At 43.2% G+C, this 57,671-nt stretch carries 29 protein-coding genes (1 of these 29 cut by a window edge); 6 read left to right on the top strand and 23 right to left on the bottom strand.

Annotation, left to right across the window (positions count from 1 at the left end; all coding sequences use genetic code 11):
- The first annotated feature begins 165 nt into the window (after positions 1-165).
- A complete protein-coding gene (locus MHI33_RS04010; protein ID WP_012009182.1) occupies positions 166-858 on the top strand; it encodes an MgtC/SapB family protein in 693 nt (230 codons plus the stop codon).
- Positions 859-970: 112 nt separating this feature from the next.
- Positions 971-2,377, top strand: a complete 1,407-nt coding sequence (locus tag MHI33_RS04005) for an alkaline phosphatase (protein WP_081277221.1) — start codon at positions 971-973, stop codon at positions 2,375-2,377.
- Between the two features lie 42 nt (positions 2,378-2,419).
- Here MHI33_RS04005 and MHI33_RS04000 read toward each other — a convergent pair whose 3' ends face one another.
- The 19 genes from MHI33_RS04000 to MHI33_RS03910 all read right to left on the bottom strand — a co-directional run bounded on the left by MHI33_RS04000 (position 2,420) and on the right by MHI33_RS03910 (position 52,032).
- Complete coding sequence (locus MHI33_RS04000; protein WP_044141556.1) at positions 2,420-3,427, bottom strand: phosphotransferase enzyme family protein; 1,008 nt, start codon at positions 3,425-3,427, stop codon at positions 2,420-2,422.
- Positions 3,420-9,830, bottom strand: coding sequence for an HAD-IIIC family phosphatase (locus tag MHI33_RS03995; protein ID WP_340909312.1), 6,411 nt, complete (start codon positions 9,828-9,830; stop codon positions 3,420-3,422). Before MHI33_RS03995 ends, MHI33_RS04000 begins: the two co-directional genes overlap by 8 nt.
- Positions 9,823-17,055 (bottom strand): SDR family NAD(P)-dependent oxidoreductase, encoded by a 7,233-nt coding sequence (locus MHI33_RS03990; RefSeq protein ID WP_340909310.1) that lies wholly within the window; start codon positions 17,053-17,055, stop codon positions 9,823-9,825. The genes MHI33_RS03995 and MHI33_RS03990 overlap by 8 nt, the downstream gene beginning before the upstream one ends.
- A gap of 18 nt (positions 17,056-17,073) precedes the next feature.
- The gene (locus MHI33_RS03985) at positions 17,074-21,579 is read right to left on the bottom strand and encodes a type I polyketide synthase (protein ID WP_340909307.1); all 4,506 of its coding nucleotides are present in this window, start codon (positions 21,577-21,579) and stop codon (positions 17,074-17,076) included.
- Positions 21,572-24,241 (bottom strand): non-ribosomal peptide synthetase, encoded by a 2,670-nt coding sequence (locus tag MHI33_RS03980; protein WP_340909304.1) that lies wholly within the window; start codon positions 24,239-24,241, stop codon positions 21,572-21,574. The genes MHI33_RS03985 and MHI33_RS03980 overlap by 8 nt, the downstream gene beginning before the upstream one ends.
- Before the next feature lie 20 nt (positions 24,242-24,261).
- On the bottom strand, positions 24,262-33,351 hold the full coding sequence (locus tag MHI33_RS03975; protein WP_340909302.1) for a non-ribosomal peptide synthetase/type I polyketide synthase: 9,090 nt from the start codon (positions 33,349-33,351) through the stop codon (positions 24,262-24,264).
- A gap of 19 nt (positions 33,352-33,370) precedes the next feature.
- A complete protein-coding gene (locus tag MHI33_RS03970; RefSeq protein ID WP_340909299.1) occupies positions 33,371-34,516 on the bottom strand; it encodes an acyl-CoA dehydrogenase family protein in 1,146 nt (381 codons plus the stop codon).
- Positions 34,500-34,772 (bottom strand): acyl carrier protein, encoded by a 273-nt coding sequence (locus MHI33_RS03965; protein ID WP_340909297.1) that lies wholly within the window; start codon positions 34,770-34,772, stop codon positions 34,500-34,502. Before MHI33_RS03965 ends, MHI33_RS03970 begins: the two co-directional genes overlap by 17 nt.
- 27 nt (positions 34,773-34,799) lie before the next feature.
- Positions 34,800-35,855: an HAD-IIIC family phosphatase gene (locus MHI33_RS03960; protein ID WP_126741174.1), complete on the bottom strand. Its 1,056-nt coding sequence runs from the start codon at positions 35,853-35,855 to the stop codon at positions 34,800-34,802.
- Between the two features lie 14 nt (positions 35,856-35,869).
- Entirely contained in the window at positions 35,870-36,727 is an 858-nt protein-coding gene (locus tag MHI33_RS03955; RefSeq protein ID WP_044141548.1) for a 3-hydroxyacyl-CoA dehydrogenase family protein, read from the bottom strand.
- Positions 36,724-37,434 (bottom strand): thioesterase II family protein, encoded by a 711-nt coding sequence (locus MHI33_RS03950; RefSeq protein WP_340909293.1) that lies wholly within the window; start codon positions 37,432-37,434, stop codon positions 36,724-36,726. The genes MHI33_RS03955 and MHI33_RS03950 overlap by 4 nt, the downstream gene beginning before the upstream one ends.
- Positions 37,431-38,411, bottom strand: coding sequence for a C39 family peptidase (locus MHI33_RS03945; RefSeq protein ID WP_185107493.1), 981 nt, complete (start codon positions 38,409-38,411; stop codon positions 37,431-37,433). The genes MHI33_RS03950 and MHI33_RS03945 overlap by 4 nt, the downstream gene beginning before the upstream one ends.
- Positions 38,374-39,915 (bottom strand): serine hydrolase domain-containing protein, encoded by a 1,542-nt coding sequence (locus MHI33_RS03940; RefSeq protein ID WP_217012796.1) that lies wholly within the window; start codon positions 39,913-39,915, stop codon positions 38,374-38,376. The genes MHI33_RS03945 and MHI33_RS03940 overlap by 38 nt, the downstream gene beginning before the upstream one ends.
- Positions 39,912-44,381, bottom strand: coding sequence for a non-ribosomal peptide synthetase (locus tag MHI33_RS03935; RefSeq protein WP_217012795.1), 4,470 nt, complete (start codon positions 44,379-44,381; stop codon positions 39,912-39,914). The genes MHI33_RS03940 and MHI33_RS03935 overlap by 4 nt, the downstream gene beginning before the upstream one ends.
- A gap of 91 nt (positions 44,382-44,472) precedes the next feature.
- Positions 44,473-45,672, bottom strand: a complete 1,200-nt coding sequence (locus MHI33_RS03930; protein WP_340909285.1) for an MFS transporter — start codon at positions 45,670-45,672, stop codon at positions 44,473-44,475.
- A gap of 133 nt (positions 45,673-45,805) precedes the next feature.
- Positions 45,806-46,993: a CamS family sex pheromone protein gene (locus tag MHI33_RS03925; RefSeq protein ID WP_044141540.1), complete on the bottom strand. Its 1,188-nt coding sequence runs from the start codon at positions 46,991-46,993 to the stop codon at positions 45,806-45,808.
- A gap of 15 nt (positions 46,994-47,008) precedes the next feature.
- Positions 47,009-49,015, bottom strand: a complete 2,007-nt coding sequence (gene ligA, locus MHI33_RS03920) for an NAD-dependent DNA ligase LigA (RefSeq protein WP_044141539.1) — start codon at positions 49,013-49,015, stop codon at positions 47,009-47,011.
- 44 nt (positions 49,016-49,059) lie between these two features.
- Complete coding sequence (pcrA, locus tag MHI33_RS03915) at positions 49,060-51,282, bottom strand: DNA helicase PcrA (RefSeq protein WP_113768226.1); 2,223 nt, start codon at positions 51,280-51,282, stop codon at positions 49,060-49,062.
- A gap of 57 nt (positions 51,283-51,339) precedes the next feature.
- Entirely contained in the window at positions 51,340-52,032 is a 693-nt protein-coding gene (locus MHI33_RS03910; protein ID WP_041816135.1) for a heptaprenylglyceryl phosphate synthase, read from the bottom strand.
- A 272-nt stretch (positions 52,033-52,304) separates the two neighbouring features.
- Between MHI33_RS03910 and MHI33_RS03905 the strand changes: the two genes are divergently transcribed.
- Positions 52,305-52,718, top strand: coding sequence for a DUF2283 domain-containing protein (locus tag MHI33_RS03905; RefSeq protein WP_113768329.1), 414 nt, complete (start codon positions 52,305-52,307; stop codon positions 52,716-52,718).
- Here MHI33_RS03905 and MHI33_RS03900 read toward each other — a convergent pair.
- Entirely contained in the window at positions 52,699-52,929 is a 231-nt protein-coding gene (locus MHI33_RS03900; RefSeq protein WP_106072537.1) for a hypothetical protein, read from the bottom strand. The two genes, MHI33_RS03905 and MHI33_RS03900, sit on opposite strands and share 20 nt — an antisense overlap.
- Before the next feature lie 139 nt (positions 52,930-53,068).
- Here MHI33_RS03900 and MHI33_RS03895 point away from each other — a divergent pair, with 139 nt between their 5' ends.
- From MHI33_RS03895 to MHI33_RS21995, 3 genes are all read left to right on the top strand, one after another.
- Entirely contained in the window at positions 53,069-54,649 is a 1,581-nt protein-coding gene (locus MHI33_RS03895; RefSeq protein ID WP_340909276.1) for an FMN-binding glutamate synthase family protein, read from the top strand.
- Positions 54,650-54,886: 237 nt separating this feature from the next.
- Positions 54,887-55,027 (top strand): DUF3916 domain-containing protein, encoded by a 141-nt coding sequence (locus MHI33_RS22000; RefSeq protein ID WP_445661786.1) that lies wholly within the window; start codon positions 54,887-54,889, stop codon positions 55,025-55,027.
- Entirely contained in the window at positions 55,014-55,238 is a 225-nt protein-coding gene (locus MHI33_RS21995; RefSeq protein ID WP_445661770.1) for a DUF3916 domain-containing protein, read from the top strand. The genes MHI33_RS22000 and MHI33_RS21995 overlap by 14 nt, the downstream gene beginning before the upstream one ends.
- Positions 55,239-55,523: 285 nt before the next feature.
- On the opposite strand, the gene MHI33_RS03885 is transcribed toward MHI33_RS21995, so the two are convergent.
- The 3 genes from MHI33_RS03885 to MHI33_RS03875 all read right to left on the bottom strand — a co-directional run.
- A complete protein-coding gene (locus MHI33_RS03885) occupies positions 55,524-55,994 on the bottom strand; it encodes a bleomycin resistance protein (protein ID WP_438498247.1) in 471 nt (156 codons plus the stop codon).
- Between the two features lie 93 nt (positions 55,995-56,087).
- Entirely contained in the window at positions 56,088-56,402 is a 315-nt protein-coding gene (locus MHI33_RS03880; RefSeq protein ID WP_003214053.1) for a YerC/YecD family TrpR-related protein, read from the bottom strand.
- Between the two features lie 548 nt (positions 56,403-56,950).
- Positions 56,951-57,671 carry the 3' portion of an adenine deaminase C-terminal domain-containing protein gene (locus MHI33_RS03875; RefSeq protein ID WP_340909274.1) on the bottom strand. 1,022 nt of this gene lie beyond the right edge of the window, so only the last 721 of its 1,743 coding nucleotides appear in the window; the start codon falls outside the window, past its right edge; its stop codon occupies positions 56,951-56,953.

Genomic DNA, 57,671 nt, shown 5'->3' with positions numbered 1-57,671 from the left:
AACATGAAGGGTCGTCCGCCTTATGCGGATGACTCTCTTTTTAAATTAAATAAAAAGCTTTTCTTTCTTCCGATTCTGAATAAAATAAGAGTTGTGCAGCCATATGGGCTGTGAGAAGATCATATACATGATGTGAAACGTACATGAAGTGAAGGAGCGATACGCATGTTTTGGACAATTGAATGGGATACAGTCTTAAAATTAGCCGTGGCCACCTTAATCGGTTTGATTATTGGGCTTGAACGCGAGCTGAAGAAAAAGCCGCTCGGCTTAAAAACGTGTATTGTCATTGCTGTCAGCTCCTGCGTGTTAACCATCATCAGCATTGATGCAGCCTACAATTTCCCTCGAGTCTCTAGGCTTCAAATGGACCCACTCAGGTTACCGGCGCAAATTATATCTGGTGTTGGTTTTATTGGAGCAGGTGTGATTCTGCGAAAAAGCAATGATGTCATCTCAGGTCTCACGACTTCTGCGATGATCTGGGGAGCAGCAGGACTTGGTGTTGCTACAGGTGCAGGATTTTATAAAGAAGCCTTCCTCAGTCTTTTCTTTATTCTGATTAGTGTCGAATTTCTACCGTGGCTCTTCCAGCGGATCGGGCCGATTCGCTTACAGGAAAAAGAAATCCGCATCAGAATGTCTCTTTCTGATCGAAACCGCATGACGGATATTTTAAAAGAAATGAAAGCCCTCAACATTCGCATTCATTCTGTTCGTATTGATGATTTAACAGAAAAGAACTATCCGATTATGGAAGTACGCGTACGCGTGCATAAAGATCGCTATACAACTGATGTGTATTTTGATATTAAAGATCTAGAAGGCGTCGTTGGCGTCAAGTGTGATACGGTATAAAAGGTGATGAGGCAAAAGTCTCATCCCTTTTTTTATGGGAAAAGGGGTTGAACCATTGCCTTCATTCAAATAAAATACAAATTATGAAATAAATGATAAAAGGGGATTTTTCATGGGCTATATGGATCGTAAAAAACGTATTTTTCTTATGAGTGGGATTCTAGCGGTACTCGTATTCGCTGCTTTATTGACCTCACATTATGTCACTCCCGTCTCAACAAATGCAGCAGACAAGAAACAAACGAAAACACCAAAAAATGTTATTTTTATCATTGGCGATGGAATGGGGATGCCCGTGATCAAAGCCTACCGCACATTCAAGCAGGAAAAGCTTGGTTCTCCAAAAGCACAAACCGTCTGGGACCCGTATTTAGTCGGGATGCAGACCACACACCCAGATGATCCTCGAGATAATATTACCGACTCAGCTGCCGCAGCCACGGCCATGGCGACTGGAAAAAAGACATACAATGATGCCATCGCCGTCAACCAAGAAAAAGAACCTCTTAGAAGTGTCGTTGAAGCAGCAAAGGAAGCACAAATGAAAACAGCCTTTGTTGTCTCATCTGACATCACCGATGCGACACCTGCCGCTTTTGGCACACATAACGTCTCCCGAAAAAACAAAGAACAAATTGCAGACCACTTTTTTGATGAGAAAATAGGTGGAGAGCACAAAGTTGATATCCTTCTAGGTGGCGGCATGCAATATTTTGACCGAAAAGACCGTGATCTTGTGAAAGAATTTGAGAAGAGCGGGTATTCCATACTAAGGTCAAAAGATGATTTAACTACCCAATCATCTTCAAAAATGCTCGGCTTATTCCAGGAGGACGAGCTGGATCGAGCCATCGATCGTCCAAAGCATGTGCCTACTTTAAAAGACATGACGCAGTCAGCATTAGCCCAATTAAATCAAGACAATTCGCATGGGTTTTTCATGCTGCTTGAAGGTAGTACCATTGATTCTGCTGGACATGAAAATGATGTGGTCGGCGCAATGAGTGAGATGGAGGATTTTGAGAAAGCAGTCCAAGCGGCTCTTCAATTCGCTAAAAAAGATCAAGAAACACTCGTTGTCATCACAGCAGATCATGCGACTGGCGGCTTTTCGTTTGGTGCAGACGGCATGACAAGTGAAACCGGCTATAAATGGGACCCAGCACCCATTTTAGCTGCTAAGAAAACACCAGTGTATATGGCAAAGAAAATCGCAGGCGGACAATCGGTACGTGATGTTCTTCACACCAATATTGATTTCTCGCTCACAAAAGAGGAAATCTCACAGGTGGAGAAAGCGGCACAATCAGGGAAGGCCGGTACGATTCAACTCAGCATTCAACACATCTTTGATCAACGTTCTTTCTCAGGCTGGACAACCTTTGCTCATACAGGTGAGGATGTCCCTGTCTATGCATATGGACCTGGGAAAGCAGCATTTCAAGGCTGGATCGATAATACAAAGCAAGGAAAGAACCTGTTTCATATCATTGAATCACCGTCCACCTATCGCCCATAAAAAACAATCCCCGCCTCATCACATAGGCGGGGATTTTCATTTTTAAGATTGACTTAGCTTTGTAAAGTCAAACGTCGTAATCGGTGCTGCTTGCTCAATGTCGGAGCGGAAGCTAGCGAGCATGGCCTTCTCTTCATCTCCGATGGTAGCCAAATCAAATGCTTGATGCAGCAAGCCATAGATTAGCACGTGACGTAAGCGAAGGAAGTCAGGAATGTAGGCAAGCCACTCATCCCCAAGCTCATTCTCTTCACGATAGCCTTTAAGAAACTGCTTCATAAAGTTTCCTGCAAAAGCTGCTTTGTCTTCGTATGGAATGACTGGGTACCACAACACATTGTATAGCAAAATGCTAATGTCATTCATAAACCAATTGTACCCGATATCATCGAAATCAAAGGTCGTAATTTTGCCTTGATCCCAGTGGAAGTTTCCGTGATGAAGATCCGCATGAACCAATCCGTACGTATCCTGATTTTTCGGAAGCTTTGCCAGCTTTTCCATCAACCGATCCGCTTGTTCGAACACAAGCGTCTGATCGGCTGGGACATACTTACGCAATTTAAGCTGCTCCTCTTCATCCCACTCTTGTCTTTTATATCGCGGATCTGACAGCTGATAGCTTTTTGTCAGTTTATGCATGCGGCCTGTGTACTGTCCAAGGGCATAAAATAATTCATCGTTCCAGTCTGCCTCTTCGACTTTATGGCCTGGTGCTTTTTCATAGACTCGCAGTAAAAATGAACCGCCTTGCCCATCGTCTACTTGCTCGATATCACGGCCATTTAATGAAGCAATTGGTTTTGCAACCGAAAGTCCGCCCTTCGCTAAGTGATGGAGCCATTCCATTTCACCTAAAATATAATCAGGTGATCTGCGGATGGTATGGGTAATTTTTAAAATGAAAGACTCTCCGTCTTTTTTAAGTTCATACACATAGTTTTCTGCATCTGCGATAAAGTGGATGTCACTTCGCTGGACTCCGTATAAATGAGTGGCCTCATCTAAAATTTTTGATTCTTCATATATGGCTTTTACATCTTTATGCATGCTGATTCTCCCTCTTCATATATTTTGCTAATTCTCGAATGGTGTGTTTTTCAGCAAAATTCAAATCATCAACATACCAACCCTTCTTTTCAATCTCTACTTCCATTTTGACAGCAAGTAAAGAATTTCCTCCTAAATCGAAAAAGTCGTTGTCAATTCCTACTTTTTCCACATGAAGAATGTCACACCAAATCTCAAGAAGCAGTGCCTCGCGTTCATTGGTTGGGTGTGCGTAAAGTCCATGATCCTGCGTTAGTTCCGTCTTTAATAATGAACACAGACCTTCTTGATCATGTACCTTAAGGGCTTTTACATAACCGCTGTGCAGCGTTTGATCTGTTTGAATCGTTTCCCATGTGTAACCTTCAGAAGCTGAATGACTTGCTGTCTCCACCCTTTGACCCTCTATTTCTTCAGCCAGGTGCTGACGAGGTGACAGGTGGTCAACGATCTGAATGTGATCGCTCAGTGAACCGATTTCTTTCACTTGTATCCGGTATGTTTGCTGCTCCTCAATCTCCTGCATCTGGTGCTCTTTCATAAATGACTTGAATAGCTCATTACGTCCAGTCGATGTAAACTTGAATTCAATAGAAGAAAGCTGGTGCTGACGGCTATATTTAGCGAGCCATGTCAGACATTTTTGCTCAATCCCTTTCCCTAGAGCACGGCAGCTTAGCATCCAAGCATCAATGATCAAGGTGTCGCCTGCATGATGAGCCAAGATCGCCCCTACAATTCCTTCATGACTGAAGCGATCCGCTGCCTCGATAATCCAGCCCTTAACATGCTCATTTTCCATCCGCTCTCTCAGCTGCTGTTCATCAAAGCGCTGAGCATTTAAGCGGAATTGGTTAATGCGACTGCTCATTTGCGCCACGCGGGCAAGGTGCTTTTCTCCCCACTCTGTTACACTCATGTTTAAATTCAAATCTTGTAAAAATTGCTCCATTGACAGAGACTCAGCTTTCTCTTTTTGACGAGCTTTTTCAGCCTTGTAGCTCGTTGTTCGCCCTCTATCTTCTTCTGTGACATCATAGCGGTCAAATGCCCAAGCATGCTGAGCAAATAATGGGATCGCTTTTTCATTGGCAGGTAGTAGCAGTGTCATCACTTCAGGTAGCTCTTCATTCATACGCAAGCACTGAGCAGGATCATCGTCTAAGAAAATAAACTGAGATAATGAAAGATTCAGTGAATCTGCCATCTCTTTGAGATGTGCCGGTTTACTTTCCCAATTGATTCGCCAGTCGACAATATCGTCTTTTTGCAAGATCATATCTGGGTGGTTTTCAAACACGCGCCACACATCTTCTTCATTATTCCTGCTGCTTAAGACAAGCAGGAGACCCTCTTGCTGCTTTTGTTTTAAAAAGCGCTGAAGCATTTGATGTTCTGGCGTAATATCGATACCTTCCACACCGTCTTCTGAAACAACACCCCTCCAAAGCGTATGATCACAATCAATGGCCGCTACCTTAAATGGGGCACCTTGCCATGCAATGAACTCGCGTGCGACTTTTGTACCAATGGCTCCACAAAAGACTTCAGTGAATGGGAGATGTGCGGCTTGCTCTCCTTTTGCATCAAAGATGTCATCCATCTGATATTGCTGCGCAAGCTGACGGCAATCGATCAATTGAACACCGTCTATCTCAGATAATTGAGCAATCCACTCTTGTTCCACATCTTGCAGCGTGTCTTTAAGAGCAGCACTTATCGGCAGAATCCCAACAAAATATAGGTTATGTTTCGTTTTTGATTTCAGAACGTTTGCAAGTTCTTCAGTATGCTCTGCAGCCAGTTTTTTGTTTTCTTCCAGTGAAAGATGAGCTGGACCCGTGATATCCTCTAATCGAATGAGCAGAAGGTTCGCACCGTTTTTCTTCTGTGAGATAAGGCTGCGCTCATTTAGTAATTCCTGATATACCTGCCCATACGGTGCAAATTGAACATCAAGCTGCACATCAAACTGTTTGGTCCAGTACTGAATGTAAGGTGCGATTGGATCTGCTGTAAATGTCGAGCTGACTGTTAGTACGAGCGGTGCTTTTTCCTCTGCACGCTCCCTTTTCTCTTTTGCTGCCTGTTCTTCTTCGTCTGAAAGCACATCGAAATCCTTGAGCAGTTGATCAGGTGTTTGAACAGCCTGTTCGACCAAGTGCTCGAAGTGCTTGACGAACGCTTGCATTGTCTCATGTTTAAACAGCGCAAGATTGTATTGAAGGACGCACTTTAACTCACCTGTTACTTCTCTGACAACATCCATTTTCATATCGAGTTTGGAAATTCCCTTTGCAAACTCATGTGTTTCAAATGTTAGTCCATCGGCTTCGATTTTAATATTCGGATCGTACTCATTATGGTAAATGAGCATTGTATCAAAGAATGGATTACGATGCGGTCTTGTTTTTGGATTCAGATGCTCGACCATTTGGTCAAATGGGTACTCTTGATGGTCATACGCATCCAGCAATACTTGCTTTGTCTGCGTCAGTTGCTCTGTAAAGGTTGCTTCTTGTTCCATGTCTAGTTTAATTGGTAGGAAGTTTGTAAACATGCCAATTGTATGCTCGATATCTGCATGACGCCGTCCAGCCACAAGTGAACCGACAATTAGTTCCTCTTGATCTGCATAACGTGAGAGCAGCAGCCCATAGAGCTGGAACAAGATGACGTTATTTGTCAGCTGATACTGTTCAGCAAGCTGTTCAATTTTCTCAACAATGTGCGGTTCAATATTGAATTTGATCGCTCTTCCTAAGAAGGATTGTTCCTTCCGTTCAAAATCATATGGCATTGTCAAAGTTGGCACATTTGAGCCAATTTGCTGCTTCCAATAATCCTGCTGCTTTTGAAACATCTCGCTGCGGAAATATTTATCTTGCCATTCTGCATAATCTTTATATTGAACAGTGAGTTCCGGCAAGGTTTCCCCTCGATAGAGCTCAGTAAATTCTTTAATAAAGATGTTCATGCTCGCTCCATCCGCCACAATATTATGCATATCGACTAATAAGAGATGATCATGTGCAGCGATTTTCACAAAACGCACACGGATCAATGGTGCAGCCTTTAAGTCAAATGGACGAATGAATTCATCGATTTGTGCTTCTAATCCTTTTTCATCAGCCTCTGTCAATTCAACAGCAAATTGGAAGTCATCATGGACACGCTGAACCGGTTCACCATCTTTTAATTCAAAGGTCGTTCGCAAGGTTTCATGACGATCAATTAATTGCTTGAAGGTCTGCTCAAAGCGCTCGACGTCAATTTCCCCTTTACATCTCAGTGCCATCGGCATGTTGTAAGAGGTCACTTGACCAATACGCTGATGAATGAGGAATGTCCGTCTTTGAGCAGCAGATAATGGATACGTGTCTTTCTTTTCCACTGGTTCAATCTTGAAATATTGATGCTTCTCTGCCTTTTCGATGAATGCTTGGAGCTTTTCAATTGTCGGATTGTTAAACATGTCTGTGAGCGTTAGCTCTACACCAAACTCTTTGTGAATTTGAGAAATCAGACCGGTGGCATTTAACGAATGTCCGCCAAGCTCAAAGAAATGGTCGTCTCTTTCCACCTTTTCAATTCCTAAAATGTCTTTCCACATCCGCTGTAACGTTGCCTCAATGTCATTCGATGCGGCGGCATGGACTTGATTGTTTTCTTCTATTTCCTGCCCTTTGTTATCCTTTGGCACCACCATTTGCACACCTGAAGATGAAGATAATGCAGATGTATCTACCTTTTCAATCCAATATCGTTGTCGTTCAAACGGATAGGTCGGCAAGGATACTTTTTGATTTGATGTCTGATTTCGCAATTTTGTCCAGTCAACCGGCACCCCTTGAAGCCAGATGTCACCCAATCTTCCCAGCAGGTAGCGGTCGTCGGCTGCCTCTTCTTTTGGATGACGCATCAATGGAATCGGCTGCTGATGATGTTCCTTTGAAGCTGGGCGAATAAAGGCACTTAACGTATTCCCCGGCCCGACTTCAACGAAAATAGGATCAAGCTCCGTTAATAACGTCTCCGCTCCATCACGGAAACGAACCGCTTGCCGCAAATGATTAGCCCAATATGCCGGGTCTTGCACTGCTTCATGGTCAATCCACGTACCTGTGACGTTAGAAATATAAGGGATAGACGGCGCATTCAATTGATACTCGGCTACCTTTTCTTTAAATGATGGCAGGATGTCATCCATCATTTTAGAATGGAAGGCATGAGAGGTGTGAAGCTTTCTACACCCATGTCCAGCAGCCTCCAGTTTCTCAGCAAGTGCATCAATGGCTGTGGTCTCACCTGACACTACGCACAATTCAGGACCATTTACTGCTGCAAGTGAAAGATCATCTGTTAAATATGACAACACGTTCTGTTCACTCAAAGGAACACTCAGCATAGAGCCTTTTGGAAGCTGGCTAATGAGCTGTCCGCGATAAGCCACAAGATCTACGGCATCTTCAACAGATAGTAAACCAGATACGGCAGCAGCTGTGTATTCTCCAATACTGTGACCGATCAGTGCCTGCGGTTTGACGCCAAAATGAATCAGCAATTTAGCCAAAGCGTATTCCACACTAAACAGAAGCGGCTGCGTATATTCTGTTTGGTTGATCAGCTGACGATCATCACTTGCTTCTGTAGAGAATAAAATACTAAATGGGTCAACTGAGACATGCTGTTTGAATTGATTCAAGCATTGATCCAGCGCTTCCTTAAAGACTGGATACTTGTCATAAAGCTGACGCCCCATGTCTACATACTGAGATCCTTGGCCTGGGAAAAGAAAGACGATTGGACGGCTCGATGTTTGGGAGCTGGCCGTCTTGACCACCTCTTTTGACCTTTGATTCAGCGCCTGTAACATGTCAGCCGTGTTATTTCCAAGAATGACACGTTTATGCGGGAAATGATGGCGCCCTGTTTGCAGCGTATAGGCAACGTCACTTAGACGAACTTGCTGCTGATGCTGGAGTAAATAGTCCGCAAGGCGATCCGTCATTTTTTCAAGAGCTGCTGGTGTTTTGGCAGATAATAAAAGAAGTTCACTATCCTCAGGGCTATCAGCGGCAACACGTGTAGCAGGTGCTTCTTCTAAAATGACATGAGCATTTGTTCCACCTATCCCAAATGAGCTTACACCCGCCCGGCGAGGAGATTCCTGTGTGCTCCATGGCGTCAAGTCTGTGTTTACAACGAAAGGCGAATTGTCAAATTCAATTTTTTCATTCGGCGTTTCAAAATTAATGGTCGGCGGAATCACTTGATGCTTTAAGCTTAAAACGGTTTTAATAAAGCCCGCGACACCTGATGCATCATTCAAATGACCAACATTCGATTTGACAGAACCAATGCGGCAAAAGCCTTTTTTATCTGTATCAAATGCTTGCTTGAGCGCTTCAATTTCGATTGGATCTCCGAGGGTTGTTCCGGTTCCATGTGCTTCAATGTACGAAATGGTTTCAGGTTCCACCTCAGCCATTCGAAGTGCTGTCTTAATGGCTGAAACTTGACCTTTCGTACTCGGCGCCGTATATCCTACTTTTCTATTTCCGTCATTATTAATAGATGATCCTTTAATGACAGCATAGATGTGATCACCGTCTTCAATGGCATCCTCTAAATTTTTTAAAATAACGGCTCCTGCACCATCACCAAAAACGGTTCCATCGGCTTTGTTATCAAAGACGCGGCAATGTCCGTCAGATGAATGGATCATGCCTTCTTGATAAAGATAACCTGATTTTTGCGGCAGGCGAATGGACACGCCGCCTGCAACTGCCATATGACAGTCGCCACTTAATAAAGCCTGAACGGCTAGATGAATCGACACCATCGAGGTCGAGCAGGCGGTTTGCACCACCATACTCGGTCCCTTCAAATTTAATTTATATGAAATCATCGTCGCTAAATAATCACGCATATTCAGAACGGCAGCTTCTAGTGTTTTCGAATCCTCACCTTGAGCCGCCCCTTGAAGTGCTCTCATGACCCATTCTGTATTGATCCCTGCACCTGTATAAAGACCAATTTGCCCTTTATATTCAAACGGATCGTACCCAGCGTCTTCAAGCGCTGTCCACACACATTCATGAAAGAGTCTAAACTGCGGGTCCATCATGGCCGCTTCCTTTGGTGTATAGTCAAAGAAATCTGCATCAAATAAATCAACATCATCTAGCATCCCTTTTGCTTTGACAAAACGGGGATTTTTTAATAAAGCTTCATCTGTACCTTCACGCCGTAATTCTTCTTCTGTAAAAAAGGAGATTGTTTCTTTTCCTTTTTTCAGATTCTCCCAGTACTCATCTACATTTTTGGCCCCTGGAAAACGACCTGCAAGACCGATAACAGCAATTTCTGCGCCATGATAGTGATTCGTTGTATCATTCATTCTCGATTCCGCCTCTCAATCTTTTATTCCGTTGCTGTTTAAAACGAGCTCTACGATCACCTGAAGTGACGACGGCTAGTTCTTCTTCCATCGTTTCTTCCTTCGAGTCCTCAGAAGGCTGGATATATTTCGCAAGCTCTGCAACAGATGGGTACGTAAACAACGTCACAACCGCTTCATTTGTTTGAAGTGCTTGGTTTAACCGATTGGTGACTTGAACAATATCCAGCGAGCTTGCGCCGAGATCGAAGAAATTGTCGTGAATGCCCACTTGTTCCATGCCCATAAAATCCTGCCATACTTGACAGATCGCTTTTTCAGTTTCATTGCGAGGCGCCACATACGGATTGCCCAGCTCTGGTCTTTCGTGCTTAGACACTTCATATGAATCCTCATCCGCTGCGGTCTTAGGCTCTAGTGACAGCCATTGATCTATCCGTTCATCAAGATTTCCTGTGGACACGAGCATGTGTCGATTCTGCCGGCTAGACAGAACATACTGGAACAGCTCAGCACCCTCTTCTGGTAAAATCGCAAGCTCATTGATCGATTCACCAATTGTGGATTCTAGTTCACCCCAGAAATTCCAAGCATCCCAGTTCACACACATCCACGGGGTTTGACTATGTTGATTAAGTCTAGCTGCAAATGCATCCATATATAAGTTAGCCGCTGAGTAAGCAGAGAATCCTAAGCCCCCAAGCAATGCACTAATGGAAGAAAAGAGAAGACAAAAGTCTGCTTGTTCTTGTTCCAGCAGCTGCTCTAGCACATCGAGCCCTTTCACCTTTGATTGGAATTGATCCTCTCCCTGCGCCAGTGTAGAAGGGATATCTTTGATTGCACGGAAGGATGTACTTCCTGGTAATCCTGCTGCATGGAATACACCATGAACGCCGCCATGCTTTTTGCGGATGGCATCAAATACATGTTTCATCTGATCAAGATCTCCTGCATTCGCCTGCACCGCTTCTACTGTTGCACCTAATCGTTCAAGCTCAAGCACCTTCTCAATTCTCGTGCGCTGCGCTTCATCGGCATTTGCTTGTTGAACATATGACGCCCATTCATTTCTTGGTGGCAATGCCGTTCTGCCAGTTAAATAAAGATGTACATTTCCTTCCTTCGCCAGCATCTTTGATAGAACAAATCCGATACCGCCTAAACCTCCTGTGATCAAATAAACACCATTTGGCCTGATCATCTTCGGAAGTCCATCTTCTTTTTGTAGCGGCAAATGCTTGTAGCTCTGCACCCAGCGCTTTCGATGACGATACGCCACAAGCTGGTCCTTTCCAGGCTGCATGATTTCCTGCACAATAAGATCGACAAGGACTTGTTCCTTCCAAGACATGACTTCTGGCACGTCTTCCACATCGATATTCCAACATTTGATATGATGGTATTCCTGTGAAATCACTTTACATGGCCCAAGCATTGCACTTTTCTCTGCACATATCGTCTCATTTCCTGTGACTGGCTGAATTCCGCTAGTGATCGTAAACAGACGGCATTCTCGAATATTTTTTTGGGCAGCAATCGCTTGAGATAAGAAAATTAAGCTGTAATAGCCTTTTTCAATGTGCGCCTGAAAAGCGGCTTGACGATTCGAGTTGTCATCTTCTTTCGCAGCTTCCCATAAATGAAGAATCCGATGAATATTGATGCCTCTATTAGACAATGAATCTAACATGTTTCGGTAGTGCTGGCCTTCTGCCGGATTGATCGTAAACGACTCATCTTGCTCTTGATAAGCTTCACCCTTTGTGACAGAAATGACCTTGATACCTTGTTGCTTAAATGAATGAATAAACAGTTCATGAAAAGCATCCTGTTCCCTGAAAATGAGCCACGTTTGTTCTTCTGTTTCTTTTTCGAAAACTGGTTTTAGCGGCTGCTGCTCCCATGAAGGCAGGTAGAACCATTCTTCCATCTCTTTCTTCTTCGTTTCCTTAGGAGCGGATAGTTGTGGAGACGCGGGCTTTCCTGCTTCAATCCAATATCGTTTCCGCTCAAATGGATAGGTCGGCAGCGATACGAGCTGACGTTCCTCTTGAGTTGGATGTTGCTGTGCTTTGACCTCGTAGCCCCCTGCCCATAGCTCTCCTATTCTCTTTAAGAAATATGCATGGTCATCCGCTTGTTCTCTCGTATGCCTCACCATATTCAGGACATCATGATGAGACTCTTTGTTTTCATGACGTTTCGCTAATGCCGTCAAGCTGTTTCCAGGTCCAACTTCAATGAGTGCTCGTACTTCATCGGTTAACAGCTGAGATAGACCTTCATGAAAACGAACGGTTCCACGCAAGTGGTTCGTCCAATAAGATGCTGTCATCACCTCTTCGCTTGTTGCCCAGGTGCCTGTCACATTCGATATAAACGGAATCGCTGGCTCGTGCAATTCTACTTTCTCTACGAATTGTTGAAACGCCTCAAGCATCGGCTCCATCATGTAGGAATGAAAGGCATGAGAAGTATGGAGCTGTCTTGTGACAATTCCTTTGTCTTGCAGTTTCTTTTCAAATGCAGCGATATGCTCTTCTCTTCCAGAAACGACACAAAGGTCTTTTGCATTGACAGCAGCAACAGAAAGCGATTCATCGATCATTGAGACGAGCTCCGCCTCGGGTAATTGCACACTAAGCATCGCGCCTTTTTCCATGTCTTGCATCAATCTTCCTCTTGCCATCACGAGTGTTAATGCAGACTCGAGAGAAAAGACCCCTGACAAACAAGCGGCAACGTACTCGCCGATACTGTGTCCAATCATTGATTCTGGCTCAACACCGCTATGCTGAAGCAATTTGGCTAATGCATACTCGAATATAAAGAGAAGCGGCTGAGCATTTGACGTTTTTGTGATGTCTTCGTTCGTTTCATCCTCGGAAAAGACAATGCCCTTTAAATCCACTTGCTCCGTTTCCATTACATATTTAAAGCATCTATCTACTTCCCATTTGAACACTGGCTCTGCATCATATAATCCGCGCATCATACCAACATACTGAGCGCCTTGACCCGAAAACATAAAGGTCGCTTTACGCCATTTTTTGCTTCGAAACACACTTGTTTCAAGCTGTTTCTGCTGCATCCATTCATCAGCAGACGCGAGTACGATCGCTTTTCGGTATGGAAATTGCTTTCTGCCATAACGTAATGTATAAGCAATATCTTCAAGCGGGACTTGAGGATGGTGGATCACATACTGCTTTAATCGCTCTGTCATTTCCGTCAAAGCAGTATCTGTTTTTGCAGATAAGACGAGCAGCTGCTTTTGGTTAGAAGCTGGCTTTTGCTTCGCCTGTATGCCCTCTTCTATGATCATATGGGCATTCGTTCCGCCGATACCGAAAGAGCTAACTCCCGCTCTTCTCGGACCATCTGCTTCCTTCCAATACAACGCCTTTTGATTCACATAAAACGGTGTATCTTTGAAAGGAATCTCCTGATTGGGTTTTTCATAATGAATGGTTGGCGGGATCGTTTTATGCTGGAGAGCCAAAATGGCTTTAAACAAACCTGCAATCCCTGCCGCACTATTTAAGTGTCCGACATTACTTTTCACAGAACCGATCGGAATCGTCAGCGGATCTGTCCCTTTGAACACTTGGCTAAGGGCGGATACCTCAATTGGATCTCCCATGTTTGTCCCCGTACCATGAGCTTCTACATAACCAATAGACGCGGGATCGATACCTGATTTTTCATACGTTTCTTTTAAAACCTCTGCTTGTCCTTCCACACTCGGAGCGGTAAAACCAGCTTTTCGGCTGCCATCATTGTTCACACCAACCCCTTTGATGACCGCATGAATCGGGTTGCCATCTCTCATTGCATCTTCATAACGTTTTAGCAGAACAATCCCCGCTCCATCTCCGAAAATGGTTCCGCTCGCCTCTTGGTCAAACGGTCGGCAATGTCCATCTTTTGATTGAATCATCCCATCTTGATAGATGTAGCCGATATTTTCTGGAGAACTAACCGTCACACCGCCAGCCAGTGCAGCATCACATTCTTGATTCAATAATGCTTGACAGGCCATGCCAATATTGACAAGTGAGGTCGAACAAGCTGTCTGCATGGTCACACTAGGCCCGTGTAAATTCAATTTATAAGAAAGCTGCGTACTAAAGAACTCACGATCATTTAACAGCATGGCGCTGAATTGCTCAGTTGCTTCCATTTGATGGGCAAAGCGCGTCAGCCACTCATGGTTTGGACTCGTTCCTGTATAAACGCCAATTTTCCCTGCCATTCGATCAGGGTCACAGCCAGCATCCTCCAGCGCTTCCCAAGCACATTCATGCAAGAGCCTGAACTGCGGATCCATTAGCTCTGCCTCTCTGGCAGAATAGTTGAAGAAGTCTGCATCAAAGCCTTCAATCTCTTGTAAACGACCTTTTGCTCCAATGAAATTTGGATGCTGATAGACAGACGCATCCAGCCCTGCTTTCTTGAGCTCTTCTTCTGTGAAAAAGTGAATCATTTCCTCGCCATTCACAAGACGCTGCCAAAAGTCTTCTAGCGATGAAGCTCCCGGGAATCTTCCAGCCATTCCGACAATCGCAATATCCGTATGCTCCTGGGACGTGTTTTTTACTGGGCGAGAAGCAGGCGTTTGAATCTGTTCTGACTGTTCTTCAAACAAATATTCAGCAAGACTTGCCACTGTCGCAAACCGATACAATTGCACAGTGTCAATTTGCTTGTCCACATGCTCAGATATTTTCGCTGCAAGCTGAGAAATATCAAGGGATGTCGCACCAAATTCGAAAAATGGCGATTCATCATCCATTTGATCAAACCCAAAATGAGTTTGCACAATGTCGTGAATGTCTTTTTGTAAAGAAGCGAGTGAAGCAAAGACACGCTGTTCATTCTGCGGCTTTTGTGGTTCAATGGCTGCCATCGTATTTGTTTGTGCAGAGAAATCAGTTTTATGAAATGGGTACCCAGGTAGCGGAATACGCTGTCTGTTCTTCTCATCTGTTATTGGGAAAGCTAAGCCGACCCCCATTTCCCAAAGAACACCTGCGATTTGAAGCATGTCTCCATCAAGTGGTTCGGTTGTTTTTTCTGCTCCCTTTTCAATTACAATCCCTTGTTTCATTGAAAGGTCAATGATCAAAGCTGGTGATTCTTGCTCAATCATTGGTGATTTTACAGGCTGATCCATATGAAGAAGACCCTTTGCAGACGATGGGTCGAAAGTGGTTTGTTGCTCCCCAGTTTGCTGCAAGTAAACAGGCCGCTTGAGTGTCCTCTGAGGCAGGGAAGCCAGCCTTTGATTAACCGTCTCGGTATCATGAAGATGGTACACAATAGATGCCGCATCTTTTAGCTCAAGACCGCCTGCTGCATATAAAGCTGTCCAGACTCCGCTGCCTTCTCCAACCCATCCATCTGGTTCAATTCCGAGTGATCTTACCATGTTGGCAAAAGCGGATGTCATGATCAGCATCGCCACTTCTGATTGACGGCTTTGTTTAGGATGGAACAGCTCGTCTTTTTTGATAGGTACTGCGGATTGGACGAGGCTTATGATTCGATCCACTTCTGTTTTGAAAGAAGGATCTTTCTCATACAGCTTGATGTAATCACGTAAACCTGACTCATGATACCCTGTCAGCTTCATGCTGATCCGTTTATAAAGATGACTTTCTCTGCCTGCTGTCTCTTCATTCAGCACTTGCAGCTCCTCTAATAACTCTTCCCGCGTGGAACAGACAAACGCTTTTCGATATTTGAAAGCCTTTCTTCCACTTTGTAACGTATAAGCTGCTTCACCAAGTGAGAGATCAGGATGTGAGGAGACATATTCCTTTAAGTTTTTTGTCATGTTCCTCAGATCATGCGTTGATCTAGCTGACAACACGATTAATTCTTTGGACGAGGCCTTGCTGTTTGCTTTTCTCGGCTGTGCCTCTTCTAAGATGACATGAGCATTTGCTCCCCCTATACCAAAGGCACTGACTCCAGCTCTCCTTGGCAATTGAGATGTCTTCCACTCCTCTTTGTCTGTCCCAACATAAAATGGGGTTTGATCAAAAGAAATACGGTGATTCGGTTTCTCAAAGTGCGGCATCGGGGCAAATTGACGATGATGCAGCATCATGACTGTTTTGATAAAACCAGCTACGCCGCTTGCAGCATCTAAATGCCCAATATTGGCTTTGACTGATCCAATTCGGCAATAACCTTGTTGATCTGTTTGAAAAGCACGGGTAAGCGCCTCAATCTCAATCGGATCTCCAACAGGTGTACCCGTTCCATGTGCTTCGATATAAGAAATCGTCTCTGGTTCTGTCTCAGCCATTTCTAACGCAGATTCAATGACACTTGCCTGTCCACTCACACTTGGGGCTGTATAACCGACTTTATTGCTCCCATCATTGTTCGTTGCAGATCCTTTTACGACAGCATAAATAAAATCTCCATCTTCTATCGCATCTTTTAAACGTTTTAGCGCAACAACGCCTGCACCTTCACCAAAAACGGTTCCTTTTGCTTTTTCATCAAACGGACGGCAATGACCATCAGGAGAATAAATCATTCCTTCTTGGTATTGATAGCCTGTGATTTGCGGCTGATGGAGTGTGACACCTCCTGCTAACGCAAGGTCACATTCACCGCCGATTAATCCTTGGCAGGCCATATGGATAGCAACAAGCGATGTGGAGCAAGCCGTTTGCACCGATACGCTTGGACCTTTTAGATTTAATTTATAGGCAATCCGAGAAGCAAAGGATGGGTCATTGAGATGCATGATTTGAAACACATCTTCGTTCTTCGCAAGTGACGACATATGCTGCCCCATCCACGATAGATTGCTAGATGCCCCGGCATAAAGACCAATTAATCCTTCGTATTGCTCAGGCTCATAGCCTGCATCCTCTAGCGCATGCCATGTACATTCATGCATCAATCGAATTTGCGGGTCCATAATAGATGCCTCTCGCGGAGAGTAGCCAAAAAAGTCTGCATCAAATGATGATGCATGCTGTAAATATGGCTTTGCCTTGACATAATCAGAACGTTTTAGCAGCGTCTCATCTACACCCGCTGCCTTTAATTCTTCATCAGTGAAAAACGTAACGGATTCTTTCCCTTGCGATACATTTTCCCAAAACGCTTGCACATTCGGTGCCTCGGGAAACGTACCTGCTAATCCTACAACTGCAATTTCAAGTCCAGATTCGGTCCATTGCTCTTGATCAGACATACGCTGCATTTCTCCCATCTATTTTCGTTTTAATCTCTGTTTACGGCGGTTCTTCCCATCTGCCATCGCCTGTTTGCGGAGATTAGATGATTCAGTGACAGCTTGCTTTTCTTCCTTCACTCCATGTATCTTCTTCAGTTCTGCAGCCAATGACGCGATCGTTGGATGACTATACATCATGACCACTGGAACCTCTATACCATAAATTGATTTAATATGACCGCTCATCTGCAGCAAATCAAGGGATGTTGCACCCATTTCAAAGAAGTTCTCATTTACATCCGGTTCATGAGGAAAAAAGGAGCTGAGTACATCACACAATGATGCTTCTAGACGATCATCTATGACCTGCGATATTTGTTGAGACGGCTCTTCTTCCTGCTGCATAGGTGTTAATCGGTGTTTTATTCTCTCACCCATGTCTCGAACAGAAACAAGAATTTGCGGATAATCTAGACGCAGCACTTCCTGAAAGACCTTGATTCCTTCTTCTGGTAAAATTCCCGCCTGCTCCTCGAGCGTCATCATGTCATTGACTTTGGCCGCTAATGCTGAGTCGTGTGCCATACCGACTTTTTCCCATCGATCCCAGTTTAAAGAAATCACTGGCTTTCCTTCCTGCCTCTTCGCATGAGCAAAGCTGTCCATAAAAGCATTGGAAGCGGCATAAGCCACTTGTCCAGCCGCTCCAAGAAAGGACACAAGGGATGAACAAAGTAAAAAGAAGTCGAGCGTTTCATCCTTGAGAGCTTCATCCAGCACATAGGTCCCGTTGATTTTTGCCTGACACATGCGAATTTCATCGTCTGCTGTTCTTGCTTGGATGATCTTCCCATCTGCCTCTCCTGCCGCATGAATGACACCATGTAAATCACCAAATGATGTATGAGCCAGCTGGATCGCTTTCTGCACGGCGTCTTTATCTGACACATCACCGTTTACAGTTTGTACATCAGCTCCTAACTCTTCAAGAACCATCAGTTTTTTCACGGTCTCAGCTTCTTTCCCATCCGCATCACGCAGCTCACCCCATGCAGAACGTTCACGTATTTGTGATCGGCTGAGGAACACAAGTTTTGCTTGATACGTTTCTGCTAAATGTTGAGCTAGTGTGAAGCCAATGCCTCCCATACCGCCGGTCAGGAGGTAAACACCATGAGTCCTGAAAGGCTGTGTGGACGATTCCTCTTTGCTTAAAGGTGTACTTGAAGCTTTTCGAACCCATCTGCTGTTCCCTCGATACGCCACGACCGCCTCTTGATCGTGCATTGCAACCTCGTATGAAAGAAAGAGCGGCCAGTCCGCCTTTGTTTCCTGACATAAATCAACGTGCTGACACGCAATATGCTGATATTCTTGAGGAATGGTCAGAGCTAATCCAGTACATGTTGCTTGAAGAGGATTGACCTTCTCCATCCCGATGACATCATGTGCTTGGTTTGTCACAAGGTGAAGACGGATGGTTGTGTTATGATGCTGACTGATCAGCCTGACGAGATCGAGCACAGATAAGTAGTTTGGCTGTTCACCTGTATCTTCTGTTAGTTCATCATGCATCCAGATGATCTCTTCCGGTATAAATTCAGATTGCTGCAGTTCAGCCATCACCCACTCTAAGTGTGACAGCATATGAACGTCAGCTTTCATCAACTGGTCATTTTCTTTGATCGTATGATCACTTTGACAGACGCTGACAACCTCTGCATGCCGCTCTTTCAAATAGGCGCCAATATGACCACTTTTCTCAAAAACTAAGATACGCTTCCCTTGATGATGCTGCTCTTTTAGTACAGGTGCAGAGCGCTCCCATACCGGAATGTAAAACCAGTCTTGAAAATCAGCTGAGAGTTTCTCCCCCTTTTCTGATGGCGCTAAATTGCTCATCAGCTGATCCGCTTTAAACTGCGGAGAGGGGAATATTTGATGCTCAAATGGATATGTTGGCAGTGACACTCGATATGGGGTCTTTTCTTTTCTGACAGCGCTCCAATTCGGTTCCACTCCGAAAGTCCACAGCTTACCTATAGCTTTTTTCATATATTCATCATCAGCAGCTTGTTCTTTTGGATGTCTCACCAATGAAACAGCCGCTGCTTTGTTCACATCATAGTCATCATGTCGTCTCACAAATTGGGTCAACGTATGACCTGGCCCCACTTCAATGAAAACCACTTCTCCAAGTCCAAGTAACGTCTCTAATCCTTGACTAAATAAAACAGGCTGCCTAATATGAGATGCCCAGTAATCAGGCGATGAGGCTTGCTCATTTGTTAACCAGTTCCCTGTCACATTCGAAAGGATCGGAACCTCGCCCTGCTGATAGGTGATCTCTGAGAGAACGTTCTTAAACTGTTCGGATGCTTCAGCCATCATACTCGTATGAAAGGCGTGAGAGGTTTTCAATGTTTGGACAGAAGCTCCTCTTTTTTCAGCTTGTTCGAGATAGATCTGTAACCGTTCTGAAGGTCCGGAAACAACAGATAATTGTGAGCTATTCACCGCAGAAAGCTCGACCCCCTCAGGAAGATCATGTTCAATCTCTTCGGCAGGGAGGGACACTCCGGCCATTTCACCCCGAGGCATTTTTTGCATCAAACTGCCTCTTTTTAAAACGATACGGATTGCATCTTCAAGGTGGATGATACCGGCCACGCAGGCAGCCGTGATTTCTCCAATACTATGACCAATGAAATAATGCGGACGTATGCCTAGTCCCATCAGCTTCGATGCGAGCGCATACTCAAAACTAAACAAGATGATTTGTGTATATGATGTTTGCTGCATGAGTTGTTCTGCTTTTATGAACTCTTCTTCGGTTGTTGGATATAACACGTTCTCGATCTCAACACCTGATAAAGATAAAATGATGGCAAAACATTTCTGAAGCGTTTGTTTAAATTCAGGGTCTTTCTCATATAAATCCTTGCCCATATTCACATACTGAGCACCTTGTCCAGAAAACATCCAAACGACTGCAGGCTGTTGAAAGGCCTTTTGCGGCTGTCCGGCTGACTGGAATGTGCGTTCAGGACCTGCAAGAAAAGCTTGTCGATAAGGAAAATGCTTTCGTCCCTCTTGCAGTGTAAAGGCAGCCTCGGATAGTGTGACATTCTTTTGTTCTTTTAAATAAGATGTCATTTGTTCAGCAGATTTTTGAACCGCCTGCTTCGATCTTGCAGAAATCACCATTAGTTCATGATCTCTTTCTAATGACGGTTTGTCGGCTGCGGGTGCCTCTTCCATGATCAGATGTACATTCGTTCCACCAACTCCAAATGAACTGACCCCGGCACGTAGCGGCTGCTCTATTTTCGTCCATGGTACGGGTGTTGTATTGACATAAAATGGACTTGATTCAAAATCAATTTTCGGATTCGGTTTTTTATAATGAAGGCTAGGCGGCAGCATCTGATGGTACAGACTAAGCGTTGTCTTGATAAAACCTGCAACCCCTGCGGCTGAGTCAAGATGACCAATATTGGTTTTCACAGACCCAATCGCACAAAACTGTTTTTTATCCGTTTGAAAGGCTTTCTTTAGTGACTCAATTTCAACCGGATCTCCAAGAGTTGTACCTGTGCCATGTGCTTCAATATAAGAAATACTCTCAGCTTCTACACGACTGATGTTGAGTGCCTTTTTAATCACTTCGCTTTGTCCTTCTATACTTGGTGCTGTGTAGCCAACCTTACGCCCGCCATCATTGTTATAGGCTGAACCTTTAATCACGCCATAGATATGATCCTTATCTTTTAGTGCCTGCTTTAATGATTTGAGCACAACAACACCGCAGCCCTCACCGCCAACGGTGCCTTTTGCCTGTTCATCAAAAGCTCGGCAGTGCCCATCCGGCGACATGATCATCCCCTCTTGATACATGTATCCTTTTTTGTGAGGGGTCGTAATGGTGACGCCGCCTGCGAGAGCCATTTTACATTCCCCAGTAATTAGGGCGCGCGCCGCCATATGAATGGCAGTCAAAGAGGAAGAACAGGCTGTATCAACAGCTACGCTCGGTCCCTTCAAATTCAATTTGTAGGATACCTTTGTGTTCATGAAATCTTTATCTGTTAACTGAACAGCCGCAAATTGTTCAGATGAGTCATTGGTTCTCATCAGCATGGAAGCAGCTTGCCAATATAAATTAGCAGAAGCGGCTCCAAATAAACCAATTGGTTCCTGATAGGTTTCAGGGTTATAGCCTGCATCTTCAAGAGATTCCCACGCCACCTCATGAAACATGCGGATTTGCGGGTCCATTACTTCTGCTTCACGCTGTGAATAACCAAAGAAATCTGCATCAAAATGATCATGCTGATCAACTGCTCCTTTGGCACGTACATATTGCTCATGATCTAATGCCTCTTTCTCAACCCCTGCCTCAAGCAGCTCTTCCTTCGAAAAGAACGTAATGGACTCTCTTCCATTTGCAAGGTTGTCCCAAAAGTGATGAATATTCTTTGCTCCCGGAAAACGGCAGGCCATCCCAACCACTGCAACCTCTAATCCTGTGAACTTACTCATCTATCATCCCGCCTAACAGTTGAGCGGCACTTTCTAAGTCATCCGCTTCATTTTCTCCATCATCTTCGATCTGTTTCTCTTGCCCTGATGCTTTGTTTTTTAATTGAGCAGCTATTTGCGAAACAGTTGTATATTGGAACAGCTCCATTACTGTCAGCTCCTGCTGAAATTCCTCTTTCACTTTATTGGACAGCTCAACGATATTAAAAGAGTTCCCGCCTAAGTCAAAAAACGGTTCATCTATACGAATCTGCGAAGCAGGGACTTGTAAAATAGAGGCGAAAATGCGAACAAGCTTCTGCTCTGTTTCATTATGTGCTTGAATGGTCACTGGCTCTTGATTGTCTGCCAGCTGATCTTCTGGATTCGGCAGTGCTTGGATATCCAATTTCCCCGATAGATTCAAAGGAAATTGCTCTATTTGAATGACATGCCTCGGCACCATATAACCTGGTAATCTTTCACTTAAAGACTGACGAAGCGCACGTTGATCTATCGCTTGTTTTGCCATCATGTATGCGCAAATGTATTGGTCCTGATCCTGCGTTTCCTTAGGAATGACAATGACATCTTGAATCAATCCTTGCATATGCGGGTCATCAAGAATCGCTCTGCGGATTTCCTCTAGCTCAACTCGATATCCCCTAATTTTCACTTGACCGTCGTTTCTCTTGGCGAATTCTAACAATCCATCAAACCGCCATCTTGCAAGATCTCCCGTACCGTATAACACCCCGCTGCTGAGCTCTGGTTTTTTGATAAATTTCTCCTTGCTCAGATCAGGGTGATTGATGTACCCACGACCTACACCATCGCCTGCTATATATAACTCTCCAAAGACGCCAATCGGAACTAGCTCTCCTTGCGCATCACATATGAAAATATGCTCATTCGGCATCGGCTGCCCAATAGGAATGACTTGCTCATCCCAGTCTTGGGGAATCAGAAAGGATGATGACTGAACCGTACATTCAGTCGGCCCATACGCATTAATCATGATTGGTTTTTCACCTGATATATGCTGTAAAAATTGATCCATCAGCTCTTTTGTGAATACCTCTCCGCCCACCAGCAGCATCTTCAACGCTGGCAGGTCTTGTTTTGATTGCGCTGCTGCCTTGTTCATCAGCTTTAAATGAGAGGGGGTCACATCAGACAGCTGGATGTGATGTTCTTGGTAAAACGACCATAACGCATGCCCATCCATACGGACTTCATCTTTGGCAATATGCAGCGTATGCCCGAGGAGCAATGCTGGGAACAATGTTTGAACAGACGCATCAAAAATGTGTGAAGCCAGCATCCCTACTTGCAAAGGATCAGGGAGCAGATCAAAAAAGCGCGTTTTCATTCCATATACCAAATTAATGACATGACGATGTTCGATAACGACACCTTTCGGATGCCCTGTCGTACCTGATGTATACAGGACATACGCCATATCCGAAGACGAGATAGACCAAGTCAGATTCTCTTTTATTGATGATTCTTGAAGCATGTCTTGAATCACATGAACCTCGACATCCAATCCTTCGTGTCCTTCTGTATCCGAGACAATAGCTGTAGCACCGCTGTTTTTGAGCATATACCGAATTCTTTCAATCGGCAGATGGACATCAATCGGTAAATAAGCATAGCCAGCCTTTAAGATGCCAAGAATAGCAATGACAAGTTCAGCAGATCGATACATTCTGAGTCCAACAGGAGTCTCACATGTTATCTGACTTTGAGATAGTCTAAGCGCAATGCGATCTGATAAATGATCAACCTCTTCATATGTATAGGAGGTGGTGCCAAACACAACAGCCGTTCGTGCTGGATGCAATTGGACTTGTTGTTGAAATAACGACACAATATCACGATCCACTGGATAAGCGAGCGACTCCCCTTGAAACGAATCAAACAGCTGACTTTTCTCCATATCAGATAAAAATGAGTGTGTGCTCATCGTTTGCTCAGGCGTTTCGAGACATTGCTCTGTGAATCCCATGAAATGATTGGAGAACTGCTCCATCATGTGGTCATCATAAATGGAAGCATCCCAGTGAACTTCAGCATGAAGGTGATCTTGTTCTTTCTTCCAAACAATAAGCACATCCGCATGCAGCTGCTCTCGGTCAGCTTGCCCATGCAATGGCTCAAATGCACATGCCAGATTGACACGCTTCTTGTCTTCTTCTATTGAACGCCAAAGCTCATCCATTAAAATATGAACAGGATAATTTTGATGACGCACTGCCTCCTGAAACGATTGTTTCAATACCTCTAGCCCTGCGCTAAAGCTCATATGAGGCTCAATCTCTGCCTTAAGCGGCAGTATATGATTGATGGCTGATTGATTGGCAGACTGTTCCATTGTAGGAACAGTCACCATCAACTCAGTTTTTCCGCTATAACGTTGAAGCAAGCCAAAAGCAGCTGTGGTCAGCACGATAAACAGGCGCAAATCAGAATCTCCACATAATTGCTTTAACGAATGATTCATAGCCACAGGGAAGGACGAATGAAGCGATCGATTCATTGCAGCAGGCTTGGCTTGTGAAACCGTATGAGGAATACGGCCATCAAGCTGGATACCTGATAAGATCGATGTCCAGTAGGCTCTTTCCCTCACCCTTTCCTTCGCCGCTGCTTTCAGTTGAAAATCATCATGTTCAATCACTCTTCCATTCACCTCTTTACTTATATTTTCAAGTCATCTAATTCGAAAAGAGATACGTCATCTAATTGCTCGAATGAAGAAGTCAGTTCGATCTCCTCTATTCTTACAGCATCTACTGAAACAGCCCTCATGATGTCTTTCAGCAAGCCCGCAATCTGCTCGATGGTTTCCTCTGTGAAAAGCTCAGTATTATATTCAATCGTTGAAGAAAGACCGTCTTCCTGCTCATACGCAATCCAGAGTAAATCAAAGCGTGACGTTCCTGTCTCATACGGATAATCACTAAAGGTTAAGCCGCCTACCTTCAGTTCTGGCTGATTCATATTTTGCAAGGCAAACACAGCATCAAACAATAGATTCCGGCTGACACTCCGGCTTAACTGGAGATCTTGAACCATTTGTTCATATTGATAGTCTTGATGTCCGAAATCATCGATGACATGTGCTTTCACATCCTGTAGGAATTGCTGGTACGTCAGCTCTGCTTTAGGATACAAACGAAGTGGTAGCATATTGACAAAAATACCGATCACTTGCTGCAGCTCCTCTTGTTTTCTCCCTGCTACCGGAACCCCGACCGTGATATCTGATTGTCCGCTTAATTTATGAAGCAAAATCTGATATACACTTAACAAACCCATAAACAGTGTGGCGTCTTCCTTTAAAATCACCTGCTTAAACGCGTTCAGCTCCACTTCTTCTATACGGAACGTATAATGTCCGCCGCGGAATTGTCTCACTTCCGGCCGATCGAAATCTGTTGGCAGATCAAGTAGCGGGGCACTTTCTAACCGGTTTTTCCAGTAATCACTCGATTCTTTCAGTGCTTCCGACGCAAGCAAGTCATTTTGCCATTCTGAAAAATCTTTATATTGCAGAGCGAGAGGCTCAAGCGTCCTACCGTCATATAACTGCATAAAGTCATTGACCAAAATATCTTGAGAAAGACCGTCTGAGATAATGTGGTGCATGTCTAGCATAAGTACGAATTCCTCTTCTGCCAGCTTCATCACGCCGACTCTCATCAATGGAGCCTCACTTAACGTAAAGGCAGTCAAAAATTGTTCAATCACTTGTTTTTGATCTTCCTCAGATCCTTGTGTCGATCCGTTAGTGAGGTCAAATAATGTGACTGCAAATGGTACCTCTTCTTCAATCTTTTGATAAGGGACTCCATTCTCTAGTACAAACGCTGTCCGCAAACTTTCGTGTCTCTTAATAAGCTGCTGAAATGCCCATTCCAACCTGCTAATATCGAGTTTCCCTTTGATTCGTCCCGCTTTAAACTCGTTGTATCCTGTGCTGTTTACATCCATTTGCTGCATGAGATACAACCGTTTTTGCGCAGACGACAGAGGATAATGCTCCTTCACTTCGGCTTTTTCAATCGCATGATAAGCAGCAGTATCTGCTTGATCGATATATGCTGCCATTAATCGTATCGTAGGGATTTGGAAAAATTGTGGCAGCGTCAGCTCTACACTAAATGCACGATGAATGATGCCAATGAACGTAATCGCCTTTAGAGAATCTCCACCCATTTCAAAGAAATGATCATCTATGCCAATTTCATCAATCTTAAAGAAAGCTTGCCAATGTTGACTTAATGCCTTCTCCAGCTCCGTTTCAGGTGCCGCATAATTCGTGGAAAGCGCTGGCCTAGAATACAAGTTTCCATCTTGTTCATTCTCTCCGCCGCTCTCTTCCTCAAGGGATAAACGGTCTACATATCGGTGAATACGATCATGTAAAGATGTTGTCGAAATAACCATTTGTTCCACTTGATCCAGCGAAAGCAATCGTTCAAAGATCATTCTTCCTTCTTTTTCTGTAATTAACGTTTCGGTGACATCATCTCCGATTGGAAGATCAAGCTGCTTCCCTTGCTCAAATTCCCAGCCGTCAAAACTAATGACAGACCACTGTGTTTCTGAACGTAGATTGCGTTCATACACATACGCATCGATGAAATGATTCACAGCTGTATAGGCTGTAAAACCGAGTCCACCCAAGATCGGTGACAAAGATGACAGGACAAAACAGAAATCAAGGGATCGATCACTTAAGGCAGCATCAAGATGAAGCACACCATTCATCTTCGCTTCAAAATGCGGCTCCGAAAAAGTGACATCTGTTTGCTCCATCACCTGGAAAGATTGGTCGCCTGTCACTCCAGCTGCATAGATCACGCCATCGATCTGCCCATATGATGCATCCACTGTGTTGAACAATTGCTGGATATCTTCCTTGTGACGAACGTCTACTTTCTGAATGAGAACATCTGCACCTGTCTCTTCCAGCGCCATTACCCTTTGGATTTTTTTCTTTGTTGGATCCTGTTCATCATGCGTAGACAGCCATTCTTGCCACTTGCTTCTATCAGGGAATCCAGACCTGCTCGTTAAGATCAATGTTCCCTTCGTTTGCTCGGCCAAAGTCTGGGCGATATTCAATCCAATAAATCCAAGTCCGCCAATTAAAATGTATACACCATCTTTTTTAGCCAAATGAGCCTGTCCTGTTTCAGGAACTGAACTATTCGCATACTTTTTCACATATCGCTTATTTCGTCGATAGACCGTGAGAAGCTGTCCATACGCTCGATCTAGCTCATCGCTTATTTGCTTTAGCAATCTCTTTTCTTGAACCCCATTTTCCACTGGGCGATCAATATCAAGAATGCGGTAGCGTAAGTTCGGTGTTTCTTGTGAAATCACCATCGCAGGTCCTAGATGGATCGCTTTTTCAGGATAAAGTACAGGCTCACCGCCAACGGCATACGTCAATGAGGAAAGAACTGTAACCGATACCTTTTGGTCCAACACATATTTTTTCAGTGCCTGGCCGATATAAAGCAAGGAGTAATAAGCATCTTGCTGCGTTTGCTTCACCCATTCTTCTTCCGTGTGAGATGAGTGTCGTTCTGAAAGCCCCCATAGATGACAAACTTTTGACACGTTGATTTCATCATCTGCCAGATTTGATATGAGCCTTTCATAATCAGATGGCTCATGTGACCGAATGGTATAGCTTTTTTCGTCATGCTTCGTAAATTCATTTCCTTTACGAACCACTACGGACTCGTTCCGTTTCGTCATGAGCTCAGCCGCAATCTTCTCTCCAAAAGCAGATGGATCTGCAAACAAAAGCAAGGCTCCGCCAGACGTATCTTCTGATGGCACGCAAGGTAAAAGATCCGCTTCCCAATGAGGGGTATAGAACCATTCATCCATTTGCTGCTTTCGTCCAGACTGCTTTGGTTTTTCTTGTTTCACACGATCTGCTGCATCATACCAATAGGAGGTTTGATCAAACGCATAGGTTGGAAGCGGCATTTTCCGCGGCTGACGGTTTAGATGGAACCTGTCCCAATCAATAGATAATCCGTTTGTCCATAGACGTCCCATTTGACCAAGTAAAAATTCAGTATCCGTCACATCTTGTTTTGCATGTCTTAACACATGACATACATGCTGGTTCAGACCGTTCAGCGACCGGTTGACCATCACACTTAAATCTTGTCCTGGGCCAATCTCAATTAATTGAATATTGTCCTCTTGTAAAAGATTTGTGATGCCTTCAGCAAAGCGAACTGTATCGGTCATATGCCTTTTCCAATAAGACATATCCTTCGCACTCGTATCTGTCATCCAATCTCCTGACAAATTCGAAATGAATGGAATACGAAGCGACTTGGCTTTCATATGCGTTAATTTTTCTCCGAATTGCTCCGCTGCCTCCTTCATGACATGTGAGTGGGCGGCAATGGTTCCACCTAATCGCATACACATCAATCTGTTGCTTTTCAGCTCTTGTTCAAATTCACTTATCGCCTCTTCTAGACCTGACACGATACATGATGAATCATTGACAACCGCGAGAGAAATATCTTTTGGAAGCATCGGTTTGAGCTTTGCCTCAGGTAATGGAACACTCATCATGACGCCGGGTGGTGACGACTGCATCGCATTCGCACGATAGGCGACCATGGACATTGCGTCCTTTAAGCTGAATAGCCCTGATATGGCGGCTGCTGTTAATTCGCCAAAGCTATAGCCGATCATTGCATCAGGACGAACGCCCCATTCAATGAAAAGCATGGATAAGGCATATTCAATGGCAAAAATGGCTGGCTGTGCATATTGAGTACTTGCCAATTGTTCACGTGCCTTTTCTGTTTCAGCCGCTAATGGGTACAGAATACGGGCAAGACTTCGTCCTGTTGCTTCTTCATATGCTTGAAAACAAGCATCCATTTGCTTCTTAAAGTAAGGCTCTTCCCGGTACAAATCTAATCCCATATTGAGATATTGATTGCCTTGTCCAGAAAACATAAAAATAATCTTTTGCTTCTCCACATGCGAATGCATGAGCTTTCCAATGCCCTTGCCTTGCTTTTCTGTTAATACTCTTAGAGCATCTTCTCTGTTTGCCGCAACAAATGCCTGACGGAAATCAAAGGATTGTCTTCCTGTTTGCAGCGTATAAGCTGCGTCTGCCAAATTGATAGAAGGCGTGTTTTCTATTTGGCTTGCGAGTTTGTCTTTCATTCGTTCCAAGCTCGTTTTGCTCTTTGCTGAAAGAACAAGCAGCTCAGCAGAACGAGGCATTTGCTGACGATCTCTTTGTGGTGCTTCTTCTAAAATGACATGTGCATTCGTTCCACCCATTCCAAATGAGCTCACCCCAGCCCGTCGCAAATGGGAAGCTGGCTGCTTCCAGTCGGTCAGGTCAGTGTTGACAAAGAAAGGGCTATGTTCAAATGCAATGTTTTCATTGGCTTTTTTGAAGTGTAGACTAGGTACAAACGTGTGATTCTGAAGCGAAAGCACAGCTTTGATCAAGCCAGCTGCTCCTGCCGCTGCATCTAAATGTCCAATATTTGTTTTCACAGACCCAATGCGGCAAAATTGTTTTTTCTCTGTGTCGAAAGCCTTTGTGAGCGCCTCTATTTCAATCGGATCACCAAGTGATGTGCCAGTTCCATGTGTTTCCACATATTCAATCGTATCTGGTGAAACATCTGCTTGATGCAGGGCATCCTGAATGACACGTGTCTGTCCTTCGACGCTCGGAGCATTGAAACCAACCTTTTGATCACCATCATTGTTGATGGCAGAGCCCTTAATAACCGCATAAATATGGTCACCATCTTCTATGGCTTCACTCAGTGCTTTTAAAGCAACAAGACCAACACCATCTCCGCCAACAGTTCCATCCGCTTGATCGTCAAAGGCGCGGCAATGGCCATCGCTTGATTTCACCATATTCTGTTGATAAACGTAGCCTGATTTCACTGGGTGCAGGATCGACACACCTCCCGCAAGAGCTACATCTGAATCACCATTTGCAATGGATTGACAGGCCAAATGCAAGGCGACCAAAGAAGTTGAACAAGCGGTTTGCAGCGTAAGCGCCGGTCCTTTCAAATTCAATTTATGGGCAATTCTTGTACTGACGGTATACGTATCATTGAGTGAACCCACTTCAAACAGCTCTGACATGCTGCTATCAAGGGAAGCGGCAAAACGCTGAATCCATTGGAAGTTTGAAGTGGACCCAGTAAACAAACCGACCTTCCCCGTATAATCTTCTTGCACATACCCCGCATCTTCCAGCGCCTTATAGGCGTACTCATGCAGGAGGCGTATTTGAGGATCCATCATTTCTGCCTGACCTGGCGAATAACCGAAGAAGGATGCATCAAATAAATCAGGTCCATCAATGACACCCTTTGCCCTCACATAATCAGATCGCTCGAAGGTTTGACGGTCAATACCAGCTTCAAGCAGTTCTTCATCGGAAAAGAAGGAAATTGATTCTTCTCCATTCTTCAAATTTCGCCAAAATGCCTCAACATTTTTCGCACCTGGGAATTTACCAGCCATTCCAATAATGGCAATCGGCTCATTGGCTTTTCTTGTCTTTTGTTTCACAGGCTGCGCGCCTGCCGCTGCCTGCTCTGAATCGCCGCTTAAATATGCGGCAAGCTCTCTAATCGTTGGACGGCGGAACATTTCGACCATTGGAATGCTTTGATTCAATTGCTTAGCGAGCTGTTGATTGACGTGGATCAAATTGAGTGAATGCCCGCCAATATCAAAGAATTTGTCATGGACACTTACCTCTTCTAAGCCGAGGACCTTTTTCCAAATGTCTTGAATGACTTTCTCCGTATCAGAAAGATGGTCCGAGCCCGCCTGTTTTTTCGTTTGCTGCGCCTGTTTCAAAGCAGGTAAAGCTCGTTTATCTAGTTTGCCATTGGCAGTCAGCGGCATATCGTCCAATTGAACAAAGTGAGTTGGGATCATATAATCCGGCAGTTGATCAGCCAACGCTTGTTTTATTGCCTCTTGATCAAGTATGGCTGTCGTGACAACATATGCGGCCAAACATGGTGTACCAGAAACATCTGGCTTTACAACAACAGCTGCTGCTTTTATTCCTGGCTGTTCATTCAACCAAAATTCAATCTCACCAGTTTCAATCCGGTAGCCTCTCAGCTTCACTTGATCATCATTTCGACCTAAAAATTGAATGAGCCCATTAGGGAGAATGCGGGCTGCATCACCTGTTTTATAAATTTTTTCACCCGGCTGGAAAGGATGGTCGACAAACCTTTCTTCGGTCAGTTCTGGGCGATTCACATAGCCTTTTGCGACACCTTTTCCGCCAATATATAATTCACCGACGGCTCCTTCCGGCATGAGATTCATATGTCTGTCAAACAGAAGAATATCTGTATGCTGTGCAGGCTTTCCAATCGGTACATACACGTCTTGATCAAGGTCCTGGTCATATCGATGAATCATGCAGCCAACGACCGTTTCAGTTGGTCCATATTCATTCACAATTTCAATTGGCTGCGGGAAGGACTGCTGAATGGATTTCGCTAAAGATGTTTCCAGCTGTTCTCCGCCTAAAATGAAACATTTCATTTGGCTGTCTGGGAAAGACAAATGCTTAATAAACTGTAAATGAGATGGTGTCAGTTTCATCACATGTACGCGATTGTCTTTTATGATGTCTTCGACAAGCAGCTGCCGGTTTTCATGGTGATAAATCATGATGGTATTTCCTGAAATGAGCGGCGTGAAAATAGAAGTAACCGTCAGGTCAAAGGACAGTGAAGTATACATAGCAAAATGCCTTGTTTCTCCTCGAACATATACTTGCTTTGCCCAATCAATATAGTTGGCTAAGCCAAGATGTTGAATGAGTACACCTTTAGGTCTTCCTGTCGTACCTGATGTATAAATGCAGTAGGCTGTTTGGTCTGAGGTGATGGCTTCTGCCAAGTTGTCTGATGGTCCGGTGTATAGATCCGGCTGTGTGATATCAATTTTTTCTCCATGATAGGCATAGGTGAGCCCTTTCATTGGATGGGTTAAGAGCCATTCTACTCCGCTGTCTTCTAATAGATATTCTATTCGTTCCTGCGGATATTCAGGATCAATCGGCACGTAAGCACCGCCAGCTTTTAAGATCGCTAAGCATGCTATCACCATTTCAATGGAATGCTCTGCTAAAATGCCGACACGCTGCTCCTGTTTGACCCCTTTGTTTTGTAAATAATGTGCGAGCTGGTTCACTCTCTTATTGAGTTGTTCATATGTAACCGTCGTATCGCCAAACTCAACTGCGGCTGCCGCTGGCGTTCGCTCTACTTGTTCTTCAAATAGGTCAATCACGGTTGGCTCATTGCTAGATGTTGCTCCGCCATATTGCTTGAAGACCGCTAACTGCTTTTCTTTCTCTTTTTCTGATAGCAGCTGTAGTTGAGCAGCAGGTTTGTGCGGATGTGCACATGCATCAGACAGGAGATGAAGAAAATGCTGACACCACTTTTCGATTTGTTCAGCTGAAAAGCTGACGGGGTTATACACCAATGAAAAGTGCAGCTGATCATCAAACGCCTGAACACTAAGCGTGAGATCGAATTCTGTCTGCTCAGTCATCTCAAATCCACGAATACGAATTGGCTGATCGTTTTTCGTGAGCATTTGATCTAGTGGATAGTTTTCAATGACGACGATTGAATCAAATAATGATTGCTCTGCAGTCATTCCTGCATATTTCTTTAAGTCAGATAGCGGGGTATGTTCATATTCATTTCTTACAGCGATCTCACGGCTCACTTCCTGCATCTGTTCAAGAATTGGCCGCTCTTGTTCGAATGAGACCCGCATCGGTAATGTGTTAATGAACAATCCAGTCATCTTTTCAATATGAGGGACATCCGCATTTCTCCCTGAGACTGTTGTCCCAAAGACAATATCATCTTGGTTCGCATACTTAGATAGCAAAACTCCCCACAGCGTATACATCACAGATGCCAGCGTCACGTCATATTGATTCGTGAATTTGCTCAAGCTCTCCGCAATGGAAGTATCCACTTGATGTTCATATTGATGAAACACTTCTGAATTTTCATGTGCGCCGCTTGACTTCGGAAGCAGTTCTGCATAACTCCAACCGTTGAAAACATTTTTCCAATAGGCGGCTTGTGCTTCTGTCTGTTGAAGGTTTTTCTGCTGCCATTTGACAAAGGATTGGTAGGACGGTCTTTGTTCCAAAAGAGGTTTGTCCCCATTCGATAAGCGCTCATATGCACTCATCCAATCGCTTAATACAATCCCAAGGCTCCATCCGTCTAATAAAATATGATGGAAGCTAATGAGAACCCAGCTGACTTCATCATTCACTTCACATAACGTCAGACGAAATGGGACTTCCTGCAGATCAAAGCGTTCTTCTCGGTTCTGAGCCGTCACCTCCTCTTTCAGCACATGAAGAGGCTCCTTCGCTTTTGTCAAATCACGGTATCGAATGTCTGGCTGATGCTCCTTCAGCACAATTTGTACTGGTCTTGCGAGTTCCTGCCATCTGAACAATGTTCTAAGCATTTCATGCTGTTTGGTGACATTCGTCCATGATTGTTCAAAAATGTCTCGATCTATCGGTCCGTCTATTTCGATCAGCAGTTGTTCAAAATAAGCTGTTCCGTTCGGTTCCATTAAATGATGAAACAGCAGTCCCTCTTGGATCGTAGTGATAGCTAACATATTTTCAATGTTCTGTTTATCCAGCTTCTGCGGCTGTAAAGCCATGGGATCATCTCCTTTCTCTCTAAGAATGTTTCACGAAATAATGGCGTAAACCATAGTTAGCAATAACCTGTTGCTGAATTTGCGAAGTTCCTTCAATAATTTCAAGCACCTTCGCTTCACGATATAGTCTTGAAGCTGAGTTTTCCCGGCTAAATCCACTTCCGCCATGAATTTGGACATTTGTATTTGTAATGTCAACAGCGATTTTAGAGGTGAAATATTTTGCAATGGATGTTTCTGTGATTGCATCAGGATGATTCGCTTCTCTCATTTCCCCAGCCTTTAGGCATAAGGCTCTCGCTGCATGGAGCTGGGTCACCGCATCTCCGATCATGCCTTTGATCATTTGATGCTTGTACAATTTCTCATTAAATTGTGTTCTTTTACGTGAATACGTAACAAGAGAATCAACGGCTTCTTGTGCAATGGCAAGCCCTGCCCAAGCGACACTGTATCTTCCATGGTCTAATGCGAGTGACACCACATGGTTAAATCCGCCCCCAACTGGTCCTAAGACACAGTCTTCATGCACCTGGACATGATCGAGGGTGATTTCCGCTAAATATGACGCTCGGTTGGCCATCATTCCTGTAATTCTCTCAATCTCTACACCCGGCTGATCTCGATCGACAAGGAATGCCGTGACTTGTTCACCGTCTCTTGCAATCACAATAAAGAAATCGGCAATCGCTCCAAAGGAAATCCACTTTTTCTTCCCATTTAATACATAGGATTGTCCTTCCTTTTGATAGCTTGTTTCAACATGATTGGCATCTGAACCAATATTCGGCTCTGACAAAGCAAAGGCACCGATTTTTTCTCCTTTAGCTAATTCAACGAGCCAGCCTTGTTTTTGATCTTCTGTTCCATAACGAAGAATGGCTTCTCCTACAAGTGAATTCACTGTCAATAATGTCCGGACATTACAGCAAGCTTTTCCCACTTGTTCCGTAAACTGTCCATATGCGATTGGATCAAGCCCCAGCCCTTGATAGGAAGACGGGATACCTGCTGCCAAGTAGCCTCGTTTCGCCATATCTCGAATCAGCGACTCTGGCAAATGTTCCGTCTCATCGAATTCATTGGCAAACGGACGGATATGTTCATCGCAATACTGCCGTATTTCTTCAATGGCATTGATCGTTTGTTCAGCTGTTGTTTTCATGAAGAGCCGCCCCCTGTTGTTTTCTCTCAATTAAGGCGACAATGCGATTGACGGTACTAAAATGAGCAATGTCGAGGTCTTCGTTATCTAATTGGAATTGAAAGTCATGTTCGATATAGTTCACTAGTTTCATCGCAAATAGAGAATTCACAAAGCCTTGTTCAAAAATATGATCATCATTTCCAAGCTCAATTTCCTCATCAAATACCACTAGATTTTGCTCGATATAGGCTCTTACTTGTTCGTGTAGGTTCATGATTTAATCTCCTCGCTTTTCGCTTTTTTATTGTTTGGCCGGGTCTTTCTGATTTAATTCAATATTGACATCTACGTATTCTGGGAAAGGCTGAATCATGCTTAAATCATTCTCAAACAAGATATAGCCGTTCTCCCCCTTCTCGATTTCTTTGAAATTGGCAAACTTATATGTGATGTACATCATGCGGTTTCGGTCGGTTTGTTTAAAGTCAGCGACAAGCCGCTTTCCTCGCTTTTTCGCTTCTTGCAAAATCGTTGTAAGTAAGATGGTCCCGACACCACGAGACATGACGCGGCAAGACATCAGCAGCAGTTTGACATGCCATGTGTCACCTTTTTCTTCTATTAATGAGAGTCCAATTTTTCCATATGAACCGAATTTATCTTCAAGTTCACAGACAAGCAGTAAGTGAGAATCTGATTGACGGAAGAAATCAAGCTCTTCATAATCGTAGGTTTTCCCGCTCGCATTTAATTGATTGGTACGGACAGTCAATTCTTCAGCGCGCTGGAGGTCTTGTTCTCCTGCTTCTGATATCACGAATTTCATATGTAAAGACGCCAAGAATTTCTCAGGCGGCCCTTCATATTTCTCTTCTTCCTGCTGCCTTTTGTCCGCTTCTAAGTACATTCTTCTGCGTCGTCTAGCATCTTCTGTGATAAAGACTGGACGCAGGCGATCATCAGTGAGTAATGACAGATAATCCACTGCATCCCAGCACGTAATCTCTGGATGAACAGCCTTCACTTCTTCTCGTTCAAACGGCTGATCATCAATAAAGAGAATGGTATCTTTATGAATATTTAAGCGCTGACTGATTCTCTCTAATGAACTAGATTTGGCATTCCAATGAATCTCTGGATAGAGAAAGAAATGTTCGATTCCGAAGGCAGAAAGCTTTTCCTTCACGGCTGTTTCATCATTCCGGCTTGCTATAGAAAGAAGGATGCCGCGCTCATCTAACTCTGTTAGTACTTCCTTCATCGATGGTTTTAACGTCACTTCATCTGACTCAAGTAAAATTCCATCCCATAATGTATGATCTAAATCCCAGACAACACACTTGATTTGCTTAGCCATTGGTTATTCTCCTCTCACATGTCATATTGGAAAAAGCCCTTGCCTGATTTTTTGCCGTACTCGCCTGCATCAACCATTTTGACTAGCAGAGGACATGGACGGAACTTCGGATCTTTGTAGCTCTCGTATAAAACAAGCAATGAATTCAAAATCGTATCAAGCCCAATTAAGTCTCCCGTCGCAAGTGGTCCCATTTTATGACCGAAACCTCCGCGGAAAATTTTATCGACATCCGCTGGCGTGGCGACTTGATCTTGCACCGCCCAAATCGCTTCATTGATTGTCAGCATCAGCACACGGTTGGAAACAAATCCCGGAAAATCATGCACCACAACTGGTGTTTTATCAAACGATTTCAAGAAACCTTTTGCCGTTTCTACTGTGTCATCTGAAGTTGCTTTGCCTCTAATGACTTCAACTAACGCTTTGAGAGGAACAGGGTTCATAAAGTGCGCCCCAATGACATTCTCAGGGTGATGCATAAGGGACCCTACCTTTGTGATGGAGATACAGCTTGTGTTTACAAAATAGATGGTTTCTTTCGCACAAATACCTCGTAGCTCTTCATAAATAGGTTTTTTAATCTCCCAATCTTCCGTCACATTTTCAATGACGATATGCGCGTCATGTAATCCTTCAAGTGAAGTTGACAGTTGGATTTGAGACAATACATCTTCTAAAGACAATGAGATTTTCTTCTTTCTCACAAATTGAACCAATTGATAGGTCTTCTTAATTTTTTCTAGCGCTTCGTTTAACTTTTCTTCTGTGACATCAACTAATGTGACTTGATAGCCATTTGCTGAAAGGTCTAATGCCATATCAGCCCCCATGACACCTGCTCCAATCACGCCTACGTGCTTCGTGTTCATTTCTCCAACACTCCAATTCGCTTTAAAATGACATTGATTTTTTCTACAACTTCATTTGTGAATGAATGAATAAAAAAGTGATCTCCATCGAATTCGAAAAACGCACAATCTTCGCTTGTATATTGAACCCAATCGTCTAAATCGAACAGCACAGAAGGCAAATCACGTGTACCATAAAAAATAGAAATTGGACAAGCAGCCGGAACGACTTCATCACACAAATAGGTCTCCAAAAGCTGAAAGTCTGCTCTTAAAATCGGCAGAAAGAAATCAAGCACTGCATGGTTATCAGCAAGTTCCTCAGGAACGCCTCCCATCGCAATGATCGCTTCTTTTAATTTGGAATCTGACAGCTGATGATAGACTTTCTTTTCTGGAATATGTGGTGGAAAGCGCCCAGAATAAAAGACATGGACAGGCTCTCTGTTTAACCTTGTTTTCATTCTTTTTTGTAATTCATATGCAAGGACGGCTCCCATACTATGACCGAAAATGGCATAGGGCTCTCCTTCTTTTAAGGAGGAGGACGCCTGTACATAAAGATCATCTGCGACCTGCTGTAAATCGGTTAGTACAGGCTCTGTCATTCTTGTCCCGTGCCCAGGGAGTTCAAGGGCATGAATTTCTATCGACCGGTCTATATAAGATTTCCACGTACTGAATACGGTACTGGCTCCACCTGCGTACGGTAAACAAAATAACTTCACGACACGCCACACTCCCTTTTGCATTTGATTGCCAACACTTCCAGCCAATGTTTTTCATCATGGATGATTTGTTCTAAAGAGGCTGTGATATGGGCTTGGTACCTACTAGACATCTCACCTGAAAAAAGGAGTTTTGCTGCCTGATGCCTTGCTTTCTCCCATTCTGCTAAAATACGTTCCATCCATCCCACCAGCTCAGGTAGATCGCCTTTGATGAGATTCAGCCGATACAGCTCTATTTTCTTCGTATTGATGATCTGATTGAACGACGCCACGAGCTTCTCGATATCATCCCATTGCGAAAACTGCTCATAAAATGTTTCAAGAGCTGTGATTCCTTTTTCTATTACGTCAATCTGACCATGCATATTTCTCAGGAAATAAGTCGTTTTTTGATCAAATAACTCAGTCGAGAGTTTGTCTGGATCAAAGTAGAAGGCCGCATAGGAATGAAATTGATCATTCGGCTGAAAATGATCATGAAAGGTGTCATATCCTTTCTGTACATCTTTAAATGACAGCACTTGATGCTCATAAGACAAATTATCTAAATGCCGATTCTCTAATACTTGAAAGATTTGCTGATTTTCATCGAATCCAGTCATTAAAATGGAATGACGGCTATGGGTTGTCAAATACTCTTTTCTGCCTCGCTGAACGTAGGGGTCTACCCATACAATTACCGGGCGGTCACGTCTCACATCTTGTTTGACCTTTTCAATGAGGTTGGGACAATACGTCATTTTTTCCACTTGAATGCCTTGTAAATTCATAATCTTTTCTGGATCGTGTGCCGACATCCAGTCAATCTGTAGCAAGCCATTCTCTGTAAGCCCGTAGGCAAATTGATCATTTAATAAGTATGGAAAAACTTCTTGATCATGCAGCTTCACAATTGGAAAAAAGCAATTAAAAAAACAGCTACGATAAAACAAATCATTATAAGGATGAATGCCCGAAATCTGTTTGACGGTCATCTTTTTTTCCTCTCTTTCCAGCAGGAGATGTCACCATAAATCCTTTGATGAAACCAATCGTACAAAACCAAATGAAAAACAAATAATAAGAAATTGCTAATTCAATGAGAGAGGAAGGTCCCCATACAAAAGTCATTTTCCAAGGCAGCCCATTAAAGGCTAGCTGCGCAACAATGATTGGCAGGATCAATATCCCAATTAGCAGCAGCACCCAGCCGCTACTTTTCAGCCAGATGCCAAGTGACATGTCCCTGCGAACGAAAGCGCCGTTTTTTACACGCTTTTTCCACTTGATAAAACGAACGATAGACACTATTTGCAGCAATATGAAAAGACATGTGGCCCCAAGACTCAATTGATCGATGAGCTGAAAAGGATCCATTGATGACTCTGCTTCTTCATTTGCACCCGTGATCGTTTTGGCAATAAGACGTGCCGTTTGCTCTGTGTAGCTGCTATTCATATTCGCTAACACTCCGATCGCAATCTCTTCTTTTGGCTGGATCAGAAAAAATGATGAATAGTTTGGGTTAGAGCCTGCATGAAAAAGCGAGTCTACCTGCTCATGCGCCTTTTCTATATACCAGCCGGCATTGTAATAGACATGCTTCCCTTCTTCTGGGACATTCACAGTTAAGTGATCAGGATTTTTTACAAAGCGAGACCAAGTTGAATCGGTCAATTGATATTGCAGCCAAGTCCCCACATCCTGACTATTCATCACAATATAGCCTGCAGGCGTATTGCCTCGATATTCTGGTGCTTCATAAGCATGCGGAGCAAGGAATTGCAGTTTAAACCCTTCTGAGACAGCACCGGATGTCATCCGTTTTAGCCCAGCCTCTGTTTGGTCAAGGTGATGCCTTTTAAACAGTTCCTTCATATAAGCCTCATACGATGTTCCTGTTACATTTTCAATGATGAGACCAAGGACATCATAGTTGATGGTCGCATATTCAAAGGAGCTGCCTGGCTTACGATTAAGCTCGATTGATTTCAGCTGATCAACTGTTTTTTTCAACGCATCCTTTGCAGTATCAGGCTGGATAAGCGCAATGGATTGAAAGGGAATGCCGCTTGTGTGATGCATTAATTGCTCCACAGTTAAACGCTGAGGCTTTCCATTGTATGTTGGAAAAAAACCTGGAATATAGCTGCTCACCGGATCTTTTAAATGAAGTTTTCCTTGCTTCTCTAACTCCACAATCGCAAGAGCGGTAAACGCCTTTGATGTAGATCCAATTTCAAAGAAAGTGCTGTCTGTCACTTGCTTCTTTTTCTTTCGATCCGCATAACCAAAGCCTTTTTGGTACACGACTTCGTCTTTTTTCACAACCACAGCAGACATGCCTGGAATGCGCCCAAGCTCCATCTGCTCCTCTATCACTTGATCAATAGCTTTAGATGAAATCACTGCTTTGGCATGTGTCCCCCCGGCAAAGCTGCTTATCCATAAGACTGCTAATAAAAATGAAATGTAGATAACATACTGATTTTTCCTCATGTAAATAATGAATCCATTTCTTCAAGAGACATATCCACTGTTTCAAAATCAGACGGTGTAAATTCGATTCCTTCCTTCTCTAAGCAATGCTGTACAAGACGCTCAATTTGCTGTTCTACCGCTTGTAATAGCTGCGTCATGTCTGTTTCACACAGCTGTTTTTCACTGAAAGAAAGATGGAAAATCAGTTGACCGCCCTTGATGGTAGCGACCATATCGATGACGGTTGTTAATGGATTATCCAATGACGAATCCATCCCCGATGTAAAGTAAGACATCTCATAATCAGATGATTGTTTCAGCACTTGATCAATTTCACCTAGATAGTTAAAGCGTAATTGCGGTGCTGAGTGAGGAGAAAGCTGCTTATTGATGAGTGACAACAGCCCATAGTCTGCACCTTTATTTGGCACTTCACGTATCGTTTCTTTGACAGCTCGTATGTGATCTGAAAGAGATTCAGACACATGAACATTCACAGGATACATGGTGGTGAACCAACCAAACGTTCTAGATACATCGATATCATCCTCTACTGCATCCCTGCCATGACCTTCTAATTCCAAAGAAATCCGCTCTTGATTCGTTTGCTCATAACAGGCTTGGGACAAGGCTGAAATTAACAGTTCATGCGGCTGCGTTTGATACGCTTGATTCGCTTGATTGAGCAATTGATTTGTGAGTTCCACTGATAATGCCTTGGTTAATTTGATTTCGTCTCTGACATATCCTTCATTTGAAGAAACTTGATACAGTGGCTGAATATCCTGCACCGCTTTTTGCCAATAGCTGAGCGACTCTTTTACACTCTCTGATACTGCATACTCGTTCACCCGCTCGGCAAATGTTTGATAGGAATGGGTTTTAGACGGAAGCACTTCTGCTGTAACCTTCTCTGCATGCAATAATTGAATCAAGTCCTCCACAAGAATTTGCCAAGACATACCATCAGCTATTAGATGATGGGCGGCAAAGATGAGATGTGATTGAGAATCAGTTTGACAAAGTGCTGCCTGAATCAATGGTCCTTGATAAAGATGAGTCCTTTGCTTGACCTGATATCCTACTTCTTGTAGCGCTTCTTCCACGTTCTCTTCTGACAATGTCGTGAAATCGTGTACCATCAGCGGAATATCTTGAATGTCTACATCATAATAGAGTGTGTTTGTTGCCTCATGTACTTTTAACCTTAGTCCATCGTGGTGAATGACGAGCTCTTTGAGAGCATCCTGCACGATGGTTTCATCCATCTTTTTCTTTGAATGAACAATGATGGATTGATGCCAGAAATGTTCATCTTTTAACCGCTGGGACCAGAACCATTCGATAATTGGAATCGATTTCACATCACCCACAGCTTGCTCTTGTGAGATATGTATGACAGGTTCCTGCTGAACGACTTGTGCCATTTCTCTAAAAATGGGGTAAGTAAAAAGATCCTTGGTTTTTAAATAGAGTCCTTTGTCTTTTAATTTCGCAATAAATTGAATCGCCTTAATGGAATCTCCGCCAAGCTGATAAAAATGATCAGCCGGTTCGATTGTTTCATGTCCTAAAATGTCTTTTGCTGTATCTACTAAGATCTCTTCAATGTCCGCTGTTTCCTTGGACCATTCAACGGCTGTTTCCACTTGGGACAGCATTGGATCAGGCAGTGCTGTCCGATTGATTTTTCCGTTTTGGGTAAGCGGGAGCTCATCTAGTACAACAAAATAGGCAGGTACCATATAAGCTGGAAGCTGATCTGATAATTTCTTTCTAAGTAAAAAGGACGTCATCTGTTTTTCTTTTAATTCAATATAGGCAGCCAGCTGTTTTTCTCCAGATTCATCGGTTAGATCAATAACCGCTGCTTTATCAACTTCTTCAAGTGCCATCAGTGCAAGTTCAATTTCACCGAGCTCAATCCGGTAGCCTCGCAGCTTGATTTGATGATCAATTCTGCCAATGTAATCAATCTTTCCATCATTTGCTCGTTTGGCGATATCACCTGTTCGATACATGCGGCGACCATTTACAAATGGATTGGGCAGAAAGCGTGATTCCTGCAAATCAGGTCTTTGCCAATACCCTCTGCCAACACCTGCACCTGAAATATAGATTTCTCCTACTGTCCCAGGCAGCACGGCTTGCTGATTCTCATCTAAAAGGTAAATCTCTGTATTTGGCATTGGTACACCAATTGACACAGATGTCCCCCCATCATCTTGATGGAATTGATGAATCATACAGCCAACGGTTGCTTCAGTTGGTCCATATTCATTAAAGATGGATATCCTTCCATCACTTGCCTCTGTGATTCTTTTGGCCAAAGCGGTCGATAATTGTTCTCCGCCCACAATCATCCGTTTCACAACTGATTGAGAAAGTGCAGCATCTGTTAACAGTGCCATATGAGCTGGTGTCAGCTTGATGACTTTTGCTTTTTGATCAAACAAAATATGTTCTAATAAAAAGCCTGGCTGATCCTCTTGACGATAGATCATCACGGTACTGCCAATGACCAATGGCGTATAAATAGATGTCACGGTTAAATCAAACGCAATGGATGAATACAAGGCAAAATGATCATCTGATGAATCAGTATAGTGTGTTTTGGCAGACATGATATAGTTCACTAAGCTTCGGTGCTCAATCATGACTCCCTTTGGCTGTCCTGTAGAGCCAGACGTATAAATCATATATGCGACGTCTTCAGCATTCCCAATGAATGGATGTTCCGCATTATACTGAGCCAACTGATCCCACACGTTGTAGATATTGTACGTATCGCCATTAAAATGGTATGCAGATGCGTCATCTGTGAAAAACAGCTTTGCCTGGCTGTCATCCAAAATAAACTGAATACGTTCCTCTGGATACTCAGGATCAATCGGCACATATGCGCCTCCAGCCTTTAAAATCCCCAGCAGCAGCACAATCAGTTCTGGTGAATGATTCATACATACGGCAACAAAGTCATGTCTTTGTAAGCCATGTGTTTGTAGAAAATGCGCCATTTGATTGGTTTTTCTCTCAAGTTCACCGTATGTCATGCTATGAGATCCGTCCTGAAGTGCAATTCGATCAGGAGAAGACGTTGACATGTCTGTAATCAATTCATGGATTTTTTGTTTCTGTGGAAACAGCACGCTTGTGTCGTTCCATTGATATAGCTCTCGATGTTTCTCGACTTCTGTCATGAGAAGTACGTCTTTTAACAGCTGCTTTGGCTGAGCGAGTATCGTTTCGACAAAGAGAAGCATTCTTTCGTGTAGAAAGTCGATATCTTCATTGCTGTAATCTGAGATCTTGTAGTCATATTGAAGCTCGATTTGCCCTTTTTCATCCCATTCTTTCACAGCAACTTGTAAGCCATATGGCTGGAAGCCATTGTAAAGCTCTATGTATTCAACTTTGTATCCTTCCATCTCCTGCACCATATTGGTGCTGTAGGAGTTGATATAGATTTGAAAAAGCTGATCATACCCTGCTTTTGCAAGCTCTAAATCTTTGACAAGTGCATCATAGGGATATCGCTGATGCAGGAAGTAAGCCTTATAGCTTTTTTGAACGTCTGTTAAACTTTCTAACAAAGATAGATGAGGATCGATCTTCATTCGATATGGCATTGTACTCACGGTCATACCGGACGTGGCTTTTTCCTTTTGTCCGGAACGATTGAGAACTGGCGTCCCAATAATAAAATCTTTTTGCTGGTATCTTTTATGCAAGTAGACGAAGAGTCCTAAAGTAAATAAAGAGTTGATTGAACAATGATGGACATCTATAAATTCATAGATTCGTTCTGAGAGTTGTCGATCAAGGTAATGGCTTTGCCGATGGCCTTTGATTTGGTCAGTTCCTTGTACCAAATAACTATCGGACACATCAGATAATGCTTCTTTCCAAAATTGCTGATCTTTTTTAAATCTTGGGGAGTTCATATATTTTGATTCTTTATCAATAAATACAGAATGATTGTCTGCTTCTTGTTCGATAGAGGAGCTTTGGGTAAGAGCAGTGTAAAGCTGGCTAATTTTATCGATGATTACTTTCATCGACCATCCATCTGCTACTGTATGATGGCATTTGATGAAATAACCAGATTGTTGTTCACTGATTTTTAGTACAGCAAATTCGGCGAGAGAGGTTTCTGTTAATTGAAATGGTGTTTTGAAGGCTTTTTCGGCCCATTCTAGCATGTCTTCATGTGTGGAAAACTCATAGGTAGGAATAGGGCTATCGGCGTTTGGATCAACGTATTGAAGCGTTTCACCATCTTTCTCTACTAGCTTGAGACGAAGAGATTCTGTCATCATGATACAAGATGCAATGGCCTGCTTCAGTTTATCGAGCTGCAATGGCCCATTGACGAAAATGATACCGCCAATATGATTGATCGGTGTTCCTGGATAAAATGTTTCCATGTTCATCACGCGTCGCTGCGGATGTGTTAATGGCCAATATGCTAAACTATTAGTCAATTACGCCACCTCTACTTTTCATATAGTTAACATTTCTACCAACATATTAAATCATATAATGGTATTTTTGTAAATAATTGAGATAAAATGTCTAAATTTGTTCATTTTTTAATCTAGACGCTAGGAAAGCCGACACAGTAAACAGGGCAACGTTTATAAAAAAGACGACTCTTGCCCCAAAGAGATCGGTCATGGTGCTCATAACGAGGATGGACATTCCGTATATAAAAGTTGATAGTGTATGTTGAGCTGATAGTATTTTGGGCAATTCAATTTCACTCAATGTATCTTGTACATAGGTTCGAATGGAAATACTGCGAAGCTGAAAGGCTGGCCCTAATAAAAAGACAAACAACAAACTCATCCATGCAGAATGATTCAATCCTAAGCAAAGGGTTAGCACAGCAACGATCACCGAACTGTAAAAAATGTGATCGAACAAACGCTGTTCCACATGCTTTGCGAACCGCAACACAAGCAGGCCGCCTAGAATGGTTCCGCCAAAATAGCTTGCGTTAATAAAGCCCCACCATGTTTCAGGCTGATGTAAGACTTCTGTGACATACACAAGGATAATGGCACCAGTCCAAATACTTCTACCGCTCATGGATAGCATTTCTAAAATCGTTAATGTTCGAATAGTTGGCTTTTCATACATGAGCTTCCACCCTGAAAAGACCCTTGTAGCAAATGAGTCAGACTGTTGCTCTTGTTTGGCTGCAGCCCCCGTATCAATGATAAAGAGCATAGATATGAGCGACAAACTGTATAAAACAAGTGTCGTCAATAGGAGAAACTGTGGTCCAAGAATGCCAATAAACAGCCCTCCTAAAAGCCAGCCTAGTAAAAGGACCATTTGATCAGAAGTTAAGATATAGCTATTTGCTTTTAGTAAAAAGTTCTTTTCTACTAGACGTGGGATCATCGAATTTCGAACTGGAATGGTTCCTCCATCTATCAAAGAAAGGAAAAATACAATGATAAAAAAGAGAGGAATAGTAAAAGTTGATAGTTGTAGAATATAAATGAAAATTAAGCAACCGAAGAAAGTAATTTGACACATTTGCAAATAAATAATGAGTCTTTTCAGCTTAAATTGATACATAAAGAAAGGAATGAGTACCGCTCCAAGTGCTTGTCCAACAAACTGTGAGACAGCCACCATTGAAGCAATCAGCGTAGAATTTGTTAATTGATATGTCAGGATGGTCAAAACGAGGACATATAGCGAATCCCCAAAATTAGCTAGGGATTGTCCCCCTAATAAAAAGTAAAATGATTTATTTTTCATAGTGATCTCCATTTTCTCTTCATTATCACCCATAATAATACATTATTTTCTACACTTCTACTTTTTATAGCAATATTTTCATAATTTGATACATTATGACTAATTTAAAAAACCGCCAAAAGGCGGTTTTTATTTAGTCATATATATGGATGGTTGGTTCTTTGTCTTCAGCATTTTTCGTGATCAAGGCTTCTTGCTGATCTGAAGATGTGATGTTAATTTCAATATTGGTACTCTTATAGTAATCCATGACTTCACCTGTTAAATATTGCGTGAAGGCTACGACTTCCGTTTTTCCGTAGAACTGCATTGGAATTTCGACTTTCATTTTTTGCAGGTTGCCGTCTTTGTAAAACCCTTTTCCTACGACACCAGTATAATTCGGGAAGTAGTCTTCGACTTTTGTTTTGAAGCGGTCAAATCGCTCGGAATCATCTTTGTAGTTGCCTTTCGCATTATCTGAAGGGAAGAAGACATTCTCCTCTTTGATCGTATCCCAATTGCCGATATCAGCTGAGCCTGCTTTCACATCCGTTTTGGCGATAAAGTTTCCTGGAACGATAGATGATTTTGGTGCTTGCTTATAAAGGGCAATCATCACAGGCACTTTTTGCAGCCCATCCATTTGACGAATTCGTTTGATCACTTGTTCAGCAATTTTTTCGCCTTCTGTCAAAAGTTTCTTTGAATTTTTCGAAGAATCGATCGTCACTTCTTGCTGCGGGTCACCGATATTTTCACGGTAATAATAAACAGAGTTCAGCGCAAGTCCAATGACAACTCCGCCAAGCTGTAAGCTGTTTTTATCTTTTCGAATTAAGTAATTATGCTCTAGCATCGAAGCTAAGTAAATTGGACTATTTTCATTTTTAGACTTTGTTGAACCTGAGTTCGGAAGAGCAGGATTTAAGCCTAGATTCTTAAAGTCTTTATCTTCTTTTTCTGCCTTTTTCAAATCACTGCCTGTTTTTTTGCGCGCCAGCCAGCCTAGAACGGTGTCCTCATCTAAATGCTGTCCTTCTTGGAAAAGGTAGTCGTTTGTATTAAATGACTCTGTTGCGAGACGCATGAGTCCTGTTTCAAATTCATCGATGTCCAAGCGTGTGTTGAGACGCTCTGCTGTTAATCCTCTCGCAGCACCTTGTTTAAACGGCAGCACCATTTTGTAATAGGAGTCAGAGATATTGTACATCGGGATGATGGCTGTTTCCTTCGTTTCATCCGTTTTTTGTGTGACCTCTTCCTCTTCCTTTCCCCCAAAAGGTGCACACGCTGACAATACCAGTGTGAGCATTGTCAGCAGCAATAACAACTTTTTCAATAGAAAACACTCCTCTTATTTCTTTAGCTCCTCGAGCATTTTAGCTTCGTCCCAAATTTCAATATTGAGTTCTTCTGCCTTTGTCAGCTTACTTCCCGCTGCTTCTCCGGCTATGACTAGATCTGTTTTTTTACTCACACTACCTGCCAGTTTACCGCCTAATGCTTCGATCGCTGCTTTTGCATCGTTTCGAGCCATTTCTTCTAATTTCCCTGTCAGCACAATGGTTTTACCTGCAAAATAGGAATCACTTTCTTCAACCTTCACCGGTTTTGGTCCTGTATAGGTCATATTGACCCCAAGCTCTTTTAGTTCATTTAGCAGATTGAGTATTTCTTCTTTCTCAAAGTACGTAACGACAGCATCAGCCATTTTTTCACCGATTTCATCGACTTCGAGTAATTGTTCTTTCGTCGCTTGCTTTAATTGATCGATATCGCCGAAATGCATCGCCAAGGTCTTCGCCGCTTTAGAGCCAATAAATCGTATACCGAGTCCAAATAGTAAACGCTCTAGAGAGTTTTCTTTCGATTGCTCAATCGAACGCAGTAAATTGTCGACAGATTTTTCGCCCATTCGCTCAAGCTGAATGAGCTCTTCTTTCGTTAATCGGTAAAGATCAGACACACGAGAGACAAGCTGTTCTTGGAAAAGCTGTGTAATGACCCGCTCGCCAAGCCCATCAATGTTCATTGCATTGCGGGAAACAAAGTGAATGAGTCCCTCACGTATTTGGGCAGGGCATTCTGGATTGATGCAACGCAAAGCCACTTCGCCTTCAATTCTCACCAGCTCACTATGACACTCCGGGCATTCAGTCGGCATGTGAAACGGCTTTTCTTCTCCTGTACGCTGATCGATCAGTACGCCTGCCACTTCCGGAATAATATCGCCCGCTTTTTTCACAATCACTTGATCAAAAAGGCGAATATCCTTTTCTTTGATCAAATCTTCATTATGAAGAGAAGCACGCTGCACTGTCGTTCCTGCTACTTTGACAGGCTCAAGGATCGCCGTTGGTGTGATGACACCTGTACGCCCGACACTTAGTTCAATATCAAGCAGCTTTGTCACGACCTCTTCAGCTGGAAACTTGTACGCAACAGCCCAGCGGGGACTTTTTGCTGTAAAGCCGAGCTCTTCTTGCTGAGCTAACGAATCGACTTTGATCACAATTCCATCGATTTCATATGAAAAATCGGCACGCTTCGTTTTCAGTGTTTCAATAAGCTCGATCACTTCTTCAATTGTTTGGCACATCCGTCTTTCTTTGTTCGTTTTAAAGCCAAGTTCGTCGAGAAGATCAAGTCCTTCGCTTTGCGATTCAACACCGATTTCATCAAGCTCCGCTATACTGTAGACGAAGATATCAAGGTTTCGTTTCGCCGCAATTTTCGTATCAAGCTGACGAAGCGAGCCTGCCGCCGCATTACGCGGGTTCGCAAACGGCTCTTCTTCGTTTTGTAATCTTTTTTCGTTTAATGCTTCAAAAGAAGGTTTTGGCATAAATGCCTCGCCTCTCACTTCAATTGACAAAGGGCGTTTGATTTTGAGCGGGATGGCACGAATGGTTTTGAGGTTTTCAGTAATATCCTCACCCGTTGTCCCATCTCCACGTGTGGCACCTCGGACAAACAGGCCATTTTCATAACGGAGAGAAACAGCGAGTCCGTCAATTTTCAGCTCGACATTGTATGCGATATCGTCACCGACTGCTTGACGAACCCGGCGGTCAAAATCAAGAAGGTCCTGTTCATTAAACGCATTCCCAAGGCTGAGCATCGGTGTGCCGTGGCGCACTTTTTGGAAGGCGTCTAACACAGCGCCTCCTACTCTTTGTGAGGGGGAGTCCGCTGCTTTTAAATCAGGGTGCTCTTCCTCTAAAGAGATCAGCTCACGCATCCGCGCATCATATTCAGCGTCAGGAACACTTGGACGATCCAGTGTATGATATTCGTAGTTGTATTGGTTCAAAATCTGGTGCAGTTCCTCGATCCGGCGTTTCGCTGCTTCTTTATCCATCTGCTTCTTCCTTTCAATTCATCCGTTTTATAAGTCCTATCGGTTTATTGCTTCTCAATTGGCGCAAATGCTGCGAGAAGACGCTTAATGCCTGTAGGGCTTGGGAAGGCAATATCAAGCTCTGTGCTGTCTCCACTGCCTTTTACGCTCACAACTGTTCCAACGCCCCATTTTTTATGAGCCGCTTTATCGCCCACAGCCCAGCCAATACTTCCGCCGCCTGTGTTTTGAATGGTTTGAGTTTGTGGACGTGAGACAGGTCCCCGTCTTTGTGGTCTTTCTCTAGTTTGGCCAAATGGTGTTTTCGTTTCTTTTTTCTCATTTAGGTTGTCCAATAAATCGGCTGGTATTTCTCGAATGAATCTTGATTCAAGGTTCATGTTTGTCCGGCCGAAGAGTGTTCTCATCTTGGCACTTGATAAATAAAGCTCTTCTTCCGCCCGTGTGATGCCCACATAAGCAAGGCGGCGCTCTTCTTCCATCTCTGCATCTTCCATTAATGAGCGGCTGTGCGGGAAGACACCTTCCTCCATGCCCATTAAGAAGACAACCGGGAATTCTAGACCTTTTGCGGCGTGAAGCGTCATTAAAATGACCGCATCTTGATCTTCTTCCTCATTTTCATCCAGCTTATCAATGTCTGCGACAAGGGCGAGATCTGTCAGGAAGGTCACAAGGGACTTGTCTTCATTTTGTTCTTCAAAGTTCTTAGTCACAGAGAGAAACTCGTCAATATTTTCTAGACGGCTTTGTGCTTCAATCGTTTTTTCAACCTTCAGTGCTTCACGGTAGCCTGTTTTCTCTAGGATTTCTTCTGTTAATTCTGTGACAGATAAATACTCTTGCATATTTGTCATTTGATCAATGAGCTGTTTGAATTCATCAAGCGCATTGGCTGCCCTTGCACTGAGTCCAATGAAATCTACCTGACCAAGCGCTTCAAACATAGACAGGTCATTCATCTCCGCATATGCTGCGATTTTATCAACAGATGTAGCACCGATTCCGCGCTTTGGTACGTTAACAATTCGTGCAAAGCTAATGTCGTCATCTGGGTTAGCTACTAGGCGTAAGTACGCCAAAATGTCCTTGATCTCTTTTCTGTCATAGAACTTCGTGCCGCCGACAATGTTGTATTGAATGTTTGACTTCAATAATGTTTCCTCTATGACACGAGACTGCGCATTGGTCCGATAAAGAATCGCAAAATCGGATAATTTACGCTTACCGCTCTGATGAAGCTGATGAATCTTTCCAGCAACAAATTGACCCTCGCCGAATTCATTATCTGCACGGTAATAGGCAATCTTCGCCCCTTCATCATTTTCTGTCCAAAGATTTTTCGGCTTACGGTTTGAATTGTTTTGAATCACCGTGTTTGCGGCATTCAGAATACGTTTAGTCGATCTGTAATTTTGCTCAAGCAAAATCACTTCACTAGATGGATAATCTTTTTCAAAGGAGAGAATGTTTGTAATATCCGCTCCGCGCCAGCGGTAGATGGACTGATCCGAGTCACCGACCACACAAATATTTTGAAAACGTTGAGCGAGCAGTTTCACAAGCATGTACTGCGCTCTGTTTGTATCCTGATACTCATCGACATGAATGTATTGAAATTTTCGCTGATAGTGTTCTAATACTTCAGGGATCCGCTCAAACAGACGAATCGTCATCATAATAAGATCATCAAAATCGAGTGATTGGTTCTTGAGTAATCGCTTTTGGTAATCTGTGTAGACGTCGCTGACCACTTGATCATAGAAATCACCGGCTGTTTTGGCGTATTCCTCTGCGTCAATGAGTTCGTTTTTTGCACTGCTGATTGAACCTAAAATGCTACGTGGATCAAACTTTTTCGGATCAATATTTCGTTCTTTTAAAATATTTTTAATGACTGAAAGCTGATCAGATGTGTCTAATATAGAGAAGTTGCGATTCACACCAATACGGTCAATATCGCGTCGTAAAATGCGCACACACATGCTGTGGAACGTAGAGATCCAAATGTCATCCGCACCAGGCCCTAAAATGGCTTGGACACGCTCACGCATTTCACGTGCTGCTTTATTTGTAAACGTAATTGCTAAAATGTTCCACGGAGCCACATGCTTTTCTGCCATTAAGTAGGCAATTCGATGTGTCAGCACCCGTGTCTTTCCGCTTCCTGCTCCTGCCATCAAGAGTAGCGGACCGTCTGTTGCTTTGACCGCTTCTTTTTGCGCGTCATTCAGTCCTTCTAATAGATGATTCGATATTTCATTCATTCCATTCACCGCCATTTCGAACTTATGTTCTATTTTAACCCGTTTCGTCTTGTTTGACTATGATGACTTTTTGACTGCGCTCACTGTCTTTAATGCTTCTTTGAAATTGTCATAAATGACGTTTCCTACAACAACCACGTCCGCATGCTGCGCAAAATCTTCCGCCTGCTTTGCGTTTTCAATGCCCCCGCCATAAAAAAGAACCGTATCAGAAAGCACTGCTTTCGTTTCTTTCACAAGCTCTATATCTCCAAGCGTTCCGCTGTATTCTAGATAAAAAATGGGCAGCTTCATTAAATGCTCTGCCACTCTTGCATATGCCCTTACGTCATCGATGTCCAGTGCTGTATTTGCCTCTGTGAGCTTGGCCGCTTTACACTCTTCATTTAAAATAACATAGCCTTCAGGCACGATCTCTTCCATTGACATCAAATCACCGAATTCCTTCATCGCATCCTTGTGAAGCCCAACAATCCAATCAGGATGAGAGCTGTTTAAAACGGTCGGGATGAAATACAGATCGAAGCCCGGCACAATCATTTCATGTGTTGAGATTTCGAGCACACATGGCACAAGAAACCGGCGGACCTTTGACATTAATTGAAGCACGTTGTCCTCTGTCACATTGTCACTGCCGCCAATCAATATAGCATCCGTACCAGATTCGCAAATCGCCTCCAGCTGTTCATCGGATATTTCTTTATTTGGATCGAGTTTAAAGACATGCTTCCACTCGGTAACATCATACATGAAAAACGTTCCTCCATTCGTTTCATTCCATTTAAATATTATAACAAAATCAGTGACCGCAAAAAATGGGTAACCTTCTTCAGCTAAAAGTTTCATTCTTTTGAAAATGGTGTTCGTGACTTTAGGTTAGAATGCTGAAAACATATAGGAGCTGAGAGGGATGATCTTTGACCGTTCACTGATAGGAGAGCTTTGTATCACCACATGTTATTATACAATAAAGGGACATTTTACTATTGATCAAAAAACCATACATAAAGCAGGTGACTCATTTGAAAAGAACCATCACATATGATCAAACAATCGACATCGGATACATCTATCTCCTGCCTGTGGGAATCGGGACAATCAAAGAAACCATTGAATTAGATGTGAATGAATGTGTGAACGCAGATATCGACAAAGAGGGCCGAGTAGCTGGTCTGGAGTTATTTGCAGAAGAAGCCGAGGTTTTGAAGCATGCACCCGTTTATGAGGATGAGCTTTCGTTACGTTTTACAGATCAGGACGTTCTCTCAACCTATCATTTATCAGGCATTGAATTTCATTTCTCGACGCCTGATCACAAAGGGCTGATCGGTTTTACAATTGTCGATCCTCATCGATATCACGTCAAAAAAAAGACAAGAAAAAACCGTTTTGAATGGTCAAAACGGTTTTTCCAAGCTATTGTCTCACTTCATTGAAATAATGGACGGATGTCATGGCCCCTTCATCGACCATCTTGTTGTCTTGAATATCTAATGGATCAGGGTGTCCAGCTTTTTCAGGAATCTTTTCATCTGAGCGGAACATGCTTGCCCATTTTTTGAGATGCTGTTTATTTTTCACTACTAATAACACAGCACCACCAACCCCTAATCCTGCAAGTACATACGCATTCGGACGCTTATTCATGTATGTTCCCTCCCCTTATGATCTTATTTGTAAGTTACCCCGCCTTTTCATTTCTAAACGTCACAATATGGTGAAGTGGTTTCTCTTTCAATGAAAAGTGGAATAACAACAGCAATGATAGAGAAAAGAGGGGATCTTCGTGACAACAACTTTCATTGTCATTGGCACACTATTAGTGATTTGTTTCATCATACCAATCATTTTATTCATCTGGATTTGGGTGAGAGATGAAAAACAGGAAGAGCATTCTGTCCTGCGAAACTATCCGGTCATTGGAAAGCTACGGTTTATTTTTGAAAAAATAGGACCTGAGCTTCGCCAATATCTGTTTCTGAATGATCGCGAGGAGCTTCCTTTCTCAAGAAGAGAATACGAGCAAGCTGTTATGTCTGGGAAGTACAAAAGCCGGACGATGGGCTTTGGATCAAAACGTGATTTTGACAAGCCTGGTTACTACATTCGCAACGTCCTATTTCCAAAGCAGCGAGATGAGTTACGTATCGATCAATCTGAAAAAATCCAAACAAAAGTGTACCAGATTGATCAAGACAATTTACTGAGAAGAAGTGAACATACCAAAGAGGTCGAAGCAAAACCTTACTATCTCCATCAAGACGATGTACAAGTGATTGGCGAGCACACATGTCAAAAGCCATTCCGTGTAAAAGGCCTGATTGGGCAGTCTGCCATGAGCTACGGCTCTTTAGGCGACAGGGCCATTACAGCACTATCCTCGGGATTAAAAATGGCTGGCGGTACGTGGATGAACACAGGTGAAGGCGGGCTTTCTCCCTATCACCTCAAAGGCGGAGCCGATATCATATGCCAGATTGGGCCCGGTCTATTTGGCGTGAGAACAGAGGATGGCGCTTTTTCCTTTGAAGAATTTAAGAAAAAGAGCGAGCACGAGGAAGTCAAAGCCTTTGAGCTGAAGCTGGCACAAGGAGCTAAAACACGCGGCGGACATATTGACGGCGAAAAGGTCACCGAAGAAATTGCGAACATCCGTAAATTGCCACCCCACCAATCCATTGACAGTCCAAACCGATTTGAGATGTTCCACTCCATTCCCGATATGTTTGATTTCATTGAACAGCTGCGAAGTATAGGCGGAAAGCCTGTCGGCATCAAGCTTGTGGTCGGACATAAAGAAAACATTGAAGAGCTTGCAGCGTACATGAAAAAAAGCGGAAAGCATCCTGATTTCATTACAGTGGATGGCGGAGAAGGAGGCACTGGTGCATCCTTTCATGAATTGGCAGATTCCGCAGGGCTACCGATTTTCACGGCACTCCCAATGGTTCATCAAATATTGAAGGAATACGGTGTCAGAGATCAGGTGAAACTCTTTGCTTCTGGCAAACTTCTCTCACCAGATAAAATTGCGATTGCCCTTTCCATGGGTGCTGACTTTGTCAATATCGCACGGGGACTCATGTTTTCAGTCGGATGCATTCGCGCCCAAGTGTGCCACACGAATAAATGCCCAGTCGGGGTCGCCACAACTGATCCAATACTGCAAAAGGGTTTATCGATTGAAGAAAAGAAATACCGAGTCTGCAATTATATCCTTTCTCTAAGAGAAGGCTTGTTTAATTTATCCGCAGCCGCTGGTATTGAATCTCCCATTCATTTTAATGAAAAACATATTGTCTATAGACAAGAAAATGGTCAGACAAGTGAAGTACCTATTTTTACTGGGACACAGCCATCCGTCTAGTTTGAGAAAGGTGCGTTTTTGCACCTTTTTTCAATTGACATTTTGGCTCAATCGCGTATAAAGAACTTAGACAAATGACAGGAAATGGAGAGATGGAGGATGCGTGAGAAAAAGGTTCGCGGGATGAAACGGAAGACGAATGAGATGGTGACAAGAATTGAGGAAGGTACACAAGAGTTCCCGGCAGATATTGAACAAGGTTATTGACATCTCCCACTACCAGTTGCGTATGATTTTATTTGTTCAAGCAAAACACCTCAAAAAATCAAGCGATTGTCCATTCAAACACTGCTAAATAGAGCTGAACATCTCATTGATTTGAAGCCACTTGATGGAGAAGTATATCGTGTCGTGGTTGCAGTAGATGCCACTGAATGATGGGGATCACAAATCATTGTGTTTAATTGTGTTTAAAGGAGATTCCTATATTAAAGACTTTTTCAATAGACATGATGATGATCAGAGATGGCTGCCTCTTTCCGATGCGAGAAACATTCAAAGGGAATGGGGTTTATCTGTGCCAAAGGATAGGCAAACCATAGGTTTTAAAGACATCATCGCAGACGAATATGGCATCTCTGGTTTATAGGCGAGCTAAAATAAAAACAAGAGGGTTCGGGTTTGGCGAAATTAGTCAACTCCTTAAATTCCTTCCCGTTGGTCAGTCAGACATTTACCGTTGACTAATGCCAAGCCTTTCCCTCGACCGATTACGAACAGTAACACAAATTTAAAAATAACCGTTGTCCTTTTCGGCAATAGTCAATTTTTTGTATCTGTTACTCATGTATCTCAAAATAAAAAAGAGTAGCCGCAGCCACTCTTAATTTTACTTATTCAACAATCGCGCCCTATTCAGGAAGAGACTTTCATGTTAACCTGCCATTTCTTGCGAGAACCTAAGTAAATATCCATCAGGATCTTGAACAAGAAATTCCTTTTGTATAAACGTAGTATCATTACTTTTATATTTGCTAACAGTTGGCTCTCTGAATAGTGGAATGTTTTGCTTTCTTAAACGGTCAATGACAGGCTGTACGTCTTCAATGTCTATTTGAAAATTGATTCCCCGTCCAAATGGGTATTTTAACTCCCCAGTGTCCCAATGGCCATTGATTTCTTCTAACATCATTTGTGTTTCCTCTTCCAACGAAACAAATATAAATTTATCGTCTTCACGCTCATATTCCAATTTAAAACCAAGCAATTCTATATAGAACCATTTAGACTTTTCGATGTTTGTTACAGATAACTCTGGTATCAAAGCATTGAATCTCATTTTTTCTTCTCCACAACCTTCTGATAAAGTTATTCGGTTAAATGACCCGTTTGTTGCTTCTTTCAAGCCAGTCCTTGCTTGCCTTTTCAGCGCTCTCCATAAAAAAACTGTAAACAACTCCATTCTTGTTGAAAAGGATTGTTTACAGTGAAAACTGCTTTATTTTGTTTCGTCATTTGCCTGCTGTTCTGCTACGCGGTCAAGTGCCATTGTATAGGCATCATTTCCGTAGTTCAAGCAGCGTTTGACTCGTGAGATGGTTGCAGTGCTCGCACCTGTCTCCGTCTCAATTTTATGATACGTGTTCCCCTCGCGAAGCATACGCGCTACTTCAAGACGCTGTGATAAAGATTGGATTTCATTGATGGTACACAAATCATCAAAGAATCGATAGCATTCTTCCAGGTCTTTAAGGGATAAGATGGAGTTGAATAACTGATCTAAACTTTTGCCCCTTAATTTATCAATTTGCATCTTTATACATCTTCTCCTTTACTATTGGCACCGCTTCGCACGACATTCTGCAGAGAAAGCGGTATCTTTCCTGACTATTTTTTTCAACCTCAGCAATGAGCTTTGAACGAATCATGACAGGTTTGGTTCTACGCTGGAAATGCCGTCAGTTCTTTCGTAAGCCGAAGCTTCTTTATCGTATACAAATTCGACAAGTTCTGTCATTTTCCTTGTTCGACAATCTGACAAACTTGTTTGCTTACGATATCAGAATTACTTCTGCTTCATTAGGTCTGCCCTAAAAATACAGGTTGTGCGGAAAGCTCGGCGAGACCACAAACATGCATCCCGCCTCGCTCAATTATTCAAAATATGTTGGTCGGCCAGCGTAACCGACAGATTCATTTTTCAATCAGGCCATTTCACTCGTCATGTCAAAGCCCTCTGCTTCAACAACTCCACATAAGTATTTTCACTTACATGGCAGTGAAGAGATCCATTGCTCATGTCTGCCCTATAACAGTTGTCAGAAATGTGGCAAAGATGATACAGCTCCACTCTGTTATATTTTAACGCATTATAGACGGAAAGAGTACAGTTTTTTTCATGACATCAAATATTCCTCTTGGTGTCACTCGAATATACGGCAAATGTGTACTTTGGAAAAAGACGAGTGTATCAATTGGGCAATCAAATGGATAGCCTCGCTCAATGAGCAGCTTGCGTAAGGTTTCTATCTGCTGAAGAACAGTCTCAAACGGTTCAGCCGATGCACAGCCTGATAATTGCAGCGGGATTTCGTGCAAAATTTTCCCGTTCTCTGTGAGGACGATTCCCCCGCCAATTTCTTTCATTCGCTTATGCGCCAGCATCATATCGTCTTTATTTTTCCCGATCACTAAAATGTCACCCGTGAGCGAAAATGAGCTGACAAAACCTTGCACTTTATTTGCAAAACCTTTGAGCATCGTATTCACACGCCACTCGCCTTTTCGGTCAATCAGGCTAAAGAAACTTTGATCATGATCACATGACAGCTGGTTCACAGAGTTATCAATCTCTACTGTATAAGGCTCCATGATGACAGCATTTCTCATTTTGACACCTAGCGGCATTGAAAATTGCAAATCACTCGTCGTCAGATCATAGCCTAAATCTAATGGAACAAGCCCGCCATTTTCCCATTTAGTTTCTTGAAATTGATGCTGGTTCTCTCCATCTAATTTGAGGATAACCCCTTTAGATATCACCGTTTCAGGATTTGGATTCATTGGATCATCTAACACATTC

Source organism: Bacillus sp. FSL K6-2971 (assembly GCF_038006405.1).
In the GTDB taxonomy this organism is placed as follows: Bacteria; Bacillota; Bacilli; order Bacillales; family Bacillaceae; genus Bacillus; species Bacillus pumilus.
The sequence above is the reverse complement of the archived record's forward strand: the minus strand, read 5'-3'. Positions and strand labels throughout refer to the sequence as shown.

Bases quoted from the DNA above. Each gene is read 5' to 3' on its own strand.
- MHI33_RS03965 (WP_340909297.1), bottom strand. From the start codon at position 34,772: ATGAACCTACACGAACAAGTAAGAGCCTATATCGAGCAAAATCTAGTG.
- MHI33_RS03900 (WP_106072537.1), bottom strand. From the start codon at position 52,929: ATGAATAAGCGTCCGAATGCGTATGTACTTGCAGGATTAGGGGTTGGT.
- MHI33_RS03930 (WP_340909285.1), bottom strand. From the start codon at position 45,672: ATGAAAAATAAATCATTTTACTTTTTATTAGGGGGACAATCCCTAGCT.
- MHI33_RS03970 (WP_340909299.1), bottom strand. From the start codon at position 34,516: ATGAAAACAACAGCTGAACAAACGATCAATGCCATTGAAGAAATACGG.
- MHI33_RS03955 (WP_044141548.1), bottom strand. From the start codon at position 36,727: ATGAACACGAAGCACGTAGGCGTGATTGGAGCAGGTGTCATGGGGGCT.
- MHI33_RS03960 (WP_126741174.1), bottom strand. From the start codon at position 35,855: ATGGCTAAGCAAATCAAGTGTGTTGTCTGGGATTTAGATCATACATTA.
- MHI33_RS03940 (WP_217012796.1), bottom strand. From the start codon at position 39,915: ATGAGGAAAAATCAGTATGTTATCTACATTTCATTTTTATTAGCAGTC.
- pcrA (WP_113768226.1), bottom strand. From the start codon at position 51,282: ATGAATGAAATATCGAATCATCTATTAGAAGGACTGAATGACGCGCAA.
- MHI33_RS04005 (WP_081277221.1), top strand. From the start codon at position 971: ATGGGCTATATGGATCGTAAAAAACGTATTTTTCTTATGAGTGGGATT.
- MHI33_RS03995 (WP_340909312.1), bottom strand. From the start codon at position 9,830: ATGAATGATACAACGAATCACTATCATGGCGCAGAAATTGCTGTTATC.
- MHI33_RS03975 (WP_340909302.1), bottom strand. From the start codon at position 33,351: ATGGCTTTACAGCCGCAGAAGCTGGATAAACAGAACATTGAAAATATG.
- MHI33_RS03880 (WP_003214053.1), bottom strand. From the start codon at position 56,402: ATGCAAATTGATAAATTAAGGGGCAAAAGTTTAGATCAGTTATTCAAC.
- MHI33_RS21995 (WP_445661770.1), top strand. From the start codon at position 55,014: ATGCCACTGAATGATGGGGATCACAAATCATTGTGTTTAATTGTGTTT.
- MHI33_RS04010 (WP_012009182.1), top strand. From the start codon at position 166: ATGTTTTGGACAATTGAATGGGATACAGTCTTAAAATTAGCCGTGGCC.
- MHI33_RS03910 (WP_041816135.1), bottom strand. From the start codon at position 52,032: ATGTATGATGTTACCGAGTGGAAGCATGTCTTTAAACTCGATCCAAAT.
- MHI33_RS03945 (WP_185107493.1), bottom strand. From the start codon at position 38,411: ATGACCGTCAAACAGATTTCGGGCATTCATCCTTATAATGATTTGTTT.
- MHI33_RS04000 (WP_044141556.1), bottom strand. From the start codon at position 3,427: ATGCATAAAGATGTAAAAGCCATATATGAAGAATCAAAAATTTTAGAT.
- MHI33_RS03990 (WP_340909310.1), bottom strand. From the start codon at position 17,055: ATGTCTGATCAAGAGCAATGGACCGAATCTGGACTTGAAATTGCAGTT.
- ligA (WP_044141539.1), bottom strand. From the start codon at position 49,015: ATGGATAAAGAAGCAGCGAAACGCCGGATCGAGGAACTGCACCAGATT.
- MHI33_RS03985 (WP_340909307.1), bottom strand. From the start codon at position 21,579: ATGAGTAAGTTCACAGGATTAGAGGTTGCAGTGGTTGGGATGGCCTGC.